The organism is Streptomyces sp. NPDC006602, from assembly GCF_042870385.1.
Taxonomy (GTDB): Bacteria; Actinomycetota; Actinomycetes; order Streptomycetales; family Streptomycetaceae; genus Streptomyces.
In genome coordinates, this window is record NZ_JBIAHG010000047.1 from 1 (window position 1) to 42,845 (window position 42,845).

Consider the following 42,845-nt stretch of genomic DNA (forward strand, 5'->3'; position numbering starts at 1 on the left):
GCCACCGGAGTACGCCGAGCGCAGGGTGGAGCTGCTGGTGGACCGGCTCGCCATGGTCTGACACACCGCCCCAGCGGGCACGCAACCGGGGTCCCGGACCCCGGTTGCGTGCCTCCGGCATTGCTTCCGGTCACTCGCGCCCACACGGCGCAGCCGCAGACCGCCGGGCCCCGTACCCCAGACGGGCAGCCGCCCCGCAAGCTGCGATGCTCATTGATCACGACCCGATACGCGCCCAAGCGGTGCGTGTACAGGGCATGCGACCGGGTTACGGCCGTCGCCCGGTTGAGGAGGTACGTGAGGTTGATCGGGTGAACCCTGAGATCGCGGAGCTGACCGCTGCCACACGGTGCGCCAGATCGTCGGCGGGGATGTCGATGAGTTCGTAGCCGAACGCACGGTAGCTCTGTTCGTGGACCTTCTCGAAGACGAGCGACTCCTGGAAGCTGATCCGCCGGGCACTGGTGGGCTCGCAGAAACCCAGATTTCGGACGAAGAGCACCTGACGCTCGTAGATCTCCCCGGCGGTGATCCGCTCGATCTCGGCAGTCAGTGCCCGGGACACCGGCCGGCCCAGGTAGGTGGCCAGCGCGTGTGTGCAGATCGGCGACCGGTCGAAAACCTGGACAGCGCCCTTGACGGGGCCCTCCAACTGCCGCTCCCTCTGCAGCTCGACGACCTCATCGACAAAGCTCGCCCGCGTCCACGGCTCCTCCTCGCCCCGGGCCTGCGCCCGTGCGATGACCGCGGTCGCCGCCTCCTCCACGACCCCGTGGCCGAGCTCGGCCAGACACCGCAGGATCGAGGTCTTGCCCGCGCCGGGCGTACCGGTAAGAACGTATCGCCGCATATTGGGGAAGCCTTTCGTTGCCGTGGGGCCGCGTCTCCCCTCACAGAAGCTTGTGGGAGCGCTCCCAACTGGGCAGGATACGGCGATGACTTCAGCACCCGCCATACGTCCTTACCGGCCCGCCGACCGCCTGGCCCTGGACGACATCTGCATCCGCACCGCCCACGTCGGCCAGGACAGCCGCCCCCACTACGCCGACCCCGGCATCTTCCCGGCGATCTTCGCGGCCCCGTATGTCCATCTGGAGCCGGACCTGGCCTTCGTGCTGGACGACGGACATGGACAAGCCGTCGGCTACATCCTCGGCACCGGGGACACGCCCCGTTTCGTCGAGGACTACCGGGCGAAGTGGCTGCCACTGGTCGCCGAGCGGTACCCGGAGCCGAAGGGCCCGGCCCGCACCCCCGATGACGAGATCGTCCCCCTGCTCCACCACCCCGAACGCATGCTCGTCCCGGAGGTCGCCGCCCACCCCGCGCACCTCCACATCGACCTGCTCCCCGACTGGCAGGGGCGAGGCCACGGGCGGGCCCTGATGGAGACCTTCCTCGACGCCCTGCGCACGAAGGCCGTACCGGGCGTGCACCTCTCCATGCTCACCGCCAACACCCCCGCCCGGGCCTTCTACGACCGCCTCGGCTTCCACGAGATCGAGGTGCCGGGCGCCGATCCGGGCGTCACCTATCTCGGACGTGAGGCAGCGAACAACAGAAACTAGCCATGTACCGTATCCACCGTGAGCGACGCACCGAAGGCCCCCGCCCCGAAGGCCCCCTCCCCCACCCCCGGCTACCTCGTCTGGCGCCTCGCGAACAAGTGGCGTACCGCCGTCGACCAAGCCCTCGCGCCCCTGAACCTGACGCACGCGCAGTACGTGCTGTTGGCCTCGCTCAGTGGGATGGAGCGATCCGGTCGGCAGCCGAGTCAGCGGGAGCTGGCCGACTACACGGGGCTCGAGGCGCTGTACGTGTCGAAACTGGCGCGTTCGCTGGAGGCGGCCGAGCTGATCCGGCGTACCCGGGATGCCGAGGACACCCGGGTCGTGCGCCTGGCGCTCACCGACGAGGGCCGTCAAGCCGTGCGGCCTGCCATCGACGCCGTACAGGTGCTGCTCGACCAGTTGCTCATCCCGCTCGGCGGGCTGGACGACCGGCGGACCGACGACTTCAAGCGCACCCTGACTCAACTCCTCGACACGCCACTGGGCTAAGACACGGGCTGAAACGAGAAAGGCCGGTGAGGGCGCCCCGTCCCCACGGAACCCTCACCGGCCGGTCAAGCGGCGCAAGCCGCGCGCGTCAGACGCGCACCAGCTTCCGGTCCTCGTCCGGATCCGCGTCCTTGAGGTCGTCCAGCGTGCGCAGGCCCTCGCCCTCCACGTCGACATTCGGCAGGGCGCGGTCCAGCCACTTCGGCAGCCACCAGGCCTTCTTGCCGAGGAGCGCGAGCACCGCCGGGACGATCGCCATGCGGACCACGAACGCGTCGAAGAAGACGGCGATCGCGAGGCCGAAGCCGATCATCTTGATCATCGACTCGCTGGAGCTGATGAAGCCGCCGAAGACGGCCATCATGATGACCGCGGCGGCGGCGACGACCCGGGCACTGTGCCGGAAGCCGGTCACGATGGACTGGCTCGGCGACTCGCCGTGGACGTACGCCTCCCGCATGCGGGTCACGAGGAAGACCTCGTAGTCCATCGCGAGACCGAAGACCACGCCGACCATGAAGATCGGCATCATCGACATGATGGGGCCGGTCTCCTCGACGCCGATCAGGCCGCCGAGCCAGCCCCACTGGAAGACCGCGACCACGGCACCGAGCGCGGCGAGCACGCTGAGCAGGAAGCCGAGGGCCGCCTTCAGCGGGACCAGGATGGAGCGGAAGACCACGATGAGGAGGAGGAAGGCGAGGCCCACCACCAGGGCGAGGTAGGGGATCAGGGCGTCGGTGAGCTTCTGCGAGAAGTCGATGTTCATCGCGGTGGTGCCGGTGACCAGGACCTTCGCGCCCGTGTCGGCCTTGACGTCGGTGCCCTGGTCACGGATGGCGTGCACCAGGTCCTCGGTCTGGACGGAGGAGGGCTTGGAGTCCGGGATGACGGTGATCGTCGCGGTGTCGCCGGCCTTGTTGAACGCCGCCGGGGTCACCGTCACGACGTCCCCCAGACCCTTGATCCCGTCGGTGACCGTGGTGGCCGCCGCCTTGGGGTCGTCGCTGCCCTTGGCGTCGACCACGATCATCAGGGGGCCGTTGAAGCCGGGGCCGAAGCCCTCCGACAGCAGGTCGTACGCCCGACGCTGCGTCGTGGACGTCGGCTGCGAGCCGTCGTCGGGCAGACCCAGCTCCAGCTGGGTGGCCGGAACGGCGATCGCGCCCAGACCGACCACGCCGAGCAGCAGCACGGCGACCGGACGGCGGATGACGAAGCTCGCCCAGCGGGTGCCCATGCCGGGCTTGGCCTGCGCCTCGGTCTTCGCGGGCGCCTCGGACGTGTTGCCGCCACGCCGCTTGCGCTTCGCGCCCGTCGGCCGGACCTTCCTGCCCGCGTATCCGAGCAGCGCCGGGATCATGGTCAGGGCGATGAGGACGGCGACGACGACCGTGCCCGCCGCCGCGAGGCCCATCTTGGTCAGCATGGGGACGCCGACGACCGAGAGACCCGCCAGGGCGATCACGACCGTGAGTCCCGCGAAGACCACCGCCGAGCCGGCGGTGCCGGTGGCCCGGCCTGCCGCCTCCTCGCGGTCACGGCCCTCGGCCAGCTCGCCCCGGTAGCGGGAGACGATGAACAGCGCGTAGTCGATGCCGACCGCGAGGCCGATCATCAAGGCGAGCGTGGAGGTGGTGTCGCCGAGGTCCAGTGCCTTGGCGAGGGCGGTGATGGTGGAGACGCCGATGCCGACGCCGATGATCGCCGTGAGCAGCGGCAGTCCGGCCGCGACCAGCGAGCCCAGGGTGACGACGAGGACGACCGCGGCGAGGGCGAGACCGACGACCTCGCCCGCCGCCCCCGGCTCGGCCGCCGCCTGCAGGGCGTCGCCTCCGACGTCGACAGTCAGCCCGGTGGCCCGTGCCTCGTCCGCGGCCGCCTCGAGGGCGTCCCGGGTCGCGTCCTTCAGCTCCATGCCGGGGGCGTCGTACTTCACCGACGTGTAGGCGACTGTGCCGTCCTTGCTGACGGCGTTCGTCGTGTACGGGTCGGTGACGGAGACGACTTCGGAGCCGTCGCCCAGTTCCTTGACGGTCTTCGCGACGGTCGCCTTGTTGTCGGCGTCCGTCATCTTCTGGCCCTCGGGCGCCTTGAAGACGATGCGCCCGGTCGCTCCGTCGGCGCTGGCGCCGGGGAAACGCTGCTCCAGCAGGTCGAAGGCCTTCTGCGCCTCGGTGCCGGGGATGGAGAAGGAGGTGGAGCCCGCGGAGGGGGCGCTGGCCGCGCCGACGCCCGCGAGCGTCAGCAGGGCGACCCATATCAGGGCGACGAAATGCCGTCGCCGGAAGGCGAGCCGGCCGAGTTTGTAGAGGAACGTGGCCACGAGGGCGTACTCCCGGTCAGGTCGTGTGTTGTGCAGGGAAGGGGTGATCGGCCCGGTGGGTGGCAGGCGTGATCGTCCCGACGACTTGAGCGGTGACGTCAGGTGGTGACTGCGGGGAGGTCTCAGGTGGTGTGGACGCCGAGGGCAGGGAGGACGACGGCGTCGATGTACGAAAGCAGGAAGGACTGCGTCGGCGGCTGCTCGTCGATCAGCGTGCGCGCGGCGAACGCTCCGATCATCATGTGCATCATGTACTCGGCCGCCGGGTTGTCCGCACGGACCTCGCCCCGGTCGACCGCCCGCTGCAGCACCCGCTTGAACTCCGCCATCTCCGGCTCGATGAGGTGTTCCTTGAACGCCTTCAGGAGGTCCGGGTTGTCGTGGACGGCCATGGCCAGGCCCCGCATCAGCGCGGAGTTCTGTTCCATCTGGCAGTCGTCCGAACGCAACGTGAGGGCGTGCAGGTCGCCCCTGAGCGTCCCGGTGTCGATGTCGGGGAGGGAACCACCCGGCTTGTTGTGCCGCACGGCCTTCGCGACCAGCTCAGGCTTGCCGCCCCACTGGCGGTAGAGGGTCGCCTTGCTGGATCGCGTACGGGCGGCCACGGCGTCCATGGTGAGGGCGTCGTAGCCGACTTCCCGGAGCAGGTCGAGCACGGCCGCGTACAGCTCGGCCTCGCGCTCGGGCGTGATCCGACTGCGACGCACCGTTGCAGTCTCAGTCATGACTCTCACCTTCCCGGCTCCGAACGACACGGTTTCGTACGGACACAAATGTAGCGCACCTTCGAGCGAAACGAAACTGTTTCGTTCGTCTCCAGGGTGGGCGCCCCGCTTCCGCCTGGATTTGTCATAAGTTGCCCTGGCCCATTCTCGGGAAAAGCATGGGGAGGTGAGCTATCTGCGCCTTCCGCATCTGAGCGGCGATCTGCTGTGCTTCGTGGCCGAGGACGACCTCTGGCTGGCGCCCCTCGACGGTCCCGGCCGCGCCTGGCGGCTCACCGTCGACCGCACCAAGCTCGGCCACCCCCGCTTCTCGCCCGACGGCCGCCATCTCGCGTACACGAGCTGGCGCAGTCTGGTCCCGGAGATCCATCTGGTGCCGGTGGACGGCGGGCCGGGCCGGCAGCTCACCCACTGGGGGTCGGCCGACACCCAGGTCTGCGGCTGGACCCCGAACGGGACGATCCTCGCCGTCGCCTCGCACGGCGAGCCCTTCACGTACTTCACCTGGGCGTACAAGGTCGATCCCGACGGCGATCCCGGCCGCAAGCTGCCCTGGGGCCCGGTCTCCGACATCCAGGTCGCCGACCTCGACGGCGAGCGCAAGACCCTGCTCCTCACCGGCACCCCGCCCCACGAACCGGCCGCCTGGAAGCGCTACCGCGGCGGGGCGATGGGCAGGCTGTGGCTGCACGGGGAGCAGTTGCTGGCCGATCTTCAGGGCCATCTGCACTCCCCCATGTTCGTCGGCGGCCGGATCGCGTTCCTCTCCGACCACGAGGGCATCGGCAACCTCTACTCGTGCGCGTACGACGGCTCCGACCTGCGCCGCCACACCGACCACGACGCCTTCTACGCCCGGCACGCGGCGAGCGACGGCACCCGGGTGGTGTACCAGTGCGCGGGCGACCTGTGGATCGTCGACGACCTCGCCGCGGACTCGGTGCCCCGCCGGCTCGACGTACGGCTGAGCGGGCCGCGCGCCGGACGCCGTACGTACCAGGTTCCGGCCACCCGGCACCTGGATGGCATCTCGGTCGACGAGACGGGCCGGGCGAGCGCCGTGGTCGTGCGCGGCAGCCTGTACTGGCTCACCCATCGCGACGGTCCCGCCCGCGCCATCACCGACACCCCGGGCGTACGGGTCCGGCTCCCGGAGATGCTCGGCCCGGTCGGCCAGGTCGCGTACGTGACGGACGCGGAGGGCGAGGACGCCATCGAGGTCGCCTACCTGCCGAGGGCGACCGGGGACCGTGGGCCCCGGCGGCTGGCGTCCGGCGCGCTGGGGCGGGTGCTGGATCTGGTCTCCGACCCGCAGGGGGAGCGCCTCGCCATCGCCTCGCACGACGGACGGCTGCTGCTCATCGACGCGACAGAGGCCTCCGAGGACTCCGAGGACTCCGACGGCCAGGTGACCGAGCTGATCCGCTCGGTCAACGGGCCGGTGCGCGAGCTCGCCTTCTCGCCGGACGGGGCGTGGCTGACGTGGTCGCATCCGGGGATCGGGCGCTCGCTGCGGCAGATCAAGATGGCGCGGATGAAGGACCGCCTGATCGTCGACGTGACCAACGGCCGCTTCGAGGACGAGAATCCGGTGTTCACCAGGGACGGCCGCTATCTGGCGTTCCTGTCGTGGCGCGGCTTCGATCCCGTCTACGACGTCCACACCGGCGACCTGTCCTTCCCGCTGGGCTGCCGCCCCTACCTGGTCCCCCTGTCCTCCGCCACCCCCTCCCCCTTCGCGCTGAACCCGGAGGGCCGGCCGGCCGCCGGGGGCCTGGACCCGGTCGAGGAGGACGAGGGCGGCGACGGCACGGTGACCGTCGAGGTGGAGGGCCTGGAGAGCAGGGTGACGCCCTTCCCGGTCACCGCCTCCAAGTACTCGGCGCTGTACCCGGTCGCGGGCGGCGGGCTGGTCTGGTTGCGCTGGCCGATCTCGGGCGCGCTGGGCGAGACGTTCGCCAACCCGGACGACACCAGCGGCCGGCCGACCCTGGAGTTCTTCAACATCACCAAGGCGAAGAAGACCGAACTCGTCGAGCACCTGGACTGGTTCGCGGTCAGCGGCGACGGTTCGCGACTGGTCGTCGTGGACGAGGGAGACCTGCGGGCGGTGCCGTCCAACGAGATCGGTGACGTGGACTCGACGGTCTGGATCGACTCCCGCCGCATCCTGCACCAGGTCGACCCGGCCGCCGAGTGGCGTCAGGCGTACGACGAAGCCGGGCGGCTCATCCGGGCCTACTTCTGGGACCCCGGCATGTGCGGCATCGACTGGGACGCGGTGCTCGACCAGTACCGCCCGCTGGTCGAACGGGTCGCGTCCCCCGACGAGTTCGCCGACCTCCTGCGCGAGGTGCTCGGCGAGCTCGGCACCTCCCACGCCTACGTCACCGCCGCCCGCCGCAACGAGGGCCCCGCCCACTACCAGCGCCGACAGGGTCTCCTCGGCGCCAACTTCGTCCGCCGGGACGAGGGTTGGATGGTCAAGCGGATCCTGCCCGGCGATTCCTCCGACTCCAAGGCACGTTCACCGCTGGCCGGCACCGGCATCCGGGAGGGCGCGGTGCTCACCCACGTGGACGGCCGCCCGGTGGATCCGCTGACCGGGCCGTACCCGCTGCTCGCCGGGGCGGGCGGTACGACGGTGGAGCTGACGTTCACACCGGCGGAGGGCGAGGGAGGGGCGCGGCGCGTGGCGGTCGTACCGCTCCTCGACGAGCGCCCCCTGCGCTACCAGGACTGGGTGGCCAAACGCCGGGCCGTCGTACGGGAGTTGAGCGGCGGACGCTGCGGCTATCTGCACATCCCCGACATGGGTGGTTCGGGCTGGGCCCAGTTCAACCGCGACCTGCGCATGGAGGTCTCCCGGCCCGCCCTGCTCGTGGACGTACGCGGCAACGCCGGCGGCCACATCAGCGAACTGGTCGTGGAAACGCTGACCCGCCGGATCCTGGGCTGGGACCTGACACGCGACGCCCAGCCGGTGTCGTACGCCTCCAACGCCCCGCGCGGCCCGGTGGTCGCGCTCGCCGACGAGGCGACCTCCTCGGACGGCGACATGATCACGGCGGCTTTCAAACTCCTCAAGCTCGGGCCGGTCGTCGGTCAACGCACCTGGGGTGGAGTCGTCGGCATGACCGGCCGCCACCAACTCGGCGACGGCACGGTGATCACCGTGCCGATGAACGCGGCCTGGTTCGACGCGTACGGCTGGTCCGTCGAAAACCACGGCGTCACTCCCGACCTGGAAATCCAACGCACCCCCCTGGACTGGGCGGAGGGCCGCCACGCCCAACTGGACGACGCGGTGAAACTCGCCCTGGACCTCCTGGAAACCAACTCCCCCGCAACACCCCCGAACTACTCGAACGTCCCAAACCGCTCAAGGCCAAACCTCCCCCCACGCCTCTGATTGGGGCGGGCTGACCGACCTAGGGGCGCGGGGAACTGCGCGACCAGCCCCCACCGCCCCGCACCCAACAACGCACCAGACAACGAACCCGCCAACGCAAGCAAAACGTGGGGCACCCTCCCAAAAGAAGGGCACCCCACGTCAGCGGCTAAAGCCAAGCGCAGCGGCTACGCGTCGTAGTCCTGAGCGAACCGGTCCTCTTCCTCACGCCGCATCCGCTCCGTCTCCTCGTCCCGCTCGCGCATGGGGTCCTGCCCCTGACGGCCACGCTCCTGGCCAGGCTCACCGCGCTCACCGCGCTCCCGCACCTGCTGCGCCTTCTCCTTGGCCTGCTCCTGCCGCTGCTCCGACTTGTCCTGGAACTTGTCCTTCATACCCATGTGGGTTCACTCCCGTGGTGGGTGGTTTCTGGGGCCCCTCGGCGGGACCTCGACCAGATTCACACGGGCGGTCACTGTGCGCATGTCGATCAGTCACGGTGGGTAGCGCGGGCCTCCTCATCGGCCGCCCCACCTGCACCGACGAGCCCGGTCCGCATGCCCTCCAGCCGGGTGGCGAACCGCCGCATCTCCCGCTGTCCGACGGTCCCGATGACCGCGGGCAGATACCCGCGCACCCCCTGCATCCCGCGCAGCCACCACTGGCCGTACACATGGCTCGACCGCCGCTCGATCCCGGCCACGATCCGGTCCACCGCCGGCCCCAGCGGATACGTCTTGTTGGACGGCCACGGCAGCCGCTGCCGCAACTCCCGCATCACCTCGTCCTGATCGGCGCCCCGCACCATGTCGGTGTCGGTCCAGGACAGGTACCCGACGCCCACCCGCACGCCCCGGTACCCGACTTCGGCACGCAGGCTGTGCGCGTACGCCTCCACGCCCGACTTGGACGCGCAGTACGCGGTCATCATCGGCGCCGGCGTGATGGCGGCCAGGGAGGCGATCTGGAGCAGATAACCCCGGCTCTCCATCAGCACCGGCAGGAAGGCCCGGGCGGTGACCGCCGAGCCGATCAGGTTGACCTCGATCACCCGCCGCCAGGCCACGGGATCGGAGTCGACGAAGGGACCGCCGGTGGCGACGCCCGCGTTGGCGACGACGATGTCGACCTTGCCGAACCGCTCCTTGACCTGCTGGGCGACCCGGGTCATCGCCTCGTGGTCGGTGACGTCGGCGCACCAGTGGGCGCTGTCGCCGTGCAACCGCCCGGCGACCTGCTTGAGCTCGTCCGGCTCCAGCCCGACCAGCGCCACCTTCGCCCCGCGCGCGGACAGCTTGCGGGCCAGCAGCTCCCCCACCCCCCGCGCGGCTCCGGTGACGACGGCGACCTGTCCTTCGAGGCTGACCCTGGTCATGCACCCTCCCTGATCTGCGCGTACGTCGTGGCGAGTGCACGGATCTTCCCGGTGACCGGCTCGGGCGCCTCGACCGGTGTCATGTGGCCGATGCCGGGCAGTTCGGCGAGGTCCAGGCAGTGGGGCAGCGCGGCGGCCAGCGAGCGGGCCTGCACCGGGGGCGTCAGCCGGTCGGCCGAGCCGACCAGGACGGCCGTCGGCACCCTCAACTCCCGTACGCCGTGGTCGAGATCGAGCAGGCCGAGCACCTGTGACCAGGCGTGCCGCACCTTGCGCGGGCAGGCGTGCACGATACGGGCGCACGCCTCGACCATGTGCGGGGCCGAATCGGCGCCCATGGTGGCGTACTTGAGGATCCGCCGGGCGAGCGACGTGACCGGTCCGAGCGGGGCGCGCGAGCCGAGGATCCGCTTGGTCAGCGCGGTGCGCAGCCGGCCGGCCCGGATGGGTACCACCAGCGACTCGTCGACCAGCCGCGACGAGCCCGTGCTGCACAGCAGTACGGCCGCCGCGTGCTCCCGGAATCCGGCCCGCCCGGCTGCGGCCAGCACCGTCATCCCGCCCATGGAGTGACCGGCGATCACGGCCTTCTCGCCGGGTGCGAGGGTCGCTTGCAGTACGGCTTCGAGGTCGTCGGCGAGTGCGTCCGTGGTGCAGGCGGGGCTCGCCGGGCTGCGTCCGTGGCCGCGTTGGTCGTAGGCGATGACCCGGTGGTCGGCGGACAGGTCCCGAATCTGCGCCGCCCAGAAGGCAGTCGAGCAGGTCCAGCCGTGGGCGAGGACGACGGCGGGCGCACCCTCGGGTCCGTGCACCTCGACGTGCAAGCGGGCGCCGTCGGCGGAGACGGCGGTGAGTACGCGGGCGGGGACGGGTGGGGCGTAGGGGCCGGAGGAGACGTGGAGAAGGCGGCTCATGCGCTGACCTCGGCCTTCTTCACGGCGGACACGCGCAGCACCTCGTACTCGCTCAGCTCCACCCGCCGCGTCGCACGCCGGAACTCGGTCGTGGTTCCCGGCCAGATGGTGGTGTTGCGGCCGTTCGCGTCCAGGTACCAGCTGTCGCAGCCGGTGTTCCACACCGTGCGCTTCATGCGCTCCTGGACCCGCCGGTTCCACGCGTGCAGGGCGCTCGGGCGGGCGTCGAGGGCGACCCGGCCACCGAGGACGCCCAACTGCCGTACGAAGTCGGCCATGTAGTTCAGCTGCGACTCGATGATCAGGATCATGGACGAGTTCCCGAGGCCCGTGTTGGGCCCGATGACCGTCATCCAGTTGGGGAATCCGGGGACCGAGGCACCCCGCAGCGCCGCCATCCCCTCCCCTGCCGCCCAGGCCTCGGCGAGCGTACGGCCGTTCGCGCCCACCACCCGGTCGGCGATCGGCATGTCGCTGACGTAGAAGCCCGTACCGAAGACGATCGCGTCGGCCTCGGCCTCGGTGCCGTCGGCGGCGACGAGGGTCGAGCCGCGGACCTCGCTCAGACCGCTCGCGACGACGTCCACATTGGGCCTGGCGAGCGCCGGGTAGTACTCGCTCGACAGCAGGATCCGCTTGCATCCGATGCGGTAGTCGGGCGTCAGCCTGGCGCGCAGGGCCGGGTCCTTGATGGAGCGGGCCATGTTGCGCTTGGCCACCGTCTCGACCAGGCCCAGTTCGTCGGGGCGCTTGGTGAACAGCTGGACCTGCAACTCCCGGATGCCCCACAGGAGTCCGCGCCTGAGCTGTGTGGTGAGGGGCAGCCGCCTGTGCAGCTCGCGCTCGGCCCCGGTGATCGCCCGGTCGACGCGGGGCAGCACCCAGGGCGGGGTGCGCTGGAAGAGGGTGAGCCTCTCGGCGAGGGGCTGGACGGCCGGCACGATCTGGATCGCGGAGGCACCGGTGCCGACCATGGCGACCCGCTTGCCGCGCAGGTCGTAGTCGTGGTCCCAGCGAGCGGAGTGGAAGATCTTGCCGGGGAAGGTGTCGAGCCCCGGGATGTCCGGGATGCGCGGGTCGGACAGCGGTCCGGTGGCGGAGACGACGAAGTCGGCGGAGAGCGAGCCGCTGCTGGTCTCGATGTCCCAGCGAAGCTTCCCGCTGTCCCAGGTCATCATCTTCACTTCGGAGTCGAAGCGGATGTGCGGGCGGAGCCGGAAGACGTCCGCCACGTGCTCCAGGTAGGCGCGGATGTGCTGCTGCCCGGAGAAGGTGCGCGGCCAGTCGGGGTTGGGCGCGAAGGAGAACGAGTACAGGTGGGAGGGCACGTCACAGGCGCATCCCGGATAGGTGTTGTCCCGCCAGGTCCCGCCGACACTGTCGGCCCGCTCCAGGACCACGAAGTCGGTGACACCCTCGCGCCGCAGCCGTACGGCGGCCCCGAGCCCGCCGAACCCCGACCCGATCACCGCCACCCGTACGTGTTCGTGCTCGTGCTCGGCCATCCCGAAGCCTCCACGCGTCGCTTGACCATGCCAGTGAACACTGGCGCAATGGGGAGAGTAGAGCAGCCGCGTACTCGTGGGTAGGGGGCAGTCGAGGAAAGTTACCTCAGGTACGACATAGGGTGCGGGCGTGGCAGACAAGCGTGAATACCGCATGGAGGAGCTGGCCAGGCAGGCCGGGATCACGGTGCGCACCCTGCGCTTCTACCGCGAACGCAAGCTGATCCACCCACCGCGCCGCCAGGGCCGTATCGCCTGGTACGACGACAGCCACCTGGCCCGCCTGCGCACCATCTCCGCGCTGCTGGAACGCGGCCACACCCTGAGCGGCATCGCCGAACTGGCGGAAGCCCTCGACCACGGCCGCGACGTCGCCGAACTCCTCGGCGTGGACGCCCCCACCGAGGAGGAACCGGTCCGCCTCACCCCCGAGGAACTCGCCGCCCGCTTCGAGGGCGAGGTCACCCCAGAGAACCTCGCCGCCGCCCTGGAACTCGGCTACCTCGGCACCGACGGCGACGAGATCGTCCACATCAGCCGCCGCCTCCTGGACGTCTCCTCGGCCCTGGTCCGCGAGGGCATCCCGCTGGCGGAGGTCCTGGCTACGGGCAAACGCGTCCGCGAACACGTCGACGCCCTCGCCGAACTCTTCGACGACCTGGTCCTGCGCCACGCCCCCGAGGAAGACCGCCAACGACTGCGCCCCCTTGCGCGGAGCGTGGTCGAGGCGGAGCTGTCACTGGCGCTGGACCGGCGGTTGCGGAAGCGGGACTGATACGCCAGTTGTGCGGCTGGAGTATCAGAGGTCGTACACGACGGTGACCGGCGCGTGGTCGGACCACCGCTCGGCGTGCGTGGCCGCGCGCTCGACGTAGCCCTTGACCGCCTTGGCGGCGAGGCCGGGCGTCGCCACCTGGTAGTCGATGCGCCAACCCGTGTCGTTGTCGAAGGCCCTCCCCCGGTACGACCACCACGTGTAGGGCCCCTCGACGTCCGGATGCAGCGCCCGCACGACGTCGACGTACCCGCCCTCCGCCGGGTCGAAGACCCGGGTCAGCCACTCCCGCTCCTCGGGCAGGAACCCGGAGCTCTTCTGGTTCCCCCGCCAGTTCTTGAGGTCGGCCTGCTGGTGGGCGATGTTCCAGTCGCCGCAGACGACGACCTCGCGACCGTCGGCGGCGGCGCGTTCGCGCAGGTCCTTCAGGTGGGCGAGGAACTCGCCCATGAAGCGGACCTTCTCGTCCTGCCGCACGGTGCCGACCTCGCCGGAGGGCAGGTAGAGGGAGGCGACGGTGACGCCGGGCAGGTCGGCCTCGACGTAGCGACCGCTGCCGTCGAACTCGGCCGAGCCGAAACCGACCCGGACGCGGTCGGGCTCGCGGCGCGTGTAGAGGGAGACGCCGGCGCGGCCCTTCGCGGAGGCGGGCGCGTGCACGACGTGCCAGCCGTCGGGCGTACGGACGTGCTCGGGCAGCTGCTGCGGCTCCGCGCGCACCTCCTGGAGGCAGATCACGTCGGCGGAGGTCTCCGCGAGCCACTCCACGAAGCCCTTCTTCGCGGCGGCGCGCAGTCCGTTCACATTGGCGGAAGTCACAGTGAGCACCCCGGCACGATACCGGCACACTGGATCGAGTCCCGCCCCTGAATGGATTGCATACGGTGATCAGCATCAACCTACGTCGCGTCCCCTTCGACCACCCCGACGCCGTCAAGCTCAACGACCAGGTTCAGGCCGAGTACCACCTGCGCTACGGCGACGGCGGCGACGCCACGCCCCTGGACCCGTCGGACTTCGACCCGCCGAACGGCGTCTACCTCATCGCGTACGACGAGAACGACACCCCGGTCGCCACGGGCGGCTGGCGCTCCCAGGACACCAACGGGGAGGGCAACCTCGACGGCGACGCCGAGGTCAAGCGGATGTACGTCATAGACGCGATGCGCGGCCGCGGCCTGGCCCGCCGCATGCTGGCCTCCCTGGAGGAGGACGCCCGCGCGGCCGGCCGCAGACGCATGGTCCTGGAGACCGGCACCGAACAGCCGGAGGCCATCGGCCTCTACACGTCCAGCGGATACGAGCCGTGCGCCAAGTTCGGCTACTACCGGCACTTCGAGTCGAGCCGGTGCTTCGCCAAACAGCTCTAGGCCGGCGACGGCGTCGACGTCACCCGGCCCCGGCCGCGTCCCGAGCGATCTGCTCGAACCGCGCACCCATGGCCTCGGAAAGGGCACGCGCCGCCGACAGCGGACGGACCATGACCATGAAGTCGTCGATCCTGCCGTCCTCGTCGAAGTGCAGGAAGTCGCAGCCCGTGAGCTGCTTGCCGTCGACGGTCGCGGTGAAGACGAAGGCGTGGTCGCGTCCGTCGGGATTCGCGATCTCCCGCACGTACGTGAAGTCCTCGAAGACCTGCGACACGGCGCGCAGGATCGCGGCGGTGATCGCCTTGCCCTCGTACGGCTTGAAGACGACCGGACTGGTGAAGACGACGTTCTCCGCCAGCAGGGCGGCCACCGCGTCCATGTCGGCGGCTTCGACGGCTTTCCGGAAGGGATGCACGAGAGATCACCTCAAGCACTGGGACGAGTCGAGCCTGTCAAGTCTGATACCCCGGCGATCCTGGACGAGCTGCCAGTGAAGGCCCAGTGCGTCGACGCCGGCGACATCGACGCCGTACGCGCCGCGATCGCCGAACGCGTGGAACGGGCCAAGGCCAAGCCTGGAGTGGGGCGAGCAGCCCTGAGGCGACTGGAACAGCGCGCCTCGACCTCCAACGGGCAAGCCTGAGAGGGCGATTCGCCCGGTGAAACACGAAGACCGCCGACGGCTGTGGCTCGCCTGTCACCGTCCGTCGCCGTTGGTCGGCCTCGGTGGCCCGGGGACGCCCCAGGGACGATCACCGGCCGACTCTGGTCAGTAGAGAATGGAGGGCAGGTACGCGCCGTCGGGCTCGTTGTAGAGACCCATAGTCATCAGGCTCATCAGCTGCACCACGCTGAGGCCGCTCGCCAGACACCACCGCAGCAGCAGGCTGTTACGTGCGGGCACGAGGATGCCGGGTCCGCCGAATGCGGGCGCCGAGGCGATCAAGGCTTGCAGGTCCGGGGTGGTCTCGGCCACGGCGTGCGCGAAGAACGCCAGGTCCGTGGCGTACCCGGTCACGCGCCCTTCGCGCTCGACGACACGGGCCGTGCCCTGTTTGTGTCCTTCGGTGCACGGCACGTACAGAAGACCGCCCCCGTCACTTCATGTTCCGCCCGCTCCGGCCGGGGTGCAAAACGCAAGCTCGGCAAGCACCTCAGCAAGAGAGGTAGTTGCTGTACTTCGCTGCTGTACGACGCAAAAAAGCCCCAGTCGGATCTCTCCGACTGGGGCTCCAAGCTGCGGTGGACCTGAGGGGATTCGAACCCCTGGCCCCCTCGATGCGAACGAGGTGCGCTACCGGACTGCGCCACAGGCCCTTGCAACGAGTGAAACTCTAGCATCCCCGTCCGGGTGCTTGGAAATCCGTTCCCGGCTGGTCAAACCGCCTTGGTCACTCGTTCGCGGCCCGCGGCCGGTCCCCGTCCTCGTACTGGTCGAACAGTGGCGTACGGCCACGCTCGCGGGCGCGACGGGCGGAGGCGGCGCGACGGGCGTCACTGCGCTCGTCGGCCCCCGGTTTGTCCTCCGCGTCGGCGGCCTGTTCCTCCGCTCCCGCGTCCCGCGCACCGGGCCGAGCCTCCTGGTCGGGCGTCGTGACGGCACTGGACCGCGCCGAACTCCACGCGTCCGGCGCTCCGAGATCCACGTCGGAGGTGGCGCGCGGAGCGACCGGCGCCGTCACGTACGTCGGCAGGGGCACCGGCACCGGGTCCCAGCTGTCACCGTGTCCCGGCCGCTGCTGCCGCTCGCGCTGCTGGTCGACCCACTCCGCGTGGTCGGTCTGCTCGACGAGCGCACGCCGGTCCGCGGCGAGTGCCGACATGCCGGGATCCAGCTCCGGCTCGGGGCCTTCGTCCGGCTCCTCGGAGTCGGCGCCCTCGTCGACGGAGGCGCGTCGGCGCGGCTGGCGTGTGCGCTCGCGCAGTCGCTGCGCGGCTGCCTCGGCCTGGCGCCGGTCCATCTGGTAGGCGAAACGTCTGCGCTCCTGGGAGCGCAGGTACGCGATGTACCCGCTGAGCAGCACGGCGGGTACGCCGGGCGCCCACAGGAAGGCGAGCCCTCCCACCGCGGCGACGATGGCGCCGAGCGAGAAGGCCAGGAAGAGCATGACCGTCGTGCGCCGACGGCGCGCGAGCACCTTCGTGCGCCGAGCGCGCGCCGCGGCCGCTTCTTCCTGGGGCGTGCGCCGAGGAACCGGCACTCGCTTCCGCGCGGGCGGCGCGCTCTCGGATGCGCGCGCCGGTTCACGCACCTGTTCGCGTTCATAGTGATCGGGTTCACGGTGATCGTGGTCACGATGATCGCGGTCATGCACCTGCTCGCGCGCCGGTTCGCGTACCTGCTCACGCGCTTCCGAGCGCGCAGGCGCCTGGGCCGTGGCCTGCGCCTGTGGACGGGGCGGAGGCATGGCGAAGGCCCGGACGTCCACCGAGTCGGTGGCCGTTCCCGGGTCCACGGCGCTGGACTCCCCCTCTTCGGTGGAGCGCGCCCGCAGGTCCTTGGCGTATCGGCGCTCCATCCCCGCCCGTCCGGACAGCAACCGGATGGCTGTGCTGAAGCGTTCCGTCGGACGGGCCTCGTTCAGCTCGTCCTGCCTACGGAGCCACATCGGCACCAAGTAGGCGGCCCAGGCCCCGACAATGACTGCGTAGATGAGGCCGCTGCTGCTCACGCCTCACACGGTAGAGGGGTTTGCGTGAGGCCATCTGCCAATTGCGCCGGTGTGTCGCACGATCTGGCTGATATTTCGAGCTTTTTTTGTGACCGATGCGATCAACAGGTCGCCGAGGTAGCGAATTCAATGCCCCAAGGCGGTCATCACCCGATCAATTTCGAACAAACATTCAATTTCCCCGCGGTGGCCTGGCTTCGGAACGGCTATGCGGGATTGTCGTGCGGCGTGCTCCTGGATCGTGCCCGCTGCCAACGCCTGAGCAACCCGTCGGGCACCTCTTCCGCGGTGAGTGCGAAGACCAGGTGGTCGCGCCAGGCGCCGTCGATGTGGAGATAGCGCGGGCGCAGCCCCTCCTCGCGGAATCCGAGTTTCTCCACCACCCGGCGGCTGGGCGCGTTCTCGGGGCGAATGCAGACCTCGATGCGGTGCAGACCGACGGTTCGGAAACAGTGGTCCACGACGAGTGCCACCGCTGTCGGCATCACTCCGCGGCCGGCCACCGACTCGTCCACCCAGTAGCCGACATGGCCCGAGCACATCGAGCCCCAGGTGATTCCGGCGACCGTCAGCTGCCCGACCAGCCGGCCCTGGTACTCGATGACGAACGGGAGCATCCGGCCCGCGTTCGCCTCGGCCCGCAGATGCCGGACCATCTGACGGTAGGTCGGCCGGTGCGCTATGGGCCCGCTGGGCGTGGGCGGCGGAATCGTCGCCTCCCAGGGCCGCAGCCAGTCCCGGTTACGCCGGTTGACCTCGCGCCAGGCCCGCTGGTCGCGCAGCTTTATCGGCCTCAGGACGACATCGCCGTCCGTGAGTACGACAGGCCAGGATGGGCTGTTCAGCTCGCACCCCCACTACTGGCGACGGGTCTGGGGTGGTCGCCGCCGCGGATCTGGTCCACGGCGTGCACCAACAGGGGCTCCAGGACGGCCAGTCCGTCCTTCACCCCGCCGGTGGAACCCGGCAGATTGATGATCAGCGTCCGCTCGGCCACTCCGGCCAGGCCCCGGGAGAGCACCGCGGTCGGCACCTTCTCCCGTCCGAACGCCCTGATGGCCTCGGCGATGCCCGGCACCTCGCGGTCGATCACCCGGCGGGTCGCCTCGGGGGTGCGGTCGGTGGGCGAGATGCCGGTTCCGCCGGTGGTGACGATCACGTCGTACCCGGCGTCGACCCCGGCGCGCAGGGCGGCCTCCACGGGATCGCCGTCGGGCACGACCTGCGGGCCCTCGACGGTGAGGCCGAAGCCCTTGAGGCCGTCGGCGATCAGCGGGCCGCCCTTGTCCTGGTAGACCCCGGCGGCGGCCCGGTTGGAAGCCGTGACGACGAGAGCGCGATATGTCATGCCCGGCTCCAGTCGCCCGACTTGCCGCCCGTCTTCGCTTCCACCCTGACGTCCGTGATGACCGCTCCCTTGTCGACCGCCTTGATCATGTCGATCACGGTGAGCGCAGCGACGGAGACGGCGGTCAGGGCTTCCATCTCGACGCCCGTGCGGTCCGTGGTCTTCACCGTGGCCCAGATCTCCACGGCGTCGTCCGCGACTCTCAGGTCCAGTTTCACACCGGACACCGACAAGGGGTGGCACAGCGGGATCAGGTCCGGGGTGCGCTTGGCGCCCATGATGCCCGCGATCCGCGCGGTGGCCAGGGCGTCGCCCTTGGGCACGCCCTCGCCCCGCAACAACTCGACCACACGGGGCGAGACCAGGACCCGGCCGCTGGCGCGGGCGGTGCGCGCGGTCACGTCCTTCCCGGACACGTCGACCATGCGGGCCGCGCCCGCCTCGTCGATGTGGGTCAGTCGGTCCTGCACAGAGGGTCCGGGGGTCTCCCCCCGGGAAGGCACTGTCATGCTGTGTGGCGCTCCCGGTCCGGGCCCGGCGCGGTACGGCGCGTGAGCCTGTTGTGCGCGACACGGTACCGCCAAGTCGGACCGGTGAGCGGCGCGGGCCCTTCGGCTCAGCCGAGCAGGACGACCTCGACCTCGGTCCCGGGCTCCACGGACTCCACGTCCTCGGGTACGACGATCAGCGCGTCCGCGTGCGCCAGGGCGGCGACCAGGTGGGATCCGGCGCCACCGACCGGGATGACCGCACCGTCGGCGTACGTCCCGCGCAGGAACTGCCGGCGGCCCTTCGGCGAGGTCAGCGCCTTGCCGGTGGTGAGGGTCGCCCTGGTGGTCGGCCGGTGGACGTCGTCGAGGCCCATCAGGGTGCGGATCGCGGGGCGGACGAACAGCTCGAAGGAGACGTACGACGACACGGGGTTGCCGGGCAGGGCCAGCAGCGGTGTGTGGTCGGGGCCGATGGAGCCGAAGCCCTGGGGCTTGCCGGGCTGCATCGCGAGCTTGCGGAACTCGATGCCGCTGCCCGGCTCGTCCTCGTCGCCGACGTACGACAGCGCCTCTTTGACGACGTCGTACGCCCCGACGCTCACGCCGCCCGTGGTGACCAAGAGGTCGGCGCGGACGAGCTGGTCCTCGATGGTGGACCGGAGCGTTTCGGCGTCGTCGGCGACGGCGCCCACCCGGTAGGCGATGGCGCCGGCGTCGACGGCGGCCGCAGTGAGGGAGAAGCTGTTGGAGTCGTAGATCTGGCCGCTGCCGAGTTCCTCGCCGGGCTGGACGAGTTCGCTGCCGGTGGACATGACGACCACGCGCGGGCGCGGGCGTACGCGTACCGTGGCGCGGCCGATCGCGGCGAGCAGCGCGATCTGGGGCGGGCCGAGGACGGTGCCCGCCTCCAGGGCGCGGTCCCCCGCCTTCACGTCACTGCCCTTGGCACGCACGTGCGCGCGCGCCTCGGCCGGTCGGTACACGTGCACGTGCCCCTCGGCCCCGTCGGGGGACAGCGCGCGGGCCCGCATCCCGGTCACCGGGCCCTCGCCGAGGCCGCCGTCGGTCCACTCCACGGGGACGACGGTCTCGGCGCCGGGCGGCAGCGGGGCGCCGGTCATGATGCGGGCGGCCTGGCCGGGCCCCACGTGGAGCAGTTCGGCCTGGCCCGCCGCGACGTCCCCGACGACCTCCAGGACCGCCGGGAACTCCTCGCTCGCGCCCGCGACGTCCGCGACCCGCACCGCGTACCCGTCCATGGAGCTGTTGTCGAAGGGCGGCAGGGACACCGGCACCGTGACGTCCTCGACCAGGACGCAGCCCTGGGCGTCGAGGAGTTGCAGCTCGATGGGTTCGAGGGGGCGGACGGTCGCGAGGATGTCGTCCAGGTGCTCGTCCACCGACCACAGCTGGTCCTGGCCGGTGGCGCGGGGCGCGGCGCTGCTCAACGTTGCTACATCTCCTCGGCTACGTAACGGCGAAGCCAGGTCCGGAAGTCCGGGCCCAGGTCTTCACGTTCGCACGCGAGTCTGACAATGGCACGCAGGTAGTCGCCGCGGTCGCCGGTGTCATAGCGGCGGCCCTTGAAGACGACGCCGTGCACGGGGCCGCCGATCTTCTCGTCCTCGGCGAGCTGCTGGAGGGCGTCGGTGAGCTGGATCTCGCCGCCGCGGCCGGGCTCGGTCTTGCGGAGTATGTCGAAGATGTGCGGGTCGAGGACGTAGCGGCCGATGACCGCGTAGTTGGACGGGGCGTCCGCCGGGTCGGGCTTCTCGACCAGACCGCTCACCTTGACGACGTCGCTGTCCTCGGTCTCCTCCACGGCCGCGGAGCCGTAGAGGTGGATCTGCTCGGGCGCGACCTCCATGAGGGCGATGACGCTGCCGCCGCGCTGCTCCTGGACCTCGACCATCCGCTTGAGCAGCGGGTCGCGCGGGTCGATCAGGTCGTCGCCGAGGAGGACCGCGAAGGGCTCCTGTCCGACGTGCGGAGCGGCGCACAGCACGGCGTGACCGAGGCCCCTGGGGTCGCCCTGGCGGACGTAGTGCATGGTCGCGAGGTCGCTGGACTCCTGCACCTTCGCCAGCCGGTCGGCGTCGCCCTTCTTCTGAAGGGCCGATTCCAGCTCGTAGTTGCGGTCGAAGTGGTCCTCGAGGGGGCGCTTGTTGCGGCCCGTGATCATGAGGACGTCGTCGAGGCCGGCGGACACGGCCTCCTCGACCACGTACTGGATCGCCGGCTTGTCGACGACCGGCAGCATCTCCTTGGGAGTGGCCTTGGTGGCCGGCAGGAACCGGGTGCCAAGACCTGCTGCGGGAATGACAGCCTTGCTGATCCGAGGGTGCGACTGAGTCATGCCCGCAACCTTATCCGGTGCGTTTGCAGGGAATCTGAGGCTCCGGTTAATTAGCTCTCATATGAGCGTATTGGAAGGGTACGGGTGCAACCTTTGAGTCACGTCGGACGTCCGGCCGAGCCTGACAAACGTATGTTGCGGCAGGGGATCCTCGCGGTGAGGAACACGTTGACGGCCGATGACGTGCGGGAAGCCGCCGCCGCGCTGGCCGGGCGGGCGCTGGAGCTGCCCGAGTTGGCGCGGGCGCGCACGGTGGCGGCGTACGTCTCCGTGGGGAGCGAACCCGGGACGCTCGCGCTGCTGGACGCGCTGCGCGCGCGGGGCGTGCGGGTCCTGCTTCCGGTGCTTCTGCCCGACAACGACCTGGAATGGGGCGCGTACAGCGGCGAGGGGTCTCTCGCGCGCGTCCAACACGGCTCGAAGATGGCCCTCTTCGAGCCGGTCGGGGAGCGTCTGGGCCCGGACGCCGTGGCCTTGGCCGACGTCGTGCTGCTGCCGGGCCTGGCGGTCGACGCGCGCGGTATGCGCCTGGGGCGCGGCGGGGGATCCTACGACCGGGTGCTCGCCCGACTGGAGCGTGCGGGCATGCACCCCGCGCTGGTCGTGCTGCTGTACGACTCCGAGGTCGTCGAGCGGGTGCCCGCTCAGGCGCACGACCGGCCGGTGCAGGCGGTGGTCACGCCGTCGGGCATGCGCCGCTTCCGGCAAGGGTCCTGAAACGCCGAACGGCCCTTCACGCGCGCGTGGAGGGCCGTTCCGGCGGCAGGACGTCAGCGGGTCACGGCTTCAGTTGCAGCGTGTCGCTCGTGTCGTCGTCGACCGCTTTGGACGAGAAGGACCAGTCCAGCAGTTCGCCCTTGACCCACTTGCCCGTCTGGTCGACGTAGTGAGCGCTGTAAGCGTGCCCGGAGGCGCCGGTGAGGTTGATCCACTTCGACTTGTCGAGGTCGCCGAGGTTGACCACCATCCGCATCGACGGCACCCAGACGACGCCGTAGCCGCCGGCCGCGTTCCAGCCGGTCGCGTTGACCGCCGCCTCGCCGCCGCCGAGCTTCCAGGGGCCGCGGTTGAGCACGTACTGCAGGAAGCCGGGGCCGTCGGTGCCCAGGGTCTGGTTCTTCAGGAACAGGCGGTGCAGCCGGCCCCAGCTCCAGGTGTCGATGTCCTTGCCGAGCTTGGCGGTCAGCTCCCAGCGGGCGTCGATCATGGCGCGCTCGAACAGCTTGTCGCGGTTCTTGACGGCGCCGACGCGGTTGCCCGAGTCGGGCGTCGTCCACCAGTCGCTCTTCTCGTCGTCCATGAGGTTGCGGACGACCTCGAACCAGCGGTCGCCACCGTCCGGCTGTGCCTGGTCGGCGTCGCGCTGGCCGCACTCGCGCACCTTGCCGGTCTCGTCGACGGGCCCGGTGGAGTTGACCGGGTCGACCCACAGGCACTGTCCTTCGACCCGCAGCTCCTTGGGCAGCTTGTTGCCGAAGGCGAGCTTGAGGATGTTGCGCCAGACCGAGTTGAAGTAGGCGGCGGCCGCCGAGTCGGCGTCCTGGGTGTAGTCCCAGCCCTCGAGGAGCTCTTGGGCCTCGCGGACGTTGGGATCGTCGAGGTTGATCTTCAGCAGCTTGGGCACCAGCAGCTTGGCGATCTCGCTGCTGTTGTCCAGCTGCATCTGGCGCATGTCGTCGGTGGAGATCTTGCCGCCGCCCTTGATCTTCGACTCGATCAGGTCGGTGATGCGCTGGCTGCGGGTGCCGTAACCCCAGTCCGTGGTGAGCGTGTAGGGGTACTTGTCCTTGTCGATCACGGCCTGGTTGGCGGTGACGATGTAGCCGCGCTCGGGGTTGTACTCGTAGGGCAGTTGGTCCTGCTTGATGTAGCCGGTCCACTCGTACTTGGAGTCCCAGCCCGGCGCCGGGATGGATCCGTCGTCGCCCTTCGCGCGCGTGGGGATCCTCCCGGGCAGCGTGTAGCCGATGTTGTCCTCGGTGTCGGCGTAGACCAGGTTCTGCGAGGGCACGTCGAACAGGGCGGCGGCCTTACGGAAGCCGGTCCAGTCGGTCGCCTTGTCCATCGCGAAGACGGCGTCCATGGAGGTGCTCGGGTCCAGCGCGGTCCAGCGCAGCGCGATGCCGTAGCCGTCGCCGCGGTCGGGTGCGGAGGTGCCGACGGTGGCCTTCTTGCCGACCTTCACCAGCTCGTCGTCACGGTCGGACAGCAGGGGCCCGTTGTTCGTCTCCCGGACGACGATCTTCTTGGACTCGCCGCCGGCGACCTTGATGGTCTCCTCACGCGTGGTGAAGGGCTTCACCTTGCCGTCGTACAGGTAGCCGTCCCCGGAGAGCTTCTCCAGGTAGAGGTCGGTGACATCGACGCCGGAGTTGGTCATGCCCCAGGCGATGTCCTGGTTGTGGCCGATGACCACGCCGGGCATGCCCGCGAAGGTGTAGCCGGTGACGTCGTACTGGCACGTGCTGGAGACGGTGCGGCAGTGCAGGCCCATCTGGTACCAGACGGACGGCAGCGAGGCCGACAGGTGCGGGTCGTTGGCCAGCAGCGGCTTGCCGGTGATCGTGTACCGCCCGGAGACGACCCACGAGTTCGAGCCGATGCCGTTGCCGTTCACGCCGACGGCCGTCGGGACGTCGTCCAGGACGTTCTGCAGGCCCGTCAGCCGGCTCTGCAGGGCGGAACCGGCCGTGGACGACGAGGTGCCCGTCGCGGTGCCGCTGGTGGACGTCTCACTGCCGGATGTGCCGCCGCTGCCCTCGAAGGTCCCGGTGAGCTCGTCGTACTGGCCCTGCTGGACGATCGTCTGGTTCCGGCTGTACGGGTACTGCGGGTACAGGTCGGCGATCTGCTTGGGGCCGAGGCGGCTGGTCATCAGGGCGCGGTCGATCTCGTCCTGCATGTTGCCGCGCAGGTCCCAGGCCATGGCCTTCAGCCACGCGACCGAGTCGACCGGCGTCCACGCCTCGGGCTTGTAGTCGTTCTCGAAACCGAGGGCCGCGTACTCCAGGGAGATCTCCTTGCCGTCCTTGCCCTGGAGGTAGGCGTTGACCCCCTTGGCGTAGGCCTGGAGGTACTTCTTCGCGGAGGCCGACAGCGTCTTGTCGTACTCCTCCTTGGCGACCCGGTCCCAGCCCAGGGTGCGCAGGAACTCGTCGTTGTCGACCTGGCCCTTGCCGAACATCTCCGACAGGCGCCCGGAGGTCATGTGACGGCGCACGTCCATCTCGTAGAAGCGGTCCTGCGCCTGGACGTAGCCCTGCGCCATGAACAGGTCCGCGTCGGAGTCTGCGTAGATCTGCGGGATGCCGTAGCCGTCACGCTTCACGTCGACGGGCCCCGACAGGCCCTTCAGCGTGATCGAGCCCTCCATCTGCGGGAAGGAGGCACGGACGGTGCTGATGGACCAGTACGCCCCGTAGGCGACGCCTCCGATGATGGCCAGCACGAGGACGAGGACGAACAGGCGGGCTTTGCGCCCCTTTTTCCTGCCGGACTTGCCGGGCTGCTGACCCGAAGAGGCGGTGGTGTTGGGGGGCATCGCTGTCCTTGCTGTCCTAACGCGAGCGGCAGGGCGGGCTGTGCTTTTGACTGAGCGCTGGAGCAACCATAGGCGCAGGGCTCGGGGCCACTTGACTCGGAGTCGGGAACCAGAACGGACGGACGTTCGATCACCCCGTCGGGGATCGTCAAGAAATCGTCAAGAGTTAGGTAAGGTAACGAAGTACTTGGATGCGGAGGACCGCCACTTCGTGTCCTATGTACGTGAGCTCCCGCGCGCGTGAAGCGTGTGAGCCAGGGAAGGGAACGGCCGCTGACTGTCCACCATCTCAACCAACTCCTGCTCGTCTGCTCGCTCGTCCTGCTCGTCGCTGTGGCAGCGGTCCGGATCTCCTCGCGCAGCGGGCTCCCCAGCCTGCTCGTCTACCTGGGGATCGGCATCGCCATGGGCCAGGACGGCATCGGCGACATCCACTTCAACAACGCCGAACTCACCCAGGTCATCGGATACGCGGCCCTCGTCGTGATCCTGGCCGAAGGTGGCCTCGGCACGAAGTGGAAGGAGATCGAGCCGGCCCTGCCGGCCGCCTCGGCGCTGGCCCTGGCCGGAGTCGCGGTGAGCGTGGGGATCACGGCGACGGCCGCGCACTACCTGATCGACCTGGAGTGGCGCCAGGCGCTCATCGTCGGGGCGGTGGTGTCCTCCACGGACGCCGCGGCGGTCTTCTCGGTACTGCGGAAGATCCCCCTCCCCGCGCGCGTGACGGGCACGCTGGAGGCCGAGTCCGGCTTCAACGACGCCCCCGTGGTCATCCTGGTGGTCTCCTTCTCCACGGCCGGCCCGGTCGAGCACTGGTACGTGCTGCTCGGGGTGATAGCCCTGGAGCTGGCCATCGGCGCCGCCCTCGGCATCGCGGTGGGCTGGCTGGGCGCCTGGGGCCTCAGGCACGTCGCCCTGCCCGCCTCCGGTCTCTACCCGATCGCCGTCATGGCGATCGCCGTCATGGCGTACGCGGCGGGCGCGCTGGCGCACGGCAGCGGCTTCCTCGCGGTCTACCTCGCCTCGATGGTCCTCGGCAACGCGAAGCTGCCGCACTGGCCCGCCACCCGCGGCTTCGCCGACGGGCTCGGCTGGATCGCCCAGATCGGCATGTTCGTCCTGCTCGGCCTGCTGGTCACCCCGCACGAGCTGGGCGACGACATCCTGCCCGCACTCGTCATCGGGCTGGTCCTGACCATGGTGGCGCGTCCACTGAGCGTGGTGCTGTGCCTGACGCCGTTCCGGGTGCCCTGGCAGGAGCAGACGCTCATGTCCTGGGCCGGGCTGCGCGGCGCGGTGCCCATCATCCTGGCGACCATCCCGATGGTGGAGGGCGTCGAGGCCAGCCGCCGGATCTTCAACCTCGTCTTCGTCCTGGTCGTCGTCTACACCCTCGTCCAGGGGCCGACCCTGCCGTGGCTCGCCCGCAAGCTGAGCCTGGGCGGGGACGCGGAGGCCGCCGACCTCGGCATCGAGTCGGCCCCCCTGGAGCGGCTGCGCGGACACCTGCTGTCCGTCGCGATCCCCAAGGGGTCGAGGATGCACGGCGTCGAGGTCAACGAGCTGCGGCTGCCTGCCGGGGCCGCGGTCACCCTGGTCGTACGCGACGGACAATCGTTCGTTCCGCTGCCGACGACAGTGCTGCGATGGGGCGACGAACTCCTCGTGGTCGCCACGGATCCGGTCCGGGACGCCGCCGAGCGACGACTGCGCGCGGTGGGACGCGGCGGCAAGCTGGCCGGATGGCTGGGCACGAACGGCGCCGACACATCCCATTAAGGGCATGTTTCGTACGGTTCACACTCCCACCAATCACAGGTGAACACGTCAATGGTGCTCGTTTTCACAGGCCCACCCGCCTTGATCCCTGTACGATGAAGGCGCATTCCGATCGAACCAACTCTGCCTGACGCAGTGCTGGCGCGACCGTATGGCGGCCGGGACGCCCCCGCAGTGGGCGCCGGCATCTACCGCAGTCGGCGCAAGAGGACAGCTCTCGGTGCCGCCCCAAAATACGGGGGCCGCGCTACCAGGCGGCAGAAAGGCACGGGCCGTGGCATCCACGGTCACCTCCCGTCCCGGCTACGGGCAACTGCTGCGCACGCGCGGCGCCTGGACGTTCCTGCTCCCCGGCTTCGCCGCACGCCAGCCGTTCGGGATGCTCACCGTCTCCATCGTGCTGCTCGTGCAGCACACCAGCGGCTCGTACGGCGCGGCCGGCGCCGCCGCGGCCGTCACCGGCGTCTCCATGGCGCTGTTCGCTCCCTACACCGGCCGCCTCGCCGACCGCTACGGGCAGCGCGCCGTACTGATCCCGGGCGTACTCGTGCACTCGCTGTCGGGCCTGGCCCTGACCGCGCTCGCACTGGCGCACGCGCCCCTGTGGGCGTTGCTCGCGGCCGCCGTGCCCACGGGCGCCTCGCAGCCCCAGATCGGCCCCATGGTGCGCGCCCGCTGGGGCGTGAAGCTCCAGGACTCGCCCCTGATGTCCACCGCGGCCGCGTTCGAGTCCGTCACCGACGAGCTCACCTTCGTCGTCGGCCCGCTGCTGGCCACCGCCCTGTGCACGGCCGTCGACCCGGCCGCGGGCCTGGTGACGGAGGCGTCGCTCACCCTGATCGGCGGTCTGCTGTTCGCGGCGCAGAAGAGCACGCAGCCGCCGGTCGCCGTGGAGGGGCACGCGCGCGTGGAGCACGGTTCCGCTCTTCGCATCCCGGGGGTGCGCGTTCTGATCGTGGCCTTCCTCGGCATCGGTTCCGTCTTCGGCGGTATGCAGGTCTCGCTGGCCGCGTTCTCCGACTCGATCGGCGAGCCGGGCCTGAACGGCGTCCTGTACGGCACCTTCGCCGCGGGCAACATGCTCTCCGGCCTCGTGTGCGGCGCCGTCGCCTGGAAGGTCTCCCCGCAGCGGCGCCTGGTCGTCGGGTACGCCGCCCTCGCGCTGACCGCGTCCGGCCTGTGGGCCGCCCACTCGGTGCTGGTCCTGGCCGGCCTCGGTCTGCTCGTCGGGATGTGCATCGCGCCCGCCCTGATCACCGGCTACACCCTGGTCGAGGGCCTGGTCCCGGCCGGCGCCCGTACAGAGGCCTTCACCTGGCTCACCGGCGCGGTCGCACTCGGGCAGGCGGCGGCCGTCACGGTCGCCGGACAGCTGGAGGACGGCTTCCGGGAGGGAGCCGGATTCCTGGTGCCGATGGGCGGCACGCTGCTCGCCCTGGCGACCGTGCTGGCGCTGCGCTCACGCCTTTCGGTACGGCCGCACAGCCGCACCGTCGCACGTGGCGTCGGTCACCGCGTGCCGGTGGCAGTGGACTGATCCTCGGGAATACGTCACTATGAACCATCGTTAGCACTCATTGAGTGAGAGTGCCAGGAGGAAGACAGTGCCCACCTACCAGTACCAGTGCACCGAGTGCGGCGAGGGCCTCGAGGCGGTGCAGAAGTTCACCGACGACGCCCTTACCGAGTGCCCCAACTGCAGTGGACGCCTGAAGAAGGTGTTCTCCGCGGTCGGCATTGTCTTCAAGGGATCCGGCTTCTACCGCAACGACAGCCGCGGATCCTCGAAGAGCACCTCGCCGGCGTCAGCGAAGTCGTCGACGTCCTCGGACTCGAAGACCGGCTCGTCCGCCTCGACCTCTTCGTCGTCCTCGGACTCGAAGCCGTCGAGTTCGGGCACCTCGTCCAGCAGCAGCTCGGCCGCGTAGCCGCACCCTCGCTCACGAAACCCCGCCGTCGTACGACGGTGGGGTTCTCGTTGTGTCGTTGTGTCGTTGTGTCGTTGTTTCTGGACGAGGGTCCCAGGCCGTTCTCGGACCTGGGCTCCGGGCGCTGTTTCCGAGCCCGGGCTCCGGTCCCGGACAGCGCCGGTTAGTGTGCTGGTCATGGCGAACGCAGAGATCGGCGTAATCGGCGGCTCCGGCTTCTACTCGTTCCTCGACGACGTGACCGAGATCCAGGTGGACACCCCCTACGGGCCGCCCAGCGACTCCCTCTTCCTCGGCGAGGTCGCCGGCCGGCGAGTCGCCTTCCTGCCCCGGCACGGCCGCGGCCACCATCTGCCGCCGCACCGGATCAACTACCGCGCCAACCTGTGGGCACTCAGGTCCGTCGGCGTGCGCCAGGTCCTCGGCCCGTGTGCGGTGGGCGGTCTGCGCCCCGAGTACGGGCCGGGCACGCTGCTGGTGCCGGAGCAACTGGTCGACCGTACGAAGTCCCGGGCGGGCACGTACTTCGACGGTCTGCCGCTGCCGGACGGCACCGTGCCCAACGTGGTGCACGTGTCCCTGGCCGACCCCTACTGCCCGGCCGGGCGGGCGGCCGCACTGAAGGCGGCCCGTGGACAGGACTGGGAGCCGGTGGACAGCGGCACCCTGGTCGTCATCGAGGGGCCGCGCTTCTCGACCCGCGCCGAATCCTTGTGGCATCAGGCACAGGGCTGGTCGGTGGTGGGCATGACCGGCCATCCCGAAGCCTCTCTCGCCCGTGAACTCGAGCTCTGCTACACATCCTTGACCCTGGTCACGGACCTCGACGCCGGCGCCGAGACCGGTGAGGGCGTCTCCCACGACGAGGTGCTGCGGGTCTTCGCGGCGAACGTGGACCGCTTGCGGGGGGTTCTGTTCGACGCGGTGGCCGCGCTGCCGTCGGCCGAGGAGCGGGACTGCCTGTGCACGAACGCGCTGGGCGGGATGGATCCGGGGTTCGCGCTGCCGTAACTGATCGGCGGCGCCGGCTGTGTATAGGGGATAGGGGCGGCGGCGTCGTAGCGGAGCGGACTGCGGGTGTGCCGTCGTAGAGGTGGCTGCGGCTGTGTCGCAGAGGGGCGGAACTTCCCGTTCGGGTGAGGGAGTTGTCCACAACCCGCCGGTAGCCCACCGGCCTCGGCGGGGACCGGCGCGAAGCCCCATCGTGGCATGGCAAGCCGATCCCTCGTCGCAGGTGGTGGTTCCCATGCCCTACGCCCCTTCTCCCTCCTCCCCTTCCTCCTCTCCCGTCCCCCCGCATCCGCTCGGCACGGATGCTCCCCCCACGTGCGAGGTGCCGCACTTCGCCCCCGTGCGGGTCCGCGGCGGGCGCTATCAGCTGCAGCGGCTCGTACGGCAGCGGAGGCGGGCCGTGGCGGTCGGCCTCGCCGTCACCGCGGCCGCGCTCGTGGCGGCGGGCCCGCGCGACGCGGAGCAGACCCGTGGGCATCCACCGGCGGATCCCGTACGGGAACGCCGCGCCGTCCAGACCGTGACGGCGCCGGTGCGGATCGCCGACGGGGCCACGGTCCGGCTGCTGCGGCCCGGCGACCGGGTGGACGTCATCGCCGCCGAGGAGACGGCGACCGGCGGCGACGCGCGCGTGGTCGCACGCGGGGCGCGGGTGACGAAGGTGCCGGAGCCGCTGGACGGCGCGACCGAGAGCGGGGCGCTGGTCGTGCTCTCGGTGCCGCGCTCCACCGCGGCGAACCTCGCCGGCGCGAGCGCTACGGCCCGGCTGGCGGTGACGCTGTGCTGAGCCGCGCGATTCCAGCCCCGGGCACAATCCCGTCAAGTCCCTCGTTGCCGCCACCCGGTTGGACAGGGTCGCCTCGCGCTGACGTAGGTTGCGGAGCTGTTTGTTCCACAACCTGTGCATGCGAGGAGAGTCGCCTACGTGAGCGAGAAGAAGCCGAGCGTCTGGGAGGGCTTCAAGGCCTTCCTGATGCGCGGGAACGTTGTCGATCTGGCAGTGGCGGTCGTCATCGGCGCCGCTTTCACCAACATCGTCAACTCGGTGGTGAAGGGGCTCATCAACCCGCTGGTCGGAGCGATCGGCACCAAGAACCTCGACAGCTACAGCTCCTGCCTGAGCGACAACTGCCAGGGCGACGTGGGTATCCGGCTCCTGTGGGGCTCGGTCCTCGGGGCGACGCTCACCTTCGTGATCACCGCGACCGTCGTCTACTTCCTGATGGTCCTGCCCATGTCGAAGTACCTGGCGCGGCAGGAGGCCCGCAGGAAGGCGAAGGAGGGCGCGCACGAGGTCATCGAGGTGACCGAGCTGGAGGTGCTCAAGGAGATCCGCGACGCGCTGGTCGCCCAGCAGCGGCAGCGCGGCTCGGGTCACGACGAGCCGTAGCGGCAGTGGGGCGGGTGGGCTGCGGCCCGCCCGGCTCACAGGTGGTGGGGCGGCTTCTCGTCGAGGAAGCGCTTCAGGTCGGCCGCGCTGTCGGTGCCGGGTCGCTCGCCCCACCCGCGGTCCGTGTCGTCCGAGGACTGCTGGTCCAACGGGTCGTCGAAGATCAGCGCGGGCTTCGGCTCACGCGGCTCGGGCTTCGGCTCACGCGGCTCGGGTTTCGGCTCACGGGGCTCGGGCTCGGGGGCGGTGGTCATGCGTCCAGGGTACGGGCCCGGAACTTCGCGCCCTCACCGGGTTGTGAATCCGTTCACAAGAGATGGGGCGGGCTGGGAGTCCGGCGGGAGCAGACAGGCGGCTCCGGCGGCCTGAGAGTCACGGGCGGGACCGGACCCGCCGGGGCGGCCTGGCCAAGACCCCGCATGCCCCCCGAGACCGACGCCCGGACGACGAGACTGGCCCCATGACAGTTCACGACGCTTTGACGGACGTTGCCGGAGTGCGCGTGGGGCACGCCACGCGCAGCGGTGACGGTTGGCTCACCGGCACCACGGTCGTCCTCGCCCCGGAGGGCGGCGCAGTGGCCGCCGTGGATGTGCGGGGCGGCGGGCCCGGCACCAAGGAGACCGATGCCCTCGATCCGCGCAACGTGGTGCAGAAGGTCGACGCGATCGTGCTGACCGGCGGCAGCGCGTACGGGCTCGACGCGGCGTCCGGGGTGATGGCCTGGCTGGAGGAGCACGGGCGCGGGGTGCGAGTGGGACCGGATCCGGCGCACGTCGTTCCGGTGGTGCCCGCCGCCTGTGTCTTCGACCTGGGGCGCGGCGGCGACTTCCGGGCCAGGCCGGACGCGGCCACCGGCCGGGCGGCCGTCGAGGCGGCCGCGGCGAGCGAGCCCGGCGCCCGGGTCCGGGAGGGATGCGTGGGCGCGGGTGCGGGCGCCGTGGCCGGGCTGATGAAGGGCGGTGTGGGCACCGCGAGCATCGTCCTCGACTCGGGGATCACGGTGGCCGCACTGGTGGTGGCCAACGCGGCGGGATCGGTCGAGGATCCGGAAACGGGGGTGCTGTACGGGGAGTTGTTCCAGGGACGTGTGAGGTACCCGGAGGCGAGCGTCCACGAGGCCGCGCGCCGGCGCCTCGCCGAGGCCGCGGCGAAGCACGCGCCTCCCCCGCTCAACACCACGCTCGCGGTGGTCGCCACCGACGCGGACCTGTCGAAGGCGCAGGCGCAGAAGGTGGCCGGCACGGCCCACGACGGCATTGCGCGCGCTGTACGGCCGGTGCACCTGCTCCACGACGGCGACACGGTGTTCGCGCTGGCGACCGGAGCCCGCCCGCTCGACACCGAGCGCCCCCTCCCGCTGAACGAGATCCTCGCGGCGGGCGCGGACCTCGTGACCCGCGCGATCGTCCGCGCCGTACGCGCGGCCGAGTCGGTGGACGGGCCGGGCGGGGCGTGGCCGTCGTACGAGGAGTTGTACGGGGGCCGCTGACGCGTGTGTGTCCCGGTTCTGTCACGTGATGGCGTTCAGGGCGGTCTGTGGGAACCCGGCCGTCGACCGGTCCCCTCTTTCTCCACGCACGGGAGCGGATCGCACACACCACCTGAACTTGGAGTAGACAGTGACAACGCCGGACAAAGCAGCGCGGCGCGTACTCGGGGCCTGTGCCGCCCTGATGGTCGGCGCCCTCACCCTCACCGCGTGCGGTGGCAGCACCGATTCCGACAACGGCGACGCCAAGAGCGGCGGGGACTCCGCCAAGTCCTCGGCGGCGAAGATAGCCATCTCGGCCGAGAACGGCTCGACCGGCGCGTCGATCAACACCACCGGGGTGAAGGTCAGCGACGGGAAGCTGACGGACGTGAAGATGACGGTGGCGGGCGCGGGCGCCGCCGTACCGGGGGCGATATCCGCCGACGGCGGCAGTTGGAAACCGAAGGAGCAGCTGGAGCGGGGGACGAAGTACGAGATAACGGCGGCCGCGAAGGACGCCAACGGGCGGGCCACGGCCGCCAAGTCGGTCTTCACCACGGTCAGTTCGGCGAACAGTTTCATCGGGACGTACACCCCGGACGACGGGACGACGGTGGGTGTCGGGATGCCGGTGTCGTTCAATTTCGACAAGGCGATCAGCGACAAGAAGGCCGTGCAGTCGCACATCACGGTGTCGTCGAACGACGGGCAGAAGGTGGTCGGGCACTGGTTCGGGGCGCAGCGGCTCGACTTCCGGCCCGAGGAGTACTGGAAGGCCGGCTCCAAGGTCACGATGAAGATCGACCTGGACGGGGTCGAGGGCGCGAACGGCGTCTACGGCGTGCAGAAGAAGACGGTCGCGTTCACGATCGGGCGCTCGCAGGTCTCCACGGTCGACGTGAACACGCAGACCATGACGGTCACGCGGGACGGCAGGACTCTCAGGTCGGTGCCGATCTCGGCGGGCAGCGCGGAGTTCACCACGTACAACGGGCAGATGGTGATCTCCGAGAAGTTCACGAAGCTGCGGATGGACAGCAGGACGGTCGGCCTCGACAACGCGTACAACATCCCGGACGTCCCGCACGCGATGCGCCTGACCAGCTCGGGGACCTTCATCCACGGCAACTACTGGTACAACAAGGGCAACCCGCCCTTCGGCCGCCAGGGCACCAGCCACGGCTGTGTCGGTCTCCAGGACGTGCAGGGCGCCGGGGGCGACACGAGCGCCAAGTGGTTCTACGACAACTCGATCGCCGGAGACGTCGTGATCGTCAAGAACTCCCCGGACAAGACGGTGTCGCCGGACAACGGGTTGAACGGTTGGAACATGGCGTGGAACGAGTGGGTTGCGGGCAGCGCCGCGTGAGCGCGGGCCGGCCTCCGAAGAGGTCTCTGACCGGGGGTTTTTGACGGATCATCGGACCGCGTGGGAACTTTCCCCGCGGCCCGCCCGTTTTCCGGGCGTACGTTTTCTCGGTTCCCGGACATGATGTCCGACCGAGGGGCTACGGTATGCACCCACAAGGTGACATGCAGCAACGCCGGGAGAAACCTTGAGCGTTCCGTACGAGACGGCAGCGTACGAACAACCCGAGTCGCCCGAGTCTCCGGAGGAGCATCTCGCGCGGCTCCTGGGCCGTGCCCTGAACTCCTTCGAGCTGCCCGACGAGACGATACAGCGACTGGACTGCGCACTGGCGCACGACAGTTCGCTGCACTCCGCGCACCACAGCGCCGGGCTGCACCGCGAGACGTATCGGCACACATGGCTGCTGGCCGACGGCTCGGCGCTCACGCTGTGGGAGCTCGTCCACAACACCGCGCCGGGCAGCGCCCCGCAGCACGAGGTGTACGGGGACGAGGAGGAGCTGCGCGCGGCCACCGCGCGCCTGCCGCTGCCGGCGGACGCTCCGGACTTCGAACTGCCGGTGATGGTGCAGCTGGCCCCGGTCCCCGCACCGCGGCACGCCTACCTGCCGGACGACTCGGCGGACCACGCGCGCCGGGTGCTGCGCCGGGCGGAGAACACGGACCGGCCGGACGCTGCGACGGCCGCGCTGCTGACCACGGCGTTCGCCCACCAGATCACGCAGGCCTTCGGGCGCCCCAGCCGCATCGGCCGCGCCGGTCTGTCCTTCTCGCTCTACGAGCACGCGTTCCTGCTGCGTGACGGCGCGGAGGTCTCCCTCTGGGAGGTCGAGCACACGGCGACGCCGGACGGGCGGCACATGTGCGAGGTGTACGTGAGCGAGGACGTGGCCAGGGACGCGATGGAGCGGCGGGCGGCGCAGGTCTCCTAGCGGGGTCTGCCTGGTGCGTCAGCCGGGTCAGCGGCCGGGGTTGAGCCGTCGTACCAGTCCCGCGAACTCGTCCTGCTCCGCCGGGGTCAGCTCGACGGACTCCCGCTGCGGGCCGATCTGCCGCTGGTGCGGCAGCGCGGGCAGGCCCTGAGCGCGCCACAGGGCGGCTTCGACACGGCCACGGCGCAGCATGAAGACCAGGCCGGCCACCCATGCGACGGCCACCAGGACGAGGAAGGCCATACCAAGCAGCTGGTAGACCGAGACGTGCTCAGGCATGCGTTCCAGTAGACACCACGGTCCGGGACCGAGGTCCCGGACCGTGACGTATCTCGCATGTGCCGTGAACAACTCACAGCGTCCCAAAGGCCATGCGCCGCACATCAAAAGCCATGCAGCGCATCCCGAGGGTTAGGCGGCGACCGGCTGCTTCCGCTCCGCCGCCGGTGCGGCCGAGCCGCTGTCCGCCGCCTCGGCGGCCACGGCTTCCGGTGCCTTGCGCATGCTCTTCAGCACGACGACCAGCGCCGTCGTGACACCCACGCCCGCCGCGATGGCGATCAGGTAGAGGAAGGCGTGGCCGATCAGCGGGACCACGAAGACGCCGCCGTGCGGGGCCCGGAGCGTGGCACCGAAGGCCATCGACAGGGCGCCGGTGACCGCGCCACCCGCCATCGAGGCCGGGATGACGCGCAGCGGGTCCGCCGCGGCGAACGGGATCGCGCCCTCCGAGATGAAGGAGGCGCCCAGGACCCAGGCCGCCTTGCCGTTCTCGCGCTCGGTGGAGGTGAAGAGCCTCTTGCGGATGGTGGTCGCGAGCGCCATGCCCAGCGGCGGCACCATGCCCGCGGCCATGACGGCGGCCATGACCTTCATCGCGGAGTCGCTGGGGTTCTGGGCGGCGATACCGGCCGTGGCGAAGGCGTACGCGACCTTGTTGACGGGGCCGCCGAGGTCGAAGCACATCATCAGGCCGAGCAGGACACCGAGCAGGACGGCGTTGGTGCCGGAGAGGCCGGAGAGCCAGTCCGTCATGCCCTTCTGGGCCTCGGCGATGGGCTTGCCGACCACGACGAACATCAGGAAGCCGACGACGATGGAGGAGATCAGCGGGATCACCACCACCGGCATGATGCCGCGCAGCACCGGCGGGATCTTGATGCGCTGGATCGAGAGGACGACCCCGCCCGCCAGCAGACCGGCGACCAGACCGCCGAGGAAGCCCGCGGCGATGTTGGAGGCGATCATTCCGCCGACGAAGCCGGGGACGAGACCGGGGCGGTCGGCCATGCCGTAGGCGATGTATCCGGCGAGGACCGGGATGAGGAAGCCGAAGGCGACCCCGCCGATCTGGAAGAGCAGGGCGGCCCAGCTGTCGACCTGGGTCCAGGAGAAGTGCTCCATGACCGAGGGCGCCTTGTTGATCTCCCAGCCGCCGATCGCGAAGCCGAGAGCGATCAGCAGACCGCCCGCGGCGACGAACGGGACCATGTAACTGACGCCGGTCATCAGCCACTTGCGGAGCTTGGTGCCATAGTTGTCGCCGGCCTCACCGGCCCGCTCGATGGGCGTACCGCCCTTGGCGCCGGCGGTGACCTCGCCGCGCTCGGCCTTGCCGCGCACGTCGGCGATGAGTTCGGCCGGCTTGTTGATACCGGCCTTCACGCCGACGTCGACGGTCGGCTTGCCGGCGAAGCGGTCCTTCTCGCGTACGGGCACGTCGTGGGCGAAGATCACGCCGTCCGCCGCCGCGATCACCGCCGGGTCGAGCCGGGTGAAGCCGGCCGAACCCTGCGTCTCGACGACGAGTTCGACGCCCGCCTCGCGGCCCGCGTTCTCCAGCGACTCGGCCGCCATGTAGGTGTGGGCGATGCCGGTGGGGCAGGAGGTGACGGCGACGATACGGAACGGGCGTTCTTCGGAAGCGCCGGCGTCGTCGGCGTCGTCGGTACCCGTGGCGGCGCCGGCGGAGGCCGCCGTCGGCGCCGCCACGGAGTCTTCGGAGGTGGCCTCGGCCGCCTCGGGCTCGTCCCCGCCGATGAGCGCCGCCGCGGCCGCCGCGTCGCCGACCGAGCGCAGTGCGTCGGTGAACTCGGCGTTCATCAGCTGCCGGGCCAGGGAGGACAGGATCGTCAGATGGGCGTCGTCGGCGCCGGCGGGCGCGGCGATCAGGAAGATCAGGTCGGCGGGGCCATCGGCTGCGCCGAAGTCGACGCCGGCGGCGCTGCGCCCGAAGGCGAGCGTCGGCTCGGTGACGTGCTCGCTGCGGCAGTGCGGGATGCCGATGCCGCCGTCGAGGCCGGTCGGCATCTGGGCCTCGCGGGCGGCCACGTCGGTGAGGAAGCCCTCCAGGTCGGTCACCCGGCCCAGGGCGACCATGCGCTCGGCGAGGGCACGCGCCGCCGCTTCCTTGCTGTCGGCGGACAGGTCGAGATCGACCAGGTCCGCGGTGATCATCTCGCTCATCGCGGGCTCCTTCGCACGCGTATCGCCCGGGGGGTGTGGTGGGCGGGGGCGGGGACGGGGGTGCAGTGGGGGTTCGTGGGGGTGGTGGAGGAGGCGGGACCGGGGAAGCCCCGCCCCCTCCGGGCGGCGGGCCGGCTCAGGTGGCCCTGCCTCCCATCGGCCGCGACGGGTAACGGGGCACCTCGCCGCTTCTTGGCCGGTCCAATGGGGACACCGGAGGACACGAAGCAGGTGCGGACTCCGGAGGAAGCGAAGTGGGTGCGGACGTCGGCGGACGCGAAGTTGGTGCCGGCTCCGGAGCACACGTAGTAGGCGCGGACATCGGCGGACACGAAGTACGTCATGACACCGGCTCCTTCAGTACGCGATCGATCGGCACCTCGGCCGTGACCGTCACCGCCGCCGGGTCCAGGTCGGACGGTGTCGGCATCACGCTGCCGGGCAGCTGGACGGCTGCCGCGCCGTGCGCGACCGCCGAGGCCAGCGCCTGCGGCCCGCTGCCGCCGGCGATCAGGAAACCGGCGAGGGAGGAGTCGCCGGCCCCGACATTGCTGCGTACGGCGTCGACGCGCGCGCCGGCGAACCAGGCACCCGCGTCGTCCACGAGCAGCTGGCCGTCGGCGCCCAGGCTCGCGAGGACGGCGCGCGCGCCCATCGCACGAAGCTCCTCGGCCGCCTTCACGGCGTCGCCCACCGTGGACAGGGGGCGCCCGACGGCTTCCGCGAGTTCCTCGGCGTTGGGCTTCACCACGTCGGGCCGCTCGCGCAGCGCGGCGAGCAGCGCGGGCCCGGAGGTGTCCAGCGCGATGCGCGCACCGGCGGCGTGCGCCCGCGCGACCAGCTCGGCGTACCACTCCGGCGCGAGTCCCCGCGGCAGGCTTCCGCAGCAGGCGATCCAGTCCGCGTCGCGCGACTGCACGCGCACCGTCTCCAGAAGGAGTTCCTGCTCCTCCACCGACAGTTCGGGACCCGGAGCGTTGATCTTCGTGAGCACGCCGTCCGACTCCGCGAGCGCGATGTTCGAGCGGGTGGCTCCGGCGATCGGTACCGGCGCGACCTCGATGCCCTGCGCGTCGAGCAAGGCGGCGACGAGTGCGCCGGGCGCACCACCCAGGGGCAGCACCGCGACCGTGCGCTGTCCGGCGGCCGAGACGGCGCGCGAGACGTTCACGCCCTTGCCGCCGGGGTCCATGCGCTCGCCGGTGGCGCGGATGACCTCGCCACGGTCGAGCGAAGGGACCTCGTAGGTGCGGTCCAGGGACGGGTTCGGGGTGACGGTGAGGATCATGCGCGCACTACTTCCGTGCCGCCGCGCTCGATCGCGGCGGCGTCTTCGGGGCTCAGCCCGCTGTCGGTGATCAGCAGGTCCACGTCGCTCAGGGCGCCGAAGCGGGCGAAGTGCTCCTGGCCGTGCTTGGCGGAGTCGGCGAGCAGCACCACGCGGCGGGCCGCGGCGATCGCCGCGCGCTTCACCGCGGCCTCGGCGAGGTCGGGAGTGGTCAGGCCGTGCTCGGCGGAGAAGCCGTTGGCCGCCACGAACAGGACATCGGCCCGGATCTCGCCGTACGCCCGCAGCGCCCAGGCGTCCACAGCGGCGCGCGTACGGTGCCGTACGCGCCCCCCGACGAGGTGGAGCTGGATGCCGGGGTGGTCCGCGAGGCGGGCGGCGATCGGCAGGGAGTGCGTGACGACGGTGAGCGCCGCCTCCAGGGGGATCGCGCCGGCCAGCCGCGCCACCGTCGTACCGGCGTCGAGGATCATCGTGCCCTCGGTCGGCACCTCCACGACCGCCGCCTTGGCGATGTGGTCCTTCTCGTCGGCCGCCGTCGTCTCGCGCTCGGCGAGGTCCGGCTCGAAGTCGAGGCGCCCGGCCGGGATGGCCCCGCCGTGCACGCGGCGCAGCAGGCCGGCGCGGTCGAGGGCCTTCAGGTCGCGGCGGATCGTCTCCGCCGTGACCTGGAACTCCTCGGCCAGCGACACCACGTCCACGCGGCCGCCGTCACGGGCGAGCCGGAGGATCTCCTGCTGCCGCTCCGGTGCGTACATGCCCGTTCGCCTCCGACTGTGCCCGAACTTGTGGTTTCGCTGGGAGGCTACGCCTGGATTTCCGGAAAGTAAACAGGTTCGGACGTGATCCGGGCATGAACGGACTTCCGTTCATGCCCGGACGCAGTACAAGGCCCGGCACCTCCCCAGGTGCCGGGCCCCTCCTCCGCCGCTCAGAACGCTCAGGACACGAGCTCGGGCTCCTTCTCCGCCCCCACCGGAAGCTCCGCCCCTTCCGCATGCTGCGCCGGCCGCTTCGGCAGCGCGGACATCAGCAGGAAGATCACGCCCATCACCGCGGCCACCCACCACAGGGCGTGCTGGAAACCGCCCACGAAGGCCGGGCCCACCTGGGCCGGTCGCAGGTCGTCGCCGATCACGCCGAAGAAGACCACCGAGACCAGGCCGAGCCCCAGCGCGTTGCCCATCTGCTGCACGGTGTTGATGAGCCCAGACGCCGAACCCGCGTACTCGCGCGGCACCTCCGACAGCACCGCCTCCGTCAGCGGGGCGACGATCAAGCCCATGCCGGCGCCCATCACGACCAGCGGCAGCGCCATCTGCCAGGACGCGATCGCCATGCCGTACCGCTCCGACTCCCAGATGTAGAGCAGGACACCCGCCCCCATCACCAGCGCGCCCGCCTGGAGCACCTTGCGGCCGAAGCGCGGGACCAGCTGCTGCACGGACAGACCGGCCGCCGTCGACACGGCGATCGAGAACGGGACACCGGTCAGCCCGGCCCGCAGCGGGGTCCACCCCAGGCCCAACTGCATGTACAGCGTCCACACCAGGAAGAAGATGCCCAGCGCGATCCCGAAGACGGTCTGCACGGCGATACCGGCGGCGAAGCTCTTGACGCGGAACAGGGACAGCTCGATCAGCGGGGAGCCGTCACGCGCGGTCTTGCGCCGCTCGTACGCCACCAGCGCGCCGAGCACCACGAGCGAGCCGCCCATCGACACGTATCCCCACAGCGGCCAGCCCAGCTCCTCGCCGCGGGTGAGCGGGAAGATCAGCATCAGCAGGCCCAGGGTCACCAGCGCGACGCCCACCAGGTCCAGCTTCAGCGCCTTCGGCGCCTTTGACTCGGTGATGAAGCGGCTGCCCAGGATCAGGCCCACGATGCCGACCGGCAGGTTGATCAGGAAGATGGGCCGCCACTCCAGCCCGAACAGGTTCCACTCGGTCAGCAGCGCACCCAGCAGCGGACCGGAGACCGCGCCCAGGCCGACGATCGCGCCGAAGAGCCCGAAGACCTTGCCCCGCTCGTGCGCCGGGAAGGTGGCGTGCACGATCGACAGGACCTGCGGCACCATCAGCGCCGCCATGCCGCCCTGCAGGATGCGGGAGGCGACCAGCATCTCCGGGCCCGCGGCGAATCCGCACAGCGCGGAGGCGAGAGTGAAGCCGCCGATGCCGATCAGGAACAGCCGCTTGCGGCCGTGGATGTCGCCGAGCCGTCCGCCGGTGATCAGGCCGGCGGCGAAGGCCAGCGCGTACCCGGCGGTGATCCACTGGATCTGGCTGAAGGAGGCGCCCGCGTCCTGCTGGATCGACGGGATGGCGATGTTGACGATCGTGACGTCGACAAGGTCCATGAAGGCCGCGGTCATCACGATGGCGAGGGCGAACCAGCGGCGCCGGTCGCTCGCCGCGATAAGGGTGGGCTCGGTGGAGGTCATGTCCCACAAGCTATGACCGCACTAGGTCAGATCATGTCCTAGTTCTGCGGCATCCTCGAACTCATGACGACGGACACTCCGGCCCGGCTCCTCCAGCTCCTTTCCCTCCTCCAGACGCCCCGCGAATGGCCCGGCGGCGAGCTCTCCGACCGACTCGGGGTGTCCCGCCGTACGGTCCGGCGGGACATCGACCGGCTGCGGGAACTCGGCTATCCCGTACAGGCGACCAAGGGCGCCGACGGCGGCTACCGGCTCGTCGCGGGCAAAGCCATGCCACCGCTCGTGCTCGACGACGAAGAGGCGGTGGCGATCGCGGTCGGCCTGCGGGCCGGCGCCGGGCACGCGGTCGAGGGCGTGGAGGAGGCGTCCGTACGGGCGCTGGCCAAACTGGAACAGGTGCTGCCGTCCCGGCTGCGCCACCGCGTCTCCATCCTCCAGGCCGCCACCACTCCCCTGACCAGCGGCGACGGGGCCGGCATCGCGCCCGAGACACTGACCGTGATGGCCTCCACCGTGGCCGGGCGGGAGCGGCTGCGGTTCGCCTATCGCGCGAAGGACGGGGCCGACTCGCGACGTGTGGTCGAGCCGTACCGCCTGGTGTCCACGGAGCGGCGTTGGTACCTCGTCGCCTACGACCTCGACCGCGCCGACTGGCGCACCTTCCGCGTCGACCGGGTGAGCGCCCCCTTCGCGACCGGGGCCCGGTTCACCCCGCGCGAGCTGCCCACGGGGAACGCGGCCGAGTACCTGCGGCGATCGATCCACGGGCAGCAGGAGACGTACGACTTCACCGTGACGTTCGACGCCCCCGCCGAGGTCGTCGCGGCGCGGGCACCGGCATGGCTCGGGGCGCCCGAGCCGCTGGGCGAGGGGCGTTGCCGGCTGCGGGGTTCGGCCGGCTCCGTGGAGTGGCTGGCCGTGCGGCTGGCGATGCTGGGGGTCGACTTCACCGCGCAGGAGCCGGAGGAACTGGTGCGATGTGTACGGGAGTTGGGTGCGCGCATGGTGCGTGCGGGGTCGGACCCGGACTCACCGCGATGACCTCCGGATGACCCCCCGGGCGGGCCTACGGCACACCGGGTTCCGGGCGTTCAGTCATCGCCCCGCCCTCATCTCGACCGACCTTCCCTCACGTCAGCCCCTCACCCCGCCCTCATCTCGGCCACCTTCCCTCACGGACACCCGCACATCAGCCCCGGCGCCCCTCCCACGGAAACTCCCCCAACGCCCCGAGATTGCGCAGCGCCAGCCCCGTCGGCCCCTCGGGTCCGCCGGACGGGGCGTCACCCTTCCCCCACGCCTCAACGGCCGTACGTACGGCGGCACTTGCCACGGCCGCGGCGAAGCGCAGGTCGGGGGACACGGCGAGATGACCGGCAACGTTGTCGTCGGCCGCTGTGAGCCGTTCCGCCAGTACCTCCACCAGCGTGCGCTCCCCCGCCTGGCACACCTCCGCCCACACCTTCCCCAGCCCCGGGCTCGTCTCCGCGAGCCGGATCAGGACGCGGACCCACTCCCAGGACGCCGCCGACACTCCGGTGCCCGGTGTCAACGTGTGCCGGACCGCGTGTTCCAGGGCCTGCGGTACGGAGAGGTCGGCGGGTGCCTCGCGTACCGCCTCCGCCCAGAGCTGGGCGCCCGCCGCGTAGAGCGGGGCGACGGACTCCTCCTTGGTCGCGAAGTAGCGGTAGAAGGTGCGCGGGGCGATGCCGGCGGCCTGGGCGATGTCCTCGGCACGGGTGGCCCGAAGGCCGTGCTTCACGAAGAGTCCGGCAGCCGCTCGGGCAATCTCCATACGGGTCGCGGCCTTGCGTCGTTCGGTGAGGGAGACGGCTGTCGCCGTCGGCGGCGAGGGGTGGGTGGGACTGCTCACGTTCGGCAGGCTATGCCCATGTGGCAGAATCTGCCATCCGG

At 70.6% G+C, this 42,845-nt stretch carries 42 protein-coding genes and 1 tRNA gene; 17 read left to right on the forward strand and 26 right to left on the reverse strand.

Features of this window, described 5'->3' with window-relative positions:
- Positions 1-268 precede the first annotated feature (268 nt).
- Entirely contained in the window at positions 269-850 is a 582-nt protein-coding gene (locus tag ACFYO2_RS45035; RefSeq protein WP_388362064.1) for an ATP-binding protein, read from the reverse strand.
- Positions 851-935: 85 nt separating this feature from the next.
- Between ACFYO2_RS45035 and ACFYO2_RS45040 the strand changes: the two genes are divergently transcribed.
- Both ACFYO2_RS45040 and ACFYO2_RS45045 read left to right on the forward strand, forming a co-directional pair.
- Positions 936-1,568: a GNAT family N-acetyltransferase gene (locus tag ACFYO2_RS45040; RefSeq protein ID WP_388362066.1), complete on the forward strand. Its 633-nt coding sequence runs from the start codon at positions 936-938 to the stop codon at positions 1,566-1,568.
- 18 nt (positions 1,569-1,586) lie between these two features.
- Positions 1,587-2,060: a MarR family winged helix-turn-helix transcriptional regulator gene (locus ACFYO2_RS45045; protein ID WP_388362069.1), complete on the forward strand. Its 474-nt coding sequence runs from the start codon at positions 1,587-1,589 to the stop codon at positions 2,058-2,060.
- 88 nt (positions 2,061-2,148) lie between these two features.
- Here the strand turns inward: ACFYO2_RS45045 and ACFYO2_RS45050 are convergent, their stop codons facing one another.
- Together ACFYO2_RS45050 and ACFYO2_RS45055 are read right to left on the reverse strand one after the other, a co-directional pair.
- Entirely contained in the window at positions 2,149-4,386 is a 2,238-nt protein-coding gene (locus ACFYO2_RS45050; protein WP_388362072.1) for an MMPL family transporter, read from the reverse strand.
- 122 nt (positions 4,387-4,508) lie between these two features.
- Positions 4,509-5,111 (reverse strand): TetR/AcrR family transcriptional regulator, encoded by a 603-nt coding sequence (locus ACFYO2_RS45055; protein WP_388362074.1) that lies wholly within the window; start codon positions 5,109-5,111, stop codon positions 4,509-4,511.
- 166 nt (positions 5,112-5,277) lie between these two features.
- Here ACFYO2_RS45055 and ACFYO2_RS45060 point away from each other — a divergent pair, with 166 nt between their 5' ends.
- The gene (locus ACFYO2_RS45060) at positions 5,278-8,523 is read left to right on the forward strand and encodes a S41 family peptidase (protein WP_388362076.1); all 3,246 of its coding nucleotides are present in this window, start codon (positions 5,278-5,280) and stop codon (positions 8,521-8,523) included.
- A gap of 167 nt (positions 8,524-8,690) precedes the next feature.
- Here ACFYO2_RS45060 and ACFYO2_RS45065 read toward each other — a convergent pair whose 3' ends face one another.
- The 4 genes from ACFYO2_RS45065 to ACFYO2_RS45080 all read right to left on the reverse strand — a co-directional run bounded on the left by ACFYO2_RS45065 (position 8,691) and on the right by ACFYO2_RS45080 (position 12,296).
- Positions 8,691-8,903 (reverse strand): hypothetical protein, encoded by a 213-nt coding sequence (locus tag ACFYO2_RS45065; protein WP_388362078.1) that lies wholly within the window; start codon positions 8,901-8,903, stop codon positions 8,691-8,693.
- 89 nt (positions 8,904-8,992) lie between these two features.
- The gene (locus ACFYO2_RS45070) at positions 8,993-9,877 is read right to left on the reverse strand and encodes an SDR family oxidoreductase (protein ID WP_388362079.1); all 885 of its coding nucleotides are present in this window, start codon (positions 9,875-9,877) and stop codon (positions 8,993-8,995) included.
- Positions 9,874-10,791, reverse strand: a complete 918-nt coding sequence (locus ACFYO2_RS45075) for an alpha/beta fold hydrolase (RefSeq protein WP_388362082.1) — start codon at positions 10,789-10,791, stop codon at positions 9,874-9,876. Before ACFYO2_RS45075 ends, ACFYO2_RS45070 begins: the two co-directional genes overlap by 4 nt.
- Complete coding sequence (locus ACFYO2_RS45080; protein ID WP_388362085.1) at positions 10,788-12,296, reverse strand: flavin-containing monooxygenase; 1,509 nt, start codon at positions 12,294-12,296, stop codon at positions 10,788-10,790. The genes ACFYO2_RS45075 and ACFYO2_RS45080 overlap by 4 nt, the downstream gene beginning before the upstream one ends.
- 154 nt (positions 12,297-12,450) lie before the next feature.
- On the opposite strand from ACFYO2_RS45080, the gene ACFYO2_RS45085 reads away from it, so the two are divergent.
- Positions 12,451-13,071, forward strand: a complete 621-nt coding sequence (locus ACFYO2_RS45085; protein WP_388362169.1) for a MerR family transcriptional regulator — start codon at positions 12,451-12,453, stop codon at positions 13,069-13,071.
- Positions 13,072-13,095: 24 nt separating this feature from the next.
- On the opposite strand, the gene ACFYO2_RS45090 is transcribed toward ACFYO2_RS45085, so the two are convergent.
- Positions 13,096-13,899 (reverse strand): exodeoxyribonuclease III, encoded by an 804-nt coding sequence (locus tag ACFYO2_RS45090; RefSeq protein ID WP_388362088.1) that lies wholly within the window; start codon positions 13,897-13,899, stop codon positions 13,096-13,098.
- Positions 13,900-13,964: 65 nt separating this feature from the next.
- Here ACFYO2_RS45090 and ACFYO2_RS45095 point away from each other — a divergent pair, with 65 nt between their 5' ends.
- The gene (locus tag ACFYO2_RS45095) at positions 13,965-14,441 is read left to right on the forward strand and encodes a GNAT family N-acetyltransferase (protein WP_388362172.1); all 477 of its coding nucleotides are present in this window, start codon (positions 13,965-13,967) and stop codon (positions 14,439-14,441) included.
- A gap of 19 nt (positions 14,442-14,460) precedes the next feature.
- Here the strand turns inward: ACFYO2_RS45095 and ACFYO2_RS45100 are convergent, their stop codons facing one another.
- Positions 14,461-14,856, reverse strand: a complete 396-nt coding sequence (locus ACFYO2_RS45100) for a nuclear transport factor 2 family protein (protein ID WP_388362091.1) — start codon at positions 14,854-14,856, stop codon at positions 14,461-14,463.
- Positions 14,857-14,931: 75 nt separating this feature from the next.
- Here ACFYO2_RS45100 and ACFYO2_RS45105 point away from each other — a divergent pair, with 75 nt between their 5' ends.
- Positions 14,932-15,084 carry a hypothetical protein gene (locus tag ACFYO2_RS45105; protein ID WP_388362093.1) on the forward strand — a complete coding sequence of 51 codons (153 nt, stop codon included), beginning with the start codon at positions 14,932-14,934 and terminating at the stop codon, positions 15,082-15,084.
- 126 nt (positions 15,085-15,210) lie between these two features.
- Here the strand turns inward: ACFYO2_RS45105 and ACFYO2_RS45110 are convergent, their stop codons facing one another.
- The 8 genes from ACFYO2_RS45110 to galU form a co-directional block, all read right to left on the reverse strand.
- Positions 15,211-15,519, reverse strand: a complete 309-nt coding sequence (locus tag ACFYO2_RS45110; RefSeq protein ID WP_388362095.1) for a hypothetical protein — start codon at positions 15,517-15,519, stop codon at positions 15,211-15,213.
- A gap of 165 nt (positions 15,520-15,684) precedes the next feature.
- Positions 15,685-15,758, reverse strand: a tRNA-Ala gene (locus tag ACFYO2_RS45115).
- 74 nt (positions 15,759-15,832) lie between these two features.
- Entirely contained in the window at positions 15,833-17,113 is a 1,281-nt protein-coding gene (glpR, locus tag ACFYO2_RS45120; RefSeq protein WP_388362098.1) for a gephyrin-like molybdotransferase receptor GlpR, read from the reverse strand.
- 206 nt (positions 17,114-17,319) lie between these two features.
- Positions 17,320-17,958, reverse strand: coding sequence for a GNAT family N-acetyltransferase (locus tag ACFYO2_RS45125; RefSeq protein WP_388362175.1), 639 nt, complete (start codon positions 17,956-17,958; stop codon positions 17,320-17,322).
- Positions 17,955-18,461 carry a molybdenum cofactor biosynthesis protein B gene (locus ACFYO2_RS45130; protein ID WP_388362101.1) on the reverse strand — a complete coding sequence of 169 codons (507 nt, stop codon included), beginning with the start codon at positions 18,459-18,461 and terminating at the stop codon, positions 17,955-17,957. Before ACFYO2_RS45130 ends, ACFYO2_RS45125 begins: the two co-directional genes overlap by 4 nt.
- Positions 18,458-18,970 (reverse strand): cyclic pyranopterin monophosphate synthase MoaC, encoded by a 513-nt coding sequence (gene moaC / locus ACFYO2_RS45135; RefSeq protein ID WP_388362104.1) that lies wholly within the window; start codon positions 18,968-18,970, stop codon positions 18,458-18,460. Before moaC ends, ACFYO2_RS45130 begins: the two co-directional genes overlap by 4 nt.
- 107 nt (positions 18,971-19,077) lie before the next feature.
- Positions 19,078-20,400 (reverse strand): gephyrin-like molybdotransferase Glp, encoded by a 1,323-nt coding sequence (gene glp, locus ACFYO2_RS45140; protein ID WP_388362107.1) that lies wholly within the window; start codon positions 20,398-20,400, stop codon positions 19,078-19,080.
- 5 nt (positions 20,401-20,405) lie between these two features.
- The gene (galU, locus tag ACFYO2_RS45145; protein ID WP_388362110.1) at positions 20,406-21,308 is read right to left on the reverse strand and encodes a UTP--glucose-1-phosphate uridylyltransferase GalU; all 903 of its coding nucleotides are present in this window, start codon (positions 21,306-21,308) and stop codon (positions 20,406-20,408) included.
- 132 nt (positions 21,309-21,440) lie between these two features.
- On the opposite strand from galU, the gene ACFYO2_RS45150 reads away from it, so the two are divergent.
- Positions 21,441-22,025: a 5-formyltetrahydrofolate cyclo-ligase gene (locus ACFYO2_RS45150; RefSeq protein ID WP_388362116.1), complete on the forward strand. Its 585-nt coding sequence runs from the start codon at positions 21,441-21,443 to the stop codon at positions 22,023-22,025.
- A gap of 61 nt (positions 22,026-22,086) precedes the next feature.
- Here the strand turns inward: ACFYO2_RS45150 and ACFYO2_RS45155 are convergent, their stop codons facing one another.
- Positions 22,087-24,849, reverse strand: coding sequence for a penicillin acylase family protein (locus ACFYO2_RS45155; RefSeq protein ID WP_388362119.1), 2,763 nt, complete (start codon positions 24,847-24,849; stop codon positions 22,087-22,089).
- 240 nt (positions 24,850-25,089) lie between these two features.
- On the opposite strand from ACFYO2_RS45155, the gene ACFYO2_RS45160 reads away from it, so the two are divergent.
- The 6 genes from ACFYO2_RS45160 to mscL all read left to right on the forward strand — a co-directional run bounded on the left by ACFYO2_RS45160 (position 25,090) and on the right by mscL (position 30,957).
- Positions 25,090-26,628, forward strand: coding sequence for a potassium/proton antiporter (locus ACFYO2_RS45160; RefSeq protein ID WP_388362122.1), 1,539 nt, complete (start codon positions 25,090-25,092; stop codon positions 26,626-26,628).
- A gap of 274 nt (positions 26,629-26,902) precedes the next feature.
- Complete coding sequence (locus tag ACFYO2_RS45165) at positions 26,903-28,165, forward strand: MFS transporter (protein ID WP_388362125.1); 1,263 nt, start codon at positions 26,903-26,905, stop codon at positions 28,163-28,165.
- 67 nt (positions 28,166-28,232) lie between these two features.
- On the forward strand, positions 28,233-28,556 hold the full coding sequence (locus ACFYO2_RS45170; protein WP_388362128.1) for an FmdB family zinc ribbon protein: 324 nt from the start codon (positions 28,233-28,235) through the stop codon (positions 28,554-28,556).
- A 177-nt stretch (positions 28,557-28,733) separates the two neighbouring features.
- A complete protein-coding gene (locus ACFYO2_RS45175) occupies positions 28,734-29,567 on the forward strand; it encodes an S-methyl-5'-thioadenosine phosphorylase (RefSeq protein WP_388362131.1) in 834 nt (277 codons plus the stop codon).
- A gap of 235 nt (positions 29,568-29,802) precedes the next feature.
- A complete protein-coding gene (locus ACFYO2_RS45180) occupies positions 29,803-30,354 on the forward strand; it encodes a hypothetical protein (RefSeq protein ID WP_388362134.1) in 552 nt (183 codons plus the stop codon).
- Between the two features lie 138 nt (positions 30,355-30,492).
- Entirely contained in the window at positions 30,493-30,957 is a 465-nt protein-coding gene (gene mscL / locus ACFYO2_RS45185) for a large conductance mechanosensitive channel protein MscL (RefSeq protein ID WP_388362138.1), read from the forward strand.
- A gap of 35 nt (positions 30,958-30,992) precedes the next feature.
- Here the strand turns inward: mscL and ACFYO2_RS45190 are convergent, their stop codons facing one another.
- Positions 30,993-31,211 (reverse strand): hypothetical protein, encoded by a 219-nt coding sequence (locus ACFYO2_RS45190; protein WP_388362141.1) that lies wholly within the window; start codon positions 31,209-31,211, stop codon positions 30,993-30,995.
- A gap of 206 nt (positions 31,212-31,417) precedes the next feature.
- On the opposite strand from ACFYO2_RS45190, the gene ACFYO2_RS45195 reads away from it, so the two are divergent.
- The 3 genes from ACFYO2_RS45195 to ACFYO2_RS45205 all read left to right on the forward strand — a co-directional run bounded on the left by ACFYO2_RS45195 (position 31,418) and on the right by ACFYO2_RS45205 (position 34,734).
- Positions 31,418-32,449, forward strand: coding sequence for a P1 family peptidase (locus ACFYO2_RS45195; RefSeq protein WP_388362144.1), 1,032 nt, complete (start codon positions 31,418-31,420; stop codon positions 32,447-32,449).
- A 130-nt stretch (positions 32,450-32,579) separates the two neighbouring features.
- The gene (locus ACFYO2_RS45200) at positions 32,580-33,800 is read left to right on the forward strand and encodes an Ig-like domain-containing protein (RefSeq protein ID WP_388362147.1); all 1,221 of its coding nucleotides are present in this window, start codon (positions 32,580-32,582) and stop codon (positions 33,798-33,800) included.
- A 187-nt stretch (positions 33,801-33,987) separates the two neighbouring features.
- Positions 33,988-34,734, forward strand: a complete 747-nt coding sequence (locus ACFYO2_RS45205; protein WP_388362150.1) for a DUF6227 family protein — start codon at positions 33,988-33,990, stop codon at positions 34,732-34,734.
- A 27-nt stretch (positions 34,735-34,761) separates the two neighbouring features.
- Here ACFYO2_RS45205 and ACFYO2_RS45210 read toward each other — a convergent pair whose 3' ends face one another.
- The 6 genes from ACFYO2_RS45210 to ACFYO2_RS45235 all read right to left on the reverse strand — a co-directional run bounded on the left by ACFYO2_RS45210 (position 34,762) and on the right by ACFYO2_RS45235 (position 40,931).
- Entirely contained in the window at positions 34,762-35,013 is a 252-nt protein-coding gene (locus tag ACFYO2_RS45210) for a hypothetical protein (RefSeq protein ID WP_388362152.1), read from the reverse strand.
- 132 nt (positions 35,014-35,145) lie between these two features.
- On the reverse strand, positions 35,146-37,200 hold the full coding sequence (locus ACFYO2_RS45215) for a fructose-specific PTS transporter subunit EIIC (RefSeq protein WP_388362154.1): 2,055 nt from the start codon (positions 37,198-37,200) through the stop codon (positions 35,146-35,148).
- Positions 37,197-37,544 (reverse strand): hypothetical protein, encoded by a 348-nt coding sequence (locus tag ACFYO2_RS45220; protein WP_388362156.1) that lies wholly within the window; start codon positions 37,542-37,544, stop codon positions 37,197-37,199. Before ACFYO2_RS45220 ends, ACFYO2_RS45215 begins: the two co-directional genes overlap by 4 nt.
- Entirely contained in the window at positions 37,541-38,488 is a 948-nt protein-coding gene (pfkB, locus tag ACFYO2_RS45225) for a 1-phosphofructokinase (RefSeq protein ID WP_388362158.1), read from the reverse strand. Before pfkB ends, ACFYO2_RS45220 begins: the two co-directional genes overlap by 4 nt.
- Entirely contained in the window at positions 38,485-39,246 is a 762-nt protein-coding gene (locus ACFYO2_RS45230; protein WP_388362159.1) for a DeoR/GlpR family DNA-binding transcription regulator, read from the reverse strand. Before ACFYO2_RS45230 ends, pfkB begins: the two co-directional genes overlap by 4 nt.
- Before the next feature lie 182 nt (positions 39,247-39,428).
- Positions 39,429-40,931, reverse strand: a complete 1,503-nt coding sequence (locus ACFYO2_RS45235) for an MFS transporter (protein ID WP_388362162.1) — start codon at positions 40,929-40,931, stop codon at positions 39,429-39,431.
- 63 nt (positions 40,932-40,994) lie between these two features.
- On the opposite strand from ACFYO2_RS45235, the gene ACFYO2_RS45240 reads away from it, so the two are divergent.
- Positions 40,995-41,972, forward strand: a complete 978-nt coding sequence (locus ACFYO2_RS45240; RefSeq protein WP_388362165.1) for a helix-turn-helix transcriptional regulator — start codon at positions 40,995-40,997, stop codon at positions 41,970-41,972.
- 148 nt (positions 41,973-42,120) lie between these two features.
- On the opposite strand, the gene ACFYO2_RS45245 is transcribed toward ACFYO2_RS45240, so the two are convergent.
- The gene (locus ACFYO2_RS45245) at positions 42,121-42,804 is read right to left on the reverse strand and encodes a TetR/AcrR family transcriptional regulator (RefSeq protein WP_388362167.1); all 684 of its coding nucleotides are present in this window, start codon (positions 42,802-42,804) and stop codon (positions 42,121-42,123) included.
- Positions 42,805-42,845 lie beyond the last annotated feature (41 nt).

Excerpts from the sequence above, each read along its gene's own strand:
- ACFYO2_RS45035 (WP_388362064.1), bottom strand. The coding sequence starts at position 850 with ATGCGGCGATACGTTCTTACCGGTACGCCCGGCGCGGGCAAGACCTCG.
- ACFYO2_RS45040 (WP_388362066.1), top strand. The coding sequence starts at position 936 with ATGACTTCAGCACCCGCCATACGTCCTTACCGGCCCGCCGACCGCCTG.
- ACFYO2_RS45055 (WP_388362074.1), bottom strand. The coding sequence starts at position 5,111 with ATGACTGAGACTGCAACGGTGCGTCGCAGTCGGATCACGCCCGAGCGC.
- ACFYO2_RS45065 (WP_388362078.1), bottom strand. The coding sequence starts at position 8,903 with ATGGGTATGAAGGACAAGTTCCAGGACAAGTCGGAGCAGCGGCAGGAG.
- ACFYO2_RS45070 (WP_388362079.1), bottom strand. The coding sequence starts at position 9,877 with ATGACCAGGGTCAGCCTCGAAGGACAGGTCGCCGTCGTCACCGGAGCC.
- ACFYO2_RS45075 (WP_388362082.1), bottom strand. The coding sequence starts at position 10,791 with ATGAGCCGCCTTCTCCACGTCTCCTCCGGCCCCTACGCCCCACCCGTC.
- ACFYO2_RS45080 (WP_388362085.1), bottom strand. The coding sequence starts at position 12,296 with ATGGCCGAGCACGAGCACGAACACGTACGGGTGGCGGTGATCGGGTCG.
- ACFYO2_RS45085 (WP_388362169.1), top strand. The coding sequence starts at position 12,451 with ATGGAGGAGCTGGCCAGGCAGGCCGGGATCACGGTGCGCACCCTGCGC.
- ACFYO2_RS45130 (WP_388362101.1), bottom strand. The coding sequence starts at position 18,461 with ATGACATATCGCGCTCTCGTCGTCACGGCTTCCAACCGGGCCGCCGCC.
- moaC (WP_388362104.1), bottom strand. The coding sequence starts at position 18,970 with ATGACAGTGCCTTCCCGGGGGGAGACCCCCGGACCCTCTGTGCAGGAC.
- galU (WP_388362110.1), bottom strand. The coding sequence starts at position 21,308 with ATGACTCAGTCGCACCCTCGGATCAGCAAGGCTGTCATTCCCGCAGCA.
- ACFYO2_RS45150 (WP_388362116.1), top strand. The coding sequence starts at position 21,441 with ATGTTGCGGCAGGGGATCCTCGCGGTGAGGAACACGTTGACGGCCGAT.
- ACFYO2_RS45155 (WP_388362119.1), bottom strand. The coding sequence starts at position 24,849 with ATGCCCCCCAACACCACCGCCTCTTCGGGTCAGCAGCCCGGCAAGTCC.
- ACFYO2_RS45175 (WP_388362131.1), top strand. The coding sequence starts at position 28,734 with ATGGCGAACGCAGAGATCGGCGTAATCGGCGGCTCCGGCTTCTACTCG.
- ACFYO2_RS45180 (WP_388362134.1), top strand. The coding sequence starts at position 29,803 with ATGCCCTACGCCCCTTCTCCCTCCTCCCCTTCCTCCTCTCCCGTCCCC.
- ACFYO2_RS45190 (WP_388362141.1), bottom strand. The coding sequence starts at position 31,211 with ATGACCACCGCCCCCGAGCCCGAGCCCCGTGAGCCGAAACCCGAGCCG.
- ACFYO2_RS45195 (WP_388362144.1), top strand. The coding sequence starts at position 31,418 with ATGACAGTTCACGACGCTTTGACGGACGTTGCCGGAGTGCGCGTGGGG.
- ACFYO2_RS45210 (WP_388362152.1), bottom strand. The coding sequence starts at position 35,013 with ATGCCTGAGCACGTCTCGGTCTACCAGCTGCTTGGTATGGCCTTCCTC.
- ACFYO2_RS45215 (WP_388362154.1), bottom strand. The coding sequence starts at position 37,200 with ATGAGCGAGATGATCACCGCGGACCTGGTCGATCTCGACCTGTCCGCC.
- ACFYO2_RS45220 (WP_388362156.1), bottom strand. The coding sequence starts at position 37,544 with ATGACGTACTTCGTGTCCGCCGATGTCCGCGCCTACTACGTGTGCTCC.
- pfkB (WP_388362158.1), bottom strand. The coding sequence starts at position 38,488 with ATGATCCTCACCGTCACCCCGAACCCGTCCCTGGACCGCACCTACGAG.
- ACFYO2_RS45230 (WP_388362159.1), bottom strand. The coding sequence starts at position 39,246 with ATGTACGCACCGGAGCGGCAGCAGGAGATCCTCCGGCTCGCCCGTGAC.
- ACFYO2_RS45235 (WP_388362162.1), bottom strand. The coding sequence starts at position 40,931 with ATGACCTCCACCGAGCCCACCCTTATCGCGGCGAGCGACCGGCGCCGC.
- ACFYO2_RS45240 (WP_388362165.1), top strand. The coding sequence starts at position 40,995 with ATGACGACGGACACTCCGGCCCGGCTCCTCCAGCTCCTTTCCCTCCTC.